Here is a 54921-nt window from a genome sequence, read left to right as displayed (position 1 = left end):
CGACCGCACCAGCCCCGTGCCGCTGTACCACCAGCTCGCCCAGCAACTGGAGGCGGCCGTCGAGGGCGGTGTCCTCGCTCCGGGCGACCAGCTGGGCAACGAGATCGACCTGTCGGTCCGCCTCGGCCTGTCCCGGCCCACGGTCCGTCAGGCCATCCAGTCCCTGGTCGACAAGGGGCTGCTCGTCCGCCGCCGCGGCGTGGGCACCCAGGTCGTGCACAGCAAGGTCAGGCGCCCGCTGGAGCTGAGCAGCCTCTACGACGATCTGGAGGCGGCCGGACAGCAGCCCACCACGCGAGTGCTGCGCAACGAGACGGTACCGGCCGCCGCCGACGTCGCGGCCGCGCTCGCCGTGCCCGAGGGCGGCGAGGTCGTCGTCCTCGAACGGCTCCGCCTCACCCACGGCAGCCCCGTGGCGTTCCTGTGCAACTACCTGCCCGCGGGCCTGCTTCCACTGGACACCGCCCGCCTGGAGACGACCGGCCTCTACCGCATGCTGCGCGCCACCGGCGTCAGCCTGCACAGCGCCCGCCAGACCATCGGCGCCCGCGGCGCCACCGACCAGGAGGCCGCACGCCTCGACGAGCACCGGGGCGCGGCCCTGCTCACCATGCAGCGCACGGCCTACGACGACACCGGCCGTGCCGTGGAGTACGGGACGCACGTCTACCGCGCGTCCCGCTACGCCTTCGACTTCCAGCTCCTGGTCCGGCCCTGACCTCGGTGCGCGGCGGCCGGCTCCCCGGCGAGGCAGCACCGGCTACCGCTTGGCGAACGGCCCTTCCAGGGCGGCCCATTGCAACAGCATGATGGTCTTGGCGTCGGCGATCTCGCCGGTGCGGATCATCTCCAGGGCCCTGCTGAAGGGCAGTTCGAGGATCTCGATGTCCTCGCCCTCCTCGTCGAGCCCGCCGCCCTCGTGGGTGCGGGTCGACGGCCCGTAGGCGGCCGCGTAGAAGCTGACGCGCTCGGTGACCGAGCCGGGGCTCATGTAGATGTCGAAGACGTGCTGGACGGCGTCGATGGTGTGCCCGGTCTCCTCGGTCACCTCACGCCGCACGGCCTCCTCCGGGTGCTCGTCCTCGTCGTCGAGCAGCCCGCCGGGCGTCTCGATCAGCATGCCGTCGGGGTGTCCGTTCACGTACACCGGGAAGCGGAACTGGCGGGTGAGCAGCACGGTCTCGCGGGCGGCGTCGTACAGCAGCATCGTGGCGCCGTTGCCCCGGTCATGCGTCTCGCGCTCCTGGGTGCTCCAGCTGCCGTCGGCGTGGCGGAAGTCGAAGGTGGTCGTGCGCTCCACGTACCAGTGGCTGGACAGCAGTTTCACGTCCCGCACGCGCACGCGCGGGTTGCCGGTCAGGTCGCGGCCGGTCCGGTCGAGCCCGGTGCGGCCACGACGGTCGGGGGTGTCGACGCCCGCGGTCACCGGGCACCGCCCGGACGGAAGGGGAGGAACTCGTCGGTCATGTTCCCGCTTGTATCATCCGGCGCCGTGCGCCGACGGAAAAGGGGCCATCGAAACGATGACCCCTCGCCGAACCGTCGGGACGACAGGATTTGAACCTGCGACCCCTTGACCCCCAGTCAAGTGCGCTACCAAGCTGCGCCACGTCCCGGTGCGCCTCGCCGCGGAGAACCGCGTGATCGCGCGCTCAGTACTTTACCCCACACCCCCGGACGCGCCGAAGCGGGACCGCAGGCGCGACAATCGCCGTATGGGCACCACACCGGAGGGACGGCGGGCCGGCGCACGGGACCGCGACAGCGAGGGCCGCGCCCGCAACGCACGGCCACGAGACGGGCTCGGACGGCCCCTGCCCTACGACGAGGCGGGCGTGGCCCGGCAGCCCGAGGGGGTGGTGCGGACGCCGCCGGAGACGGTCGCCGAGGCACAGGCCCTGCTCGACGCGGGCAAGCCCTTCCACGCGCACGAGGTCTTCGAGGACGCCTGGAAGTCGGGCCCTGTCGAGGAACGCGCCCTGTGGCGCGGCCTCGCCCAACTGGCGGTGGGCCTCACCCACGCCGCCCGCGGCAACACCACGGGCGGGGCCCGGCTGCTGCGCCGCGGCGCGGGCGCGATCGAGGAATGGGCGGCCGGCACGGGTCAGGGCCGGCCCCACGACCTGGACCTGCCGGGGCTGGCCCGGTGGGCGCGGACGCTGGCGGACGACGTGGAGCGCGGGGTGACGGTGGACGCGGGCACCCGGGCCCCGGCGCTCCGCGCGAGCTGAAGCGCCGCGGGAGGCGGTGGGATCGCCGGCGGTGGGGTGCGGCAGACTCGGGGCGTGCGAAAGATTCATGTCATCGGTATCGGCGCGGGCGACCCCGACCAGCTCACCCTCCAGGCGGTCCGGGCGCTGCGGAGCACGGACGTGTTCTTCCTGCTCGACAAGGGCGAGGTGAAGTCCGACCTCACCCGGCTGCGCAAGGACATGCTCGACGCACACCTGCCGCGGGGCACCTACCGCCTCGTCGAGGCACGTGACCCGGACCGGGACCGCAGCGCGGGCGGCGCGGCCTACTCCCCGGCCGTCGGGGACTGGCGCAGCGCCCGCGCCGGGATCTACGAGCGGCTGATCGCCGAGGAGTTGGGCGCTGACGAGTGCGGGGCCTTCCTGGTGTGGGGCGACCCCGCGCTGTACGACAGCACGCTCGGAATCCTTCAGGAGGTCCGCACCCGCGCCTCGGTCGACTTCGACTACGACGTCGTGCCCGGCATCAGCAGCGTCTCGGCGCTGGTGGCCCGGCACCGCACGGGCCTGAACCGGGTCGCCCGCCCGGTACAGATCACCACGGGCCGGCGGCTCGCCGAGGGGTTCCCCGAGGGAGTCGACGACGTGGTCGTGATGCTCGACGCCCACCAGACCTTCCGGCAGTACGCCGACCAGGACATCGACATCTACTGGGGCGCCTACATCGGCACACCGGACGAGATCCTCGCCTCCGGCCCGCTCGCGGAGGCGGCACCCCGCATCGAACGGCTGCGGGCCGAGGCGCGGGAGCGCAAGGGCTGGATCATGGACACCTATCTGCTGCGCCGTAACCCGCACGCCGAATAGGCGGCACCGGGCCCGCGAAGCCGACGCCCGCGGCCGCCCCTCAAAGCGACGGGAGCGCACCGTCGTACCGCCACGGCGGCTTTCTTGCGCTGCGCGCTGGCGGCGCTTCGGCTGCCGGACACCGCAGCGTCATACCGGGAGGGCACGTTTCGCCCGTCCCCACCTGTCTCGCCTTGCATCCGTCCGCCCCGCTGCTTTCGGGCGCGATGCGGAAGGACGACGAACGCCGTGTCCCTCGCTCCGCCGGCCGCCGCTCTCCCCAGCGCGCTCGCCACCGCCGCCCCCGTCCGCTCCCCCTCCGCCGCACGCCTCTCCCGCCTGACCCGTCACGGCCTCACCGCCCTGCCGCTGCTGCTCATCGGCGGCTGGGCCCTCGTCGACTGGCCCTCGGTGCGCGACGGTGCCGCCCGGCTCGCCGCCGCCGACCCCGGCTGGCTGCTCGCGGCCCTGTTCTTCACCTGCCTCGGCTGGCCGGCCGCCGCGCTGGTACGGCAGGGCGCCATCCCCGAGCGGCTGCCGCCGGGGCTGCTGATCGCCTCGCAGTTCGCCGCCGGCACCGCGAACCACGTCCTCCCCGCCAGCATCGGCGCCCACGCGGTGACCCTGCGCTTCCTCCAGAGCCAGGGCATATCGCTGGCCCGGGGCACCGCCTCCCTCGCGCTGTACTCCCTGGTCAAGCCGGTCGCGAAGACGGCGGTGCTGATCGTCTTCCTGGTCGCCTTCCCCGGCATGCTGCACCTCGGCGAACTCGTCCCCGACGACAGCACCCTCCTGCTGGTCGCCGCCGGCGTCGGCGTCGCCTGCGTCCTGGCCGGCTGTCTGCTGGCCGTCGTCCCCGCCCTGCGCCGCCCGGCGGTCTGCTTCCTGCGCACCGCCCTGACCGACGCCCGCGTCCTGCACACCCGGCCCGCCCGCGTCCTCGCCCTGTGGGGCGGTGCGGCCGCCACGCCGCTGCTCCAGGGCAGCGTGATCGCCACCGTCGGCTTCTCGCTCGGGCTGGAGCTGTCCTGGGCACAGGTCGTCTTCGCGCTGCTGATCGCCAGCACGGCGGTCGGTGCCGTGCCCGCGCCGGGCGGTATCGGGCCGGTCGACGCGGCCCTGGTGTTCACCATGGCCGCGTTCGGCGCACCGGTGGGCCTGGCGACCGCGACCGTCATCGCCTACCGCGTGCTTACGGTGTGGGTGCCGCTGCTGCCGGGGGCACTGGTGCTGTCGGCATTGGTGCACCGCAAGATCCTCTGACTCCGGACAGGCCCTACCCGCCCCCGAGCCACGCCAGGGCGCCCGGCACGTCGGGTACGGCCGCCGCGCCCGGCGGCAGCGGCGGACGGCGTACGACGACGACGGGAACCCCGAGTTCCCGGGCCGCCGTGAGCTTGGCTGCCGTCGCCGCTCCCCCGCTGTCCTTGGTGACGACCACCTCGATCCGGTGCTCCCGCAACAGCGCCAGCTCGCCGGCGACGGTGAACGGGCCGCGGGCGAGGAGGAGTTCGACGTCCGGGGGCATCGGCGGCGCGGGCGGTTCCACGGACCGTACGACGAAGTGCTGCCCCGTCAGCCCGGCGAAGGCGGCGAGGCCCAGCCGACCGGTGGTGAGGAACACCCGGCGGCCCAGCCGCGGCAGCACCGCCGCGGCATCGTCCAGCGAGGCGACCGGATGCCAGTCGTCCCCCGGTCCCGGCCGCCAGCCGGGGCGGCGCAGCACGACGGCCGGTACGCCGCAGCGTGCGGCCGCGCGGACCGCGTTCGCGGTGATCGCCTCGGCGAAGGGGTGTGTGGCGTCGACGACGGCGGACACGTCGTGGGCGCGCAGCCACGCGGCCAGCCCCTCGGCGCCGCCGAACCCCCCGATCCGCACGTCGCCGTCGACGGCCCCCGGCCGCGACACGCGTCCCGCCAGCGAGGTGGTGACCCGGGTCCCCGTACGGGCCGTCAGCGTGGCGGCGAGTTCGCGGGCCTCGGTGGTGCCGCCGAGGATCAGCACGTGAGGGGACATGCCGTCGAGCGTACGAGGTCCTCGGCACCGGCCGGCCCCTCGTCCCGTCCAGTGGCTGCCGCACACCCTGGTGGCTATCGTCCGGACATGGACCCGGTGCGCGCCGTGCTGATCGACATCGACGGTGTCCTCACCGTCTCGTGGCGCCCGCTGCCCGGCGCGGTCGAGGCGTTGCGGGCGATCCGGGACGCCGGGCTGCCGGTCGCGCTCGTGACCAACACGACGTCACGCACACGCGCGTCACTCGCCGCGACGCTGGCGGAGGCCGGCTTTCCGGTGACGGCGCGGGACGTCCTGACCGCACCGGCCGCGACTGCCGCGTATCTCGCCGAGCACTTCCCGGGGGCGCGATGCCTGCTGCTGAACAGCGGGGACGTCGCCGAGGACCTGGAGGGCGTGCGGCTGGTGCCCGGCGACGCGGACGCCGGAGCGGAGGCGGTGGACGTCGTGGTGGTGGGGGGCGCCGGGCCGGAGTTCACGTACCCGGCGCTCAACCGGGTCTTCGGGCACCTTCAGCGCGGGGCACGGCTCGTGGCCGTGCACCGCAATCTGTACTGGCGCACGGAGGGCGGCCCACAGCTCGACACCGGGGCGTACCTCGCCGGGCTGGAGCGGGCCGCCGGCACCGAGGCCGTGGTGACCGGCAAGCCGTCGGCCGCGTTCTTCGAGGCGGCGCTCGACCGGCTCGGTGTGCGCGCGCAGGAGGCCCTGATGGTGGGCGACGACATCGAGTCCGACGTCCTCGGAGCGCAGCGGGCCGGGGTGACCGGGGTGCTGGTGCGGACCGGGAAGTACCTGCCGCAGACCCACCGGGCGGCCGACGGCACGCCCGACCACGTACTCGACTCCTTCGCCGACGTCCCGCCCCTGCTGGGACTCGGCCGACGGCCCTAGCGCAAGAGCAGTTGCAGCCCGCCCAGCACCGTCGCGGCGATCACGAGTTGCTCGAACAGCCGCTGGTCGATCCGGTTCACGGCCCATTTACCGAGGACGGCGCCGGGCACCACGAAGCCGACGAGCGCGGCGTCCAGCAGCAGCGACCGGCCGTCGATCAGCCCGAGCCCCGCGCTGAAGGGCACCTTGGACACGTTGACGATCAGGAAGAAGAACGCGGAAGTGCCCAGGAAGCCCAGCTTCCGGAACCCCGCCGAGAGCAGATACATCGACATCACCGGGCCACCCGCGTTGGCGACCATCGTGGTGAAACCGCCGAGGACGCCGTAGGACCGTGCCTTGATGCGGCCCGGTCTGCTGCTCACCGAGTCCGGCTCCTCGCCCGTCGCCTCGCCCGCCCGGCGGCGCCACATCGTCACGCCCGCCATCAGCAGCAGGATCGCCCCGATCGAGGTCCGTACGATCTCGTCGTCGGCCCACACCAGGAACAGCGTGCCGAGCACGACACCCGCCGCGACCGCCGGGAAGAGCCGCCACAGCGTGGGCCAGTGGGCGTGCCGCCGGTAGGTGAGGACCGCGAGCACGTCCCCGGCGATGAGGATCGGCAGCAGCACCCCGGTGGAGGCGCGGGCGGGCAGCACCGCCGCGAAGACGGCGAGGCTGACCGTGTTGGCCCCGCTCACGGCGGTCTTGGAGAAGCCGACCAGGAGCGCGGCGAAGGCGAGGGCGGCGAACTCCCAGCCGGTGATGTGCCAGAGCGTCATCGTGTCCATGCGGACACCGATGCTATGCCCATGCAACTGGCCTCGGTAAGGCGCGTCCCACCGCGCGGAACGGCGCCCTCCCCGGGCGGACCCCGAGGGAGGGGCGGCCGCTAGGCCCGCTCCACCAGCACGGCGCTGCCCTGTCCCACGCCCACGCACATCGTGGCCAGCCCGCGTCCCGCGCCGGTGCGGCGCATCCGGTGCAGGAGGGTGGTGAGGATGCGGGCGCCCGAGCAGCCGAGCGGGTGGCCGAGGGCGATGGCGCCGCCGCTCGGGTTGACCAGCTCCGGGTCGATGCCGAGCCGGTCCACGCAGGCGAGGGCCTGCGCGGCGAACGCCTCGTTGAACTCGGCCTCCTCGATGTCGCCGATGCTCCAGCCGGCGCGCTCCAGCACCTTCCGCGTGGCGGGGACCGGGCCGATGCCCATCACGTCCGGGTGGACGCCGGCCGAGCCCCCGGCGACGTAGCGGCCCATGGACTCCAGCCCCAGTTCGTCGAGCGCCTCCTCGCTGACCAGCAGGAGTCCCGCGGCACCGTCGTTCATGGGGGAGGCGTTGCCCGCGGTCACCGTGCCGCCCTGGCGGAACACGGGCTTCAGCCGCGCCAGCTTCTCGTACGACGTGTCCTCTCGGACGCATTCGTCGCTGTCGACCACGACGCCGTCGGGGCGGTGCACCGGCAGGAGTTCGTCGTCGAAGTGGCCGTTCTTGCGGGCGTCGGCGGCCAGCCGGTGGCTGCGCAGCGCGAACTCGTCCTGGCGTTCGCGCGGGACCCCGTACCGCTCGGCGACCTCCTCCGCGGTCTCCCCCATGGACAGCAGGCCGTGCAGTTCCTTCATCGCCGGGTTGACCAGCCGCCAGCCGAGGCGGGTGTCGACGGTCTCCATGCGGTGCGGCAGGGCGTCGTCGGGGCGGGGCAGCACGAAGGGGGCGCGGCTCATGGACTCGGAGCCGCCCGCGATCACGATGTCGGCCTCGCCGGCGGCGACGGTGCGGGCCGCGAGGGTGATCGCCTCCAGGCCGGAGGCGCACAGACGGTTGACGGTGGCGCCGGGGACCGACTCGGGCAGGCCGGCGAGCAGGGCGGCCATCCGGGCGACGTTGCGGTTGTCCTCGCCGGCCTGGTTGGCGGCGCCCCAGTAGACGTCGTCGACACGGGCGGGGTCGAGCGCCGGCACCTCGGCGACGAGGGCGCGTACGACCGCCGCGGCGAGGTCGTCGGGACGCACCGGGGAGAGGGCTCCGCGCAGCTTGCCGATGGGGGTGCGGCGGGCGGCCGCGAAATGGACGGGACGCACGACAGGACTCCTGACCGGGAGCTGGGTCGGCAGCCCCGAAAGTTAATTAGCACCGCTAGTTTTAAACCATAGCCCCCGTTGCACCGCCCTGGGAAGATCCGGGCAGGCCTTCACCGACGCCGTCTGGGGGATCCATGGCCGACACCCGCACCCACGTCCTCACCGGCACCCGGGGCACGATCACCGCCCGGGAGTGGCCGCACCCCGCCCCCTCGTTCGTCACCCTCCTCTCGCACGGCTACGGCGAGCACCTCGGCCGGTACGAGGGCGTGGCCGAGACGCTGCGGGCGCACGGGGCCGCCGTCCTCGGCCCGGACCACATGGGCCACGGCAGGTCTTCGGGCGAGCGCGTGCTGATCGAGGACTTCGAGGACGTGGTCACCGACCTGCACTCGGTCGCCGAACTGGCCCGGGCGGCCCACCCGGGCCTGCCGCTCGTGCTGATCGGCCACTCCATGGGCGGCCTGATCGCGGCGCGGTACGCCCAGCGCCACGGCGACCACCTGTCCGCGCTCGTGCTGTCCGGGCCCGTGATCGGCGCCTGGGAGACGCCCGGGCGGCTGCTCGCCCACGACGAGATCCCCGACGTCCCCGTCAGCCCGGCCGCCCTCTCGCGCGACCCCGCCGTGGGGGCCGCCTACGCCGCCGACCCGCTCGTCCGGCACGGCCCGATGAAGCGGCCCACGCTGGAGGCCCTCGCCCGCACGCTCAAGGACGTGGCCGAGGGCGGTGAAGTGACCGGACTGCCCGTGCTGTGGCTGCACGGCGACGACGACCGACTGGTGCCGGTCGCCGGGAGCCGGGTCGGCGTGGCGCGGCTCAGTGGGGGCGAGCTGACCGAGCGGATCTATCCGGGCGCCCGTGACGAGGTGTTCCTGGAGACGAACAGGGCCGAGGTCCTCGCCGACCTGACCAGGTTCCTTGACAGGGTGCTCGCACGCTGAGACATGCCCGTTTGCACCGGTTCGCCCGGGGCACCCGCGCCCGCATGGAGTGGTTGCGGCGAGCCGCCTGCGTGGACGAGGACCCCGAGTTGTTCTTCCCCGTGGGCACGACGGGACCGGCACTGAGGGACATCGCGGCCGCCAAGCGCGTCTGCGCCCGGTGCACGGTGATCAGCCAGTGTCTGCATTACGCGCTGAACAGCGGGCAGACGTCGGGCGTGTGGGGCGGGACCGGCGAGCACGAACGCGCCGAACTGCTCCGTACATCGAGGACCAGGGACGACATGAGAGGGAGAAACGCACCATGACCGTCGTGAGGAGCACCCTTCCCGACGACGCCCGGCGCGTCGCCACCGACGCGCTCCAGGAGACCCTGGTGGACCTGCTCGGACTGTCACTGACCGGCAAGCAGGCGCACTGGAACATCGTGGGACCCCGGTTCCGCTCGATCCACCTCCAGCTCGACGAGGTGGTCTCGGCCGCCCGTGGCTTCGCCGACACGGTGGCGGAGCGCTCCGCGGCGCTCGGCACCTCGCCCGACGGCCGCCCGGAGACCGTCGCCGCCCGTTTCTCGCTGCCCGGCCCCAAGGAGGGCTGGCTGCGCGACAACGAGGTCGTCCAGGTGATGGTGGAGGCGCTGGAGGGGGCGATCGGCGGGCTGCGGTCGCGGATCGAGGCGACCGAGAAGGCCGACCCGGTCACGCAGGACCTGCTCATCTCCATCACCGCGGAGCTGGAGAAGCAGCGGTGGATGTTCGAGGCGGAGAACGCCCCGCGCGAGTGACCACCGCCCGGCATCCCGCTACGAAGGAAGGGCAGCCATGACCGACGCCCTCGAACGCGACGCGCTGTGGGAGGACTTCCACCGCGCGGTGAACATGACCTCGCAGGAACTGGCGGCCTGGCTGCAGGTCCGCGAGGCCGACGAGCAGGCGGAGCCGCCGCCGGAGCGGGCCGGCGTCCCCACCGGGCAGCACGTGCTCGCGATCCTGCAGAAGCGTCGCACCGATCTCACCGAAGAGGACATCGAGGTGATGTACGACGTGGTGGACGCGGTCGACGCCCAGGCCGGCGGGGAGAGCGAGCCCGAGCCCGGCCGGACGCGCCGGCGGCACCAGCTCATGACGCTGGGCCACGACCCGTCGAGACCATGAGCGACGCGCGGAGCGTCGTGCGCGCGCTGCTGGACGCGCACGGGCGGACGTACGCCGAGGAGGCGGGCATCCGGCTGCGGGACACCCCGCAGCCGCTGTACCGCCTCCAGGTGCTGTCCCTGCTGCTCAGCGCCCGGATCCGGGCCTCGGTCGCGGTCGCGACGGCCCGGGCGCTGCACGAGGCGGGCCTGCGCGACCCCCGGCGGACGGCCGGGGCGACCTGGCAGGACCGGGTGGACGCCCTCGGCAGGGGCGGCTACCGGCGCTACGACGAGCGCACCGCCACCCAGCTCGGTGCCGGGGCGACGCTGCTCACCGAACGGTGGGGCGGCGATCTGCGGCGGCTGCGCGAGGAGGCCGGCGGCGAGGTTCCCGAACTGCGCCGGCTGCTCCAGGAGATCCCCGGCGTGGGCCCCGCGGGCGCCGACATCTTTCTGCGCGAGGCCCAGCGCGTCTGGCCCGAGGCCGCTCCGTACCTGGACGCCAAGGCGCTGTCCGGGGCGGAGCGGCTCGGCCTGCCGAAGGACCCCGCCCGGCTGGTCGAACTCGCCGGTGACGCCGAACCCGCCGTGCTCGCGGCGGCGCTGGTGCGGGCGGCACTGGACAAGGACGTCGCCGAGGACAGCCTCCGCCGCGCCGCCTGACCCCAGGGGCGCGGCGGCGCGGCGCCGTCACACGGTGCGGGCGAGGCGGTCGGCGAGCAGTTTGGCGAAGCGCGCCGGGTCGGCCAGGTCGCCGCCCTCCGCGAGCAGGGCCGTGCCGTACAGCAGCTCGGCCGTCTCGGCCAGTTCCGCGTCCGCGCCGCGCTCCTCGTAGGCCGACCGGAGACCGCCGACCAGCGGGTGCTCCGGGTTCAGCTCCAGGATGCGCTTGACCTGCGGGAGGTCCTGGCCCATCGCCCGGTACATCCGCTCCAGGGCCGGGGTGATGCCGTCCGCGTCGTTGACCAGGCACGCCGGGGAACTGGTCAGGCGCGTCGTCAGCCGGACCTCCTTCACCTCGTCGAGCGTCTCGTTCAGCCAGGCCAGCAGGGTCGCGTAGGCGCCCGACCGCTCCTCGGTGACCTCCTGCTCGGCGGGCAGGTCGACCGCGCCCCGCGCGACCGAGCGGAACTCCTTGCCGTCGTGCTGCCGCACCGCCTCGACCCAGATCTCGTCGACGGGGTCGGTGAGCAGCAGGACCTCGTACTCCTTGGCCCTGAAGGCCTCCAGGTGCGGGGAGTTCTCGATCTGGGCCCGGCTCTCGCCGGTCATGAAGTAGATCTTGTCCTGGCCGTCCTTCATCCGGGCGGCGTACTCGGCCAGAGTGGTGGGCTCGTCGCCGGCGGTGGAGGCGAAGGACGCGATGCCGAGGATGGCGCCGTGGTCCTCGGCCGGATCGAGGAGCCCCTCCTTGACGACGGCACCGAACTCCCGCCAGAACGTGCGGTACTTGTCGGCGTCCTTGCGCATGAGGTCCTTGACCGTCGACAGGACCTTCTTGGCGAGGCGGCGGCGGATCAGCTGGATGTGCCGGTCCTGCTGGAGGATCTCGCGGGAGACGTTCAGCGACAGGTCGGCGGCGTCCACCACTCCCTTGACGAAGCGCAGATGGCCCGGCAGCAGCTCACGGCTGTCGTCCATGATGAACACGCGCTTGACGTAGAGCTGGATGCCGTGGCGGGCGTCGCGCTGGAAGAGGTCGTGCGGAGCGCGCGCCGGGACGAAGAGCAGGGCCTCGTACTCGAAGGTGCCCTCCGCGCGCATCTGGATGATCTCCAGGGGCGCCGACCAGTCGTGGCTGATGTGCCGGTAGAACTCCTGGTACTCCTCGTCCTCGACCTCGGACCGCGGGCGGGACCAGAGCGCCTTCATCGAGTTGAGGGTCTCGTCGCCCAGGCGGATGGGGAACGAGATGAAGTCCGAGTACCGCTTGACGATCTCCCGGATCTTCGCTTCCTCGGCATAGTCGTGGAGGGCGTCCTCCTCGTCCGCGGGTCGCAGGTGGAGGGTGACCGAGGTGCCCTCCGGCACGTCCTCGACGGTCTCGACGGTGTACGTGCCGTCGCCGTCCGACTCCCAGCGCACGCCCGTCGCCTCGCCGGCCCTGCGGGTGAGCAGGCGGACCTTGTCGGCGACCATGAAGACGGAGTAGAAGCCGACGCCGAACTGGCCGATCAGCTCGGCGGAGTCCCTGTTCTCCTTGCTCTCCCTGAGCCTGCGCAGCGTCTCTGCCGTGCCGGACCGGGCGATGGTGCCGATGAGCCCCACCACGTCCTCGCGCGTCATGCCGATGCCGTTGTCCCGGACGGTCAGCGTGCGCGCGTCCTTGTCCGCCTCGACGGCGATGTGCGGGTCCTCGGCCCGCAGACCGTCGTCGGTGAGAGCGGCGAGGCGCCGTTTGTCCAGGGCGTCGGACGCGTTGGAGATCAGTTCACGCAGGAAGATGTCCTTGTTCGAGTAGATCGAGTGGACCATCAACTGCAGGAGCTGCCGCGCTTCGGCCTGGAACTCCAGCGTCTCGGTGCTCATCGCGTCCCTTCTCCGTTCGGGTGGTGCGGGCGTACGGGGCCAGGGAAATCTGACACACCGGCAGCGGGGCACACAAGCGCGTCCGGCGCGACGCGCGGCTACCCGAGACGGCTCAGCGCCGCCGACACCAGGGTCTGCACCCCGGGCAGGAGCACCGAGAGGTCCGGCGCGAAGAGCGGGCTGTGGTTGCCGGGCACGTTGCCCAGCCGTTCCAGCAGCGCCTCCCCCGGCGCCGCCTCCCACACCTCGGCCGGCGTCGTCGTGACGTACCAGTAGTCGTACGGCACTCCCCGCGGCGCCAGCAGGGAGAAGTCCTCGCTGCCCATCGCGGGGCCGAAGGCGAACACCGTGTGCGCGCCGAACAGTTCGCGGTGCACGGCGGCGATCTCCTCGTCGAGGGCGGCGTCGTTGACGGTGTTGGGATACCCGGGGCGGACGTCGATCGCGGGCGGGCGCGGGCAGCCGGCGGCCTGGCACTCGCCGGTGACGATGCGGTGCACGGCGGCCAGGACGCGCTCGCGCACCTCGGGGTCCTGGGTGCGCAGGTTCAGTGCGAGCCGGGCCTCGGCGGGGATGATGTTGGCCTGCGTCCCGGCGTGGAACTGCCCGACGGTCAGCACCGCCGAGTGCGCCGCCGCGACCTCGCGGGACACCACCGACTGGAGCCGGGTGACGATGTACGCGCCCGTCACCAGCGGGTCGACGGTCGACTCGGGGCGTGAGCCGTGGCCGCCGACGCCGTGCACGACGACGTCGACGTCATCGGAGGCCGACATGATCAGGCCAGGGGTGTGCGGGTAGAACCCGGCGGGGCCGGGCGCGGCGTGCTGCCCGAAGAGCACGTCGGGGCGGGGGAAGCGGGTGTGCACCCCGTCCGCGACCATCGCCGACGCGCCGCCGCCGGCCTCCTCGGCGGGCTGCCCGACCACCACGACCGTGCCCGACCAGGCCGCCCGGCCGGCCGCGAGCGCCTCGGCGGCACCGATCAGCCAGGTCACGTGGAGATCGTGCCCGCAGGCGTGCATCACACCGTCGACGGTGGAGGCGTGGGCGAGCCCGGTCGCCTCGGGCACGGGCAGCGCGTCCATGTCGCCGCGCAGCCAGACGACCGGGCCGTCCCCATTGGCCAGCACCCCGACGACGCCGGTGCGGCCGACGCCTTCCGTCACCTCGTAGCCCGCGGCACGCAGCCGGCCGGCCAGCTTGGCGGCGGTGCGATGTTCCTGGAAGGCGAGTTCGGGGTGGCGGTGCAGATCGCGGTAGAGGTCCTCCAGTTCGTCGCGCTTGAGGCCGGCGGTGAGTTCGAGGGCGAGGCGGGCTGCGGCGGCGGGTTCGCTCATGGCTGCTTCGTTCTCCTCCGACAGGGGCACGCTCGCCCACGGGGTCACGTGCGGGGTTGCTGAGGCCTGTGACGGCCATCCTGCCGCCTGCCGCGGAGCCGGGCCATCCGTACGGGTGATCATGAGCATCACGCCGCTGCCGGTACGCTGTGGCAGCTGCGGCAAACCCTCCACCTCACCCGCACCGGCGGTGAGTTACGGCCTGCGGCGCCGAGACTTCACACAGCATGAGGATGAATCACAGGTGCTCATAGCGGGCCGGTACCAGCTGCAGGATCCGATCGGGCGCGGTGCGATGGGAGAGGTCTGGCGGGCGTACGACGAGACGCTCGGCAGACGGGTCGCCGTCAAGCTGCTGCTGCCCCAGGACTCCGACCCCACCGCCGCCTCGCGCTTCCGCCTGGAGGCGCAGACCGCCGGACGGCTGCATCACCCGTACGTGGTGGGCGTGCTGGACTTCGGTACGTACGAGGACCGGCTGTTCCTCGTGATGGAGCTGGTCGACGGCGACAGCCTCGCCGGTCTGCTCGCGCAGGCGGGCCCGCAGCCTGCCGCGCGCGTGGCGCAGATGGCCTCGCAGGCGGCGGCCGGCCTGGCCGCGGCCCACCAGCAGGGCATCGTGCACCGCGACATCAAGCCGGCCAACCTGCTGCTGGACGCGGACGGCACCCTCAAGATCGGCGACTTCGGCATCGCCCGGTTCCTCGACGACCCGGCCGCCGCGCTCACCGCCACCGGACAGATCGTCGGCACCAGCCTCTACCTCGCCCCGGAACGCGCGCTCGGCCGCCCGGCGGGGCCGGCCAGCGACGTGTACTCGCTGGGCTGCGTGCTGTACCAGCTGCTCACCGGGCGTCCACCGTTCCAGGCGGACACCCCGATCGCCATCCTCCACCAGCATCTGGACGCCAGTCCGGTGCCGCCGCGGCAGCTCGGCGCCGAACTCCCGCCCGCCTTCGAGAGCTACCTGCTGGGTCTGCTGGCCAAGGAGCCGGAGCACCGGCCCGACGCGACCCAGGTCGCCGACTGGTTCGCGGCCGGCGCCTGGCAGGGCCGCCCCGAGCCACTGCCCGCCACGGCGCCGGTGCCCGCGCCCTCCCCGTCGCCGCCGGTCGGCGGGACGGGACCCGCGACGACGTACATGCTGCCGTCCTCGACCAGGACCTCGTCCCGGCGTCGCGGCCGGCCGGCGGCCCGCAGCGGGCTGCTGCAGCCCCGCATGCTGGGGGCCGCCGCCGCGCTGGCCCTGTTCCTGGCGGCGGTGGCCGCCGGCATGCTGTGGTTCTCGCCCGACGACACGGCGACCGAGGGCTCCCGCACGGACTCCCCCGGCGGCACACCCACGGCCTCCGTCGGCACGATCACGACGGGCGGCGCCCCCGCGTCGGACCCGTCCTCACCGTCGGTGGGCTCCGCCGCACCGGCGGCCGAGACGTCCCCGTCCCCCGTCGCGACCGGGACGCGGGACAGGTCCGACAAGGAGCGGCACGACCGGCGACGTGACGGGGACGACGGCGGCGACGGCGAGAGGGACGGCGACGAGGGGGAAGACGGGGAGGACTGACGTCCCGCGCGCGCCCGGAACACGGCGTGCGGGGCTCCGGTGCCCCCGTCCGTCCCGGGCGTGCGGCACCGGAGCCCCGCGGCTCCCCACGGCCATGATGGCCGGGCCCACCGACCCCGCGCATTGCCGTGTTCCGGCAGAGTTGACTACCCTCCCGATGCCGCATGCCGTCAAGAAAACGGCAAAAGGACGTCAGGACGGCGTCGAAGAGGCGGGCGGGACGGGGCGGAGTGAGCGTGACGGCGAAGGAGGACGGCTACCTGCGGGGCTACGCCGACATGCTGACGGCGGTCTCGGCCACCGGGCGCCGCCCGACCCGCGACGAGCTGGAGGAGCGCCGCGCCCTCGGGGAACGGGCCGCGGAGGCCGGGCACAACCTGCGTGCACTGGTGCGTCAGCACCTCGACGCCACACGCGCCTGGTGGCCCGGCGCGCCCGCCACGGCCGACAGCGTGCTGGCCGCGGTCGCCCAGGCGGTGGACGCCTTCGCCGAGGGCTACGAGCGGGCGCAGCACCTGGCGGTACGTCAGGAGGAGGCGGCACGCCGGGAGTTCATCGACGACCTGCTCTACGGACGCAGTGACCTCGGGCGGCTGGCGGAACGGGCCGAGCGGTTCGGGCTGGTGCTGTCCGGGGCGCACGCGGTCGCGGTCGCCGAGGGCCCCGAGGCCTACGCGGACACCCACCCGGTGACCCGCCGTGTGGAGACCGCCCTGATAGCCCGCTTCGGCGACCGGCGCATCCTGCTGGCCACCAAGAACGGGCAGCTGATCTGCATCGCGCCTGGCGACCAGGACGAGGTGCTCGCCTTCTTCGCCGAACAGGCCCACGCCGCGACGGGGGCCGGGCGGGTGGCCGTCGGACGGCCGCAGCCCGGCGCGGGCGGCGTGGTCCACTCGTACGAGGAGGCCCTCAGCACGCTGCAACTGGCCGAGCGCCTCGCGCTCGACGACCCGGTGGTGCGCGCCGCGGAACTGCTGGTCTATCCGGTGCTCACCCGGGACCGGCAGGCCATGGCGGACCTGGTGCGAAGCGTTCTGGGCCCGCTGCGCGGCGCCCGGGGCGGCGCCGAGCCGCTGCTGCGGACGCTGGAGGTGTACTTCGACGCGGGCTGCGTCGCGGCCGAGGCGGCGCGGCGGCTCGCGCTCAGCGTGCGCGCCCTGACCTACCGCCTGGAGCGCATCCACGAGCTGACCGGCGCCAACCCGGCCGGTCCGATGCACCGTTACACGCTCCAGACGGCCGTGATCGGCGCCCGGCTGCTGGACTGGCCCGCCCAGGAACTCTGAGGCCCCGGGCGGGCCGCCGCCGTGCCGCTCAGCCGGTGATCTCGACCTTCTCGGCCGCGCCGTCCCGCCGGGTGACACCCTTCAGCGGCTCGGCGAGGTCGACGCCGGTGGTGGCGCCGGCGAGTCGGAGCAGGACCTCGCCGAAGCCGCGGTCCGGGATCGGGGTCACGACGCTGCCGGAGCTGCCCACGAGGTCCTCGCCGCGCGGCGCGACGGCCGACCGGTCCGACATCAGGGCGCGGCTGAGCCGGTACGTCAGCCGGGCCGTGCCCACGCCGCACAGGGCGCCGCATCCGGCGGCGAGGGCCGGCCCGGCCCCCGTCACCCCGGTGGCGAGAACTCCGCCGAAGCCGGTCGCCGCCAGGAAAGCGGCGACGACCGGCAACGACAGCCACCCGTCGAGGACACCGTCCGGCGCGCCGTCGAGCGCGCCCTCCACGACCCCGTCGAGCACCGGCGCCGGAGCGAGCAGCACGACCCCCGTGATGCCGAGTTCCAGGAACCAGGCCCTGCGTGCCGCCCCCGTCCCGCCCCTCGCCGGTCTCCCCGTTGACGAGATCCTGACACGCGGCGTCGCGGGGTTTCACTGCCGGATTCCGGCAATCTTTACGCCTTCTTGATGCCGACGTCCGGAATCTCCGGCAGGCCCAGCAGGCGGGTGAGCGTGCGGAGCACCCCGTTGTCCGTGTTGGCCGGTGCCAGGTGGCGGGCGCGCCGCACGACCTGCGGATGGGCGTTGGCCATGGCGTAGGACCACTCGGCCGTGTCGAGCATCTCCAGGTCGTTGAGGTAGTCGCCGAACACCACGGTCTGCGCGGGCGTGATGCCGAGTTCCCGCTGGAGGCGGCGGACGGCGGCGCCCTTGTTCGCGGTGCGGTTCATGAGGTCGACCCAGTGCGCGCCGGAGACGACGACCTGGTGGGTGGCGCCGAAGCGGGCGAGGGCGGGGGCGGTGACGCGTTCCACGGGGCCGAAGTCGTGGAGGGCGACCTTGAGGACGTCGTCGTCGACCGCGGTGACGTCGTCGACGACGCGGTGCTCGACGTAGTACTTGCCGACCTCCGCCAGGAAGGGCGCGTCGGCCCGTTCGACATAGGCGGAGCGCTTGCCGCAGACGACGGCGCCGACGTCGGCGCCGTCCGTCGCGAGCCGCCGTACCTCCTGGACGACGTCCGTGACGACGGCGGGAGCCAGGGTGTCGGAGCTGAGTTCCACGCCGTCGCGCACGACGTAGGTGCCGTTCTCGGCGATGAACACCATGCCCTCGGCGGCCGGGGCGAACTCCCGTGCCAGCGTGGCGTACTGGCGGCCGCTCGCCGGGCTGAACAGCACCCCGCGCTCCTTCAGCCGCTCCAGCACCTCCCACAGTCCGGCCGGGACGCGCTTGTCGTCGTCCAGCAGCGTGCCGTCCATGTCGGTGACGACGAGGCGGATGTCGGCCGGGCCGGGCGGCGGGGCGGCGGAGGTGGTGGGCAGGGTCGCGTGGGAGTGGGGCATGTCCTGTTTCCTGGGGCGCCCGGCCGCTGCCCTGGGGTGCTCGGTCGCGCGCCGCTCGTCGTTCCGGGTGCGGCCGTCAACCCTACCCAGCATCCTCCTCCGTACGAGTGAGACCCCGGTCCTCCGGTTCGCCCACGGGCCGATCTTGGACGCGGCACAATGGCCGCGACCGCGGTACCGGCGAGGAGAGGAAGAGACGTGAGCGAGGCTCCCACCCCGGCGGAGGGATCGGCACGCCTGAACACCGGTGTGGCGCACAACGCACGGGTCTGGAACTACTGGATCGGCGGCAAGGACAACTACGAGGTCGACCACCAGGTCGGCGACCACGTCGCCTCGATGTTCCCGCTGGTCCGGGACATCGCGCGGGCGGACCGCGAGTTCCTCGGCCGGGCGGTGTCGTTCCTGGCCGGTGAGCGCGGGGTGCGCCAGTTCCTGGACATCGGCACGGGGCTGCCGACGGCGGACAACACCCACGAGATCGCGCAGCGCATCGCGTCCGAGTCGCGGATCGTGTACGTCGACAACGACCCCATCGTGCTGATACACGCGCGAACCCTGCTGACCGGCACCTCCGACGGCGTCACCGATTACATCGACGCCGACGTGCGCGACCCGGACACCATCCTCGAGCGGGCCGCACGCACCCTGGACTTCACGCGCCCCGTCGCGGTGATGATGCTCGGCATCCTCAACTTCGTGCTGGACACCGACGAGGCGCGGGAGATCGCGCGCCGGGTCATGGCCGCCGTCCCCTCGGGCAGTTATCTGGTCATGACGCATCCCACGCACGACGCGGAGCTGGGCGGCGAGGGCCAGATCCCGGCCATGAAGTTCTGGAACGAGAACGCCACCCCGCCGGTCACCGCGCGCAGCGGCGCCGAGATCGCCGCGTTCCTCGACGGGCTGGAGATGCTCGAACCGGGCCTGGTCTCGTGCTCGGCCTGGCGCGCCGAACTGCAGGCCCCCGTCGTGGTACCGCAGTACGGCGCGGTGGCCGTGAAACCCTGACTCCGGTGGCGACCCGCCCGTCGCACCCGTCGAGGAGGACGTATGACGACACTTGCCGACCCGGTCCCCGGTGGCCGCCCCGGTGAGACGGAGCGGGCCCACGCGCTGAGCGGCGAGCTCTCCTCGCGGGGTGTGCACGGGATCGTCCTGTCGTACGTCGACACGGCCGGCATCGGCCGCGTCAAGGGCATCCCGACGGCGCGGCTCCCGGACGCCTCGGCCTGGGGCGTGGGGATGTCACCGGTGTTCGACACCTTCCTCGCGAACGACGCGATCGTCAGCACCGACGTGCTCGGCTCGCCGGACGGTGATCTGCGGCTCTACCCCGACCTGGACCAGCTGACCGTGCTCGCCGCGCAGCCCGGCTGGGCCTGGGCGCCGGTGGACCGGATCACCCAGGACGGCGAGTCGCACCCGGCCTGCGCCCGCACGTTCCTGCGCCGGGTCGTCGACCGCGCGGCCCGGGAGCACGGCGTCACCTTCCGGGCGGCGGTGGAGGTCGAGTGGGCGGTCGGACTCGGGTCGGCGCCCGGCGGCGAGTTCGTCCCGGCGGTGTCGGGACCGGCGTACGGGGCCACCCGGCAGGTGGAGCTGAGCGACTTGACCGCCGATCTGCTGGCCGCGTGCGCCGCGCAGGGGATGGACGTGGAGCAGGTCCACCCCGAGTACGCGGCCGGGCAGTTCGAGGTCTCGGTGCGGGCGCTGGACCCGGTGGCCGCGGCCGACCGGAGCGTGCTGCTGCGGCAGACCATCCGCGCGGTGGCGGCCCGGCACGGTCTGCGCGCCTCCTTCGCGCCGGCCGTGTCCGGCGAGGGCGTCGGCAACGGCGGCCATCTGCACCTCTCCGCCTGGCGCGACGGCGTCAACCTGCACTCCGGCGGCACCGGCCGGCACGGCATGACGGCCGGTGCCGAGTCCTTCGCGGCCGGGATCCTCGGTCATCTTCCGGGCCTGCTGGCGGTGACCGCCCCGAGCCCGGCGAGCTATCTGCGGCTCAGGCCGGCCCAGTGGGCCGGCGTGTTCACGGCATGGGGCCTGGAGACCCGGGAGACCGCGCTGCGCCTCGTCACGGGCACCGCGGGCCTGCGCGAGCAGGCCGCGAACCTGGAGGTGAAGCCCGTGGACCTGGCCGCCAACCCCTATCTGGCCCTCGGCTGTGTCGTCGCCGCCGGACTGGACGGCATGGCGACGGGGGCCACGCTGCCGGAGCGGACCACCGGCGACCCGGCCCGGCTCGACGCGCGGGAGGCGGCGGAGCGGGGGGTGCGCCGGCTGCCGGAGTCGCTGGAGGAGGCCGTCGCCGCGTTCCGCCGCGACGACGCCGTGCGGGCCGCCCTCGGACCGGTGCTGGCCGACGCGGTGATCGCCGTACGGCTCGGGGAGGTCGCCGCTGTGGCCGGACTGGACGACGCGCGGGTGGCCGCGGCCTACCGCTGGGTGTACTGACGTGGGCGCCGCCGGGCCGGTCGCCGAGGCGCTGGACGCGCTGTCCCTCGTGGACCACCACTGCCACGGCGTCGTCACCGCGGGGCTGGACCTGCCGGGCTTCGCGTCACTGCTCACCGAGGGTGAGGCCTGGCCGGGCGTCTCACCCTTCGACACCCCCGCGGGCGTCGCCGTCCGGCGCCACTGCGCGCCCGTGCTGGACCTGCCGCGGCACGCCCCGGCCGAGGACTACGTGGCCCGCCGGGCGGCCCTCGGCGCGGAGGAGGTGAACCGGCGGTTCCTGTCCGCCGCCGGGACCGACGTCTTCTGCGTCGACACCGGATACGCCCCGGAGCACCTGACCACGCCGGAACAGCTGGCCCGGCTCGCCGGCACCGGAGCCCGCGCGCACGAGGTCGTGCGGCTGGAGACGGTCGCGGAGGCGGTACTGGCGGCCGGGGTCGAACCGGACGCGTACGCGCGCACGGTCGAGGCGGCGGCGTGGGAGGCGGTGGACCGGCCCGGTGTGGTGGCGGTGAAGTCGGTGGCCGCCTACCGCACGGGCTTCGACCTGGATCCGGCCCGCCCCACCGAGGCCGAGATCACCGAGGCCGTCCGGCGCCGCCCACCGCACGGCGGCCGGCTGGACGACCCGGTGCTCGTACGGCACCTGCTGTGGACGGCCGTCGGCCTCGGGCTCCCTCTCCAACTCCACACCGGCTTCGGGGACAACGACGTCCGGCTGCACCGCTGCGACCCCACCCACCTGACCGACTGGCTGCACCTGACGTCCGGCACGATCCCGGTGATGCTCCTGCACTGCTGGCCCTACCAGCGCCAGGCCGCCTATCTCTGCGCCGTGTTCGAGCAGGTGTACCTCGACGTCGGCCTCACCCTGCACCACGTGGGTCCGGGACGGGCCGGCGCGGTGCTGGCCGAAGCGACGGAGATCACGCCGTTCCGCAAACTGCTGTACAGCTCCGACGCCTACGGTGTGGCGGAGTTCCACCTGTTGGGTGCCCTGGCCTTCCGGCGGGGGCTGGCCGAGCTGCTCCAGGAGCGGGTGGACGCGGACGAGCTGAGCCTGCCCGACGCGCTGCGCCTCCTGCGGTGGGCGGGACGGGACAACGCCCACCGGGTCTACCGGTTTTCCGACGACACCTGAAAGTATGATCAAGCAATGTCTGACATGACCGAGACCACGCCCGGTTGGCTGTCCTCCGACGAGCTGGAGATGGCGCGCGCCCGCATGCCGATCCTGTACGTCGAGGCGGTGCCGGTACGCGTCGACGACAGCGGTGAAGTCACCAGCATCGGCCTGCTGCTGCGCATCGGACCGGACGGGACGGTCAGTCGCACCCTTGTCTCCGGCCGGGTCCTGCACCACGAGCGGGTCCGGGACGCCCTGTTGCGGCACCTGGAGAAGGACCTCGGCCCGGTGGCGCTGCCCCGGATCCCGGCCTCCCTCCAGCCCTTCACGGTCGCCGAGTACTTCCCGACCCAGGGCATCACGCCGTACCACGACCCGCGCCAGCACGCGGTGTCCCTCGCCTACGTGGTGCCGGTCACCGGCGACTGCAGGCCCCGCCAGGACGCGCTGGACCTGGAGTGGTTCGAACCCCACGAGGCGGCCTCGCTGGCACTCCAGAGCGAGATGCCTGGCGGGCACGGGGTGCTGCTCAAGCAGGCACTGGCCCATGTGGGGCTGACGTTCTGACCGCCCGAAGGGCGCCGGTTCGCAGCCGGCGCCCTCGCGTCGGTCAGGCGACCAGCACGGCCGGCCGGTCGGCCGCCGCCAGCAGGTCGACGAGCGTGGCCCGGGCCCGGTTCACCCGGGAGCGGACGGTGCCGACGGGACAGCCGCTGAGCACCGCCGCCTCCGCGTAGGGCAGGCCCAGCAACTGGGTGAGCACGAACGCCTCCCGCCGTTCCTCGGGCAGCGCGGCCAGCAGGTCGAGCAGCGCGATGCCGTCGTCGAAGCCGGGCAGGTCGCGCGGCTGGGCCAGCTCCACGGCCAGCCGCCAGTCCGGTACGTCGCACAGGCGGGGCCGGGCCGCGGCGTAGCGGTAGCTGTCGATCACGGCACGCCGCGCGATCGACAGCAGCCAGGCCCGCGCCGAGGAGCGCCCCTCGAACCGGTGCAGGCTGCCGAGCGCCCGCAGGAAGGTGTCCTGGGCCAGGTCGTCCACGGCCTGGGGGTCGCCGCACAGATGGGCGACGTAGCGCAGGACGTCGCGGTGCAGGGCGCGCACGAAGCGGTCGACCGCCGCCGGATCACCGGTGCGGGCGGCCAGCGCCCATGCCGTTATCGAGTCGTCGGCGGATCCGGCGTGGGGCGCGCCGGTTTCGTCGTCGGTGGTGCCGTGGTCCTCGGTTCTCTCGGGTACGTCGGGCAGGGCAGGAGTGATCACCTGGTGTCCTTGTCGGCCGTCCAGGACCCGCACGGCGGCGCGTGGGCGCGCGTGCGGTGCGGGATCCGGGGAGTGGGGAGCCGGCCGTACGGCGCCTCGCGTGGCCACGGAGGCCCGCGCGGGCGTACGGCCATGGCCCGAGGCGCACAGGGGCTGCCTCGGGCAAGGGCCGGTCGCGAGAGGGGTGTCGCCGTCCGGATGACGGCGGCGCGGCGTCCGGGCGTCGCGCGGCGGACACCACGTTCGCGACAGGTCCTGGCGGCTGTCGTCAGACAGCGCTCCCCAGGGGTGGCCCCCGAGAGGTGATCGCGTGGACGAGCAGGAGCCGGCGCGGTGACCGTGCCGACCTGCGGCGCCCCGGGCGGGGGCGCGGGGGGTGCGGCGGCGCGGGCACGGCCAGCGGCAGCCGCAGCGGCGCCGCCAGCCATCCGGCCACCGCACGCAGGAGGCGGAACGCGACGCGCTCGCCGTACGCGAGCCACAGGCCGCACAGCAGTGCCGCCAGCAGGTGGGCGGCGAGCATGCCGAACGAGGACGAGCCGTCCATGACGTGGCCTACGGGCCCGCCCCGGGTCACGTCCATGGCGTCCATGCCGTGGGTGTGCGAGGAGCCCATGGGCATCCCGGCCATGTGCCCGGCGTCCATGGGCATCGCCGTCATGTCGTGCCCCGCGCCGCCCGCCCGTGTCTGCGGCGCGGTCCCCGCGGTCGTGGACTGGGCGAGGGAGAACGCGGAGTGCAGTGCCGTCTGGACGGTGACGACGACGGTCACGATCAGCGGCAGCCCGCGCTCCCGGCCCGCCAGCCCCAGGCCCACGGCACCGGCCGCGGCGGCGCCGGCGGCCAGTGCCCACCAGGGCACCCGACTGCCGGACATCAGCGCGTGCCCCAGGGCGGCGAGCAGCACGCAGACGGCCGCGAACACCGCGGCCCGAACCGTGCGGGAGCACCACCCAACAGTCATGTCGGCGTTCATCCTTGCATCCGGCGCGCGGTCGTCAACGGTGGGTACGGAATCGGGTGGTGTCGGTGACTCAATCCGAGACGGATGAGACAGACCACACGGATATGCCGTGGCATCCTCGAAAGGTGCTCCTTCCCGGTCCCGCCGTCGCACCCGAGCCGATATCCCCCGATCCGCCCGGTTCCACGCCCCGCCCGCTGCTCACCCAGTCGTGGCTGGATCTGGCCTTCCTGCACTGGGCCGCCGACCCGGCGGACGTGGCACCGCTGCTGCCGGCCGGCTGCGTCCCGGACACCCTGGACGGGGTGACGTACGTCGGTCTCGTGGCGTTCCGGATGCACCGGGTCGGCTGGCTGCGGCTGCCGGGCGTGCCGTATCTCGGGAGCTTCCCGGAGACCAACGTCCGGCTCTACACGGTCGACGGCGAGGGCCGCCGCGGCGTGGTCTTCCGCTCGCTGGACGCCTCCCGTCTGCTGCCGGTGGCGATCGGCCGGTCCGTGTTCCGGCTCCCCTATGTGTGGTCGAGGATGACCGTGTCCCGGGACGGCGACGTCCTGACGTACGCCAGTTCGCGGCGGCTGCCCGGCCCCCGCGGCGCCTCCAGCCGGATCACCCTGCGCGTCGGCGAGCCGGTGGCCGAGCCCACCGGGTCCGAGCACTTCGTGACCGCCCGCTGGGGCATGCCGACCACACTCCTCGGACGCCCCGTGCACCTCCCGAACACCCACCCGCGCTGGCCCCTGCACCGCGCCGAACTGCTGAAGTGCGAGGAGGACCTGGTGGCCGCGGCGGGCCTCGCGGCGCCGGTGGGCGAACCGGCGAGCGTCCTGTACTCACCGGGAGTGCCGGTGCGCTTCGGCCGCCCCGCCCGCCGACACGCCTGACGGCCGGCTACGTGCCGCCCGGCACCACCACCACCGCCGAGGTCTCGACCCTGCCGCTGTGCTCGAAGTACAGCGTGAACGGCACGACGTCGCCCACGTGCCAGCCCGGGCCCGCCCGCAGGGTCACGTCCACGCCGAGCGGCGTCATCGACAGGTCGCCGCCCGCGGGCACGGGGGCGGAGCCGACGGCGGCGCGGTAGGCGGCCCCGCCCTCGGTCATACGGTGCCGGCTGAGCGTGGGTGCCCGGCCGTCCTCGTCGGAGGCCACCGCGACCAGGCGGTCCTCCGCTCCCCCGGAGTTGGTGATGTCGAAGAACGCCGCCGTGTCCTCGGTGTCGCCGAACGGCAGGAAGACCCGGCCGGGCGCCACCTCGATCCGGGGCGGGCTGCCCGCCCCGCCGGTGTCGACCCAGGCGGTCAGCGCGCCGAGGGCGACCACGCAGGCCGCGACCGGGGCGAGGGCGGTGAGCAGGGTGTCGGCGGCAAGCGGTCGGCTCATCGCGCGGCCCTCCGTCCCCGCCCCGGCTGCCAGGTGCGCAGCCGCAGGCTGTTCCCGACGACCAGCAGCGAGCTGACGGACATCGCCGCCGCGGCGAGCATCGGGGTGAGCAGCCCGACCATGGCCAGCGGCAGCGTCACCGCGTTGTAGCCGAAGGCCCAGACCAGGTTGGCGCGGATCGTGGCCAGGGTGCGCCGGGCCAGCCGTACCGCGTCCGCAAGGGCCTCGATGTCCCCGCGCACCAGCGTCACGTCGGCCGCCCCGATGGCCACGTCCGTGCCGCCCCCCATCGCGATGCCGAGGTCGGCGCCGGCCAGCGCGGCGGCGTCGTTGACCCCGTCGCCGACCACCGCGACCCGGCGTCCGTCCGCCCGCAGCCTCCGCACCAGGTCGGTCTTGCCCTCCGGGGTGCGGCGGGCGTGCACCTCGCCGATGCCGAGGGCCGCCGCGACGGCGCGCGCGGGTGCCTCGGCGTCGCCACTGGCGAGCACGGGTTCGATGCCGAGGCGGCGCAGGCGTTCCACCGCGCGGTAACTGCCCAGCCGTACGACGTCCCCGATCTCCAGGACCGCCGTGGGTGTCCCGTCCACCCGGACGAGAACCGGCGTCCGCGCGGCTTCGTGGGCCGCCTGCCGCGCCTCGGCCAGCTCCGCGGGCAACTCGCCCTCGCAGACCCCGACTTCGACGAGCCGGCCCTCGACCCGACCCCGCACCCCGCGGCCGGCCTCGGCGAAGAAATCCCGCACGTCGGCCACCGGCCGGCCCGCGCAGGCGGCGATCGCCCGCCCCAGCGGATGTTCGGACCCCTGTTCCACGGCGCCGGCCAGCCGCAGCACGGCGTCCCGGCCCGGTCCGCCGGGCGGCGTGGTGACCCGGGCGACGGTCATCTGCCCGGTGGTGAGCGTGCCGGTCTTGTCCAGGACGACGGTGTCGATGTGCCGCAGCCCCTCCAGCGCCCGCGGGCCGGTGACCAGCACGCCGAGCTGGGCACCGCGCCCGGTGGCGGCCATCAGGGCGGTGGGGGTGGCGAGGCCCAGCGCGCACGGGCAGGCGACGACCAGGACGGCGACGGACGCGGTGATCGCGGCCTGTGGATCGGCCCCGGCGCCCAGCCAGAACCCGAGCACGGTCACGGCGAGCGTCAGCACCACCGGCACGAACACCCCGGCCACGGTGTCGGCGAGCCGTTGCGCCTTCGCCTTGCCCGCCTGCGCCTCCGTCACCATCGCGGTGATGCGGGCGAGTTGGGTGTCCGCCCCGACGGCGCCGGCCCGGACGAGCAGCAGCCCGCCGGCGTTGACCGCGCCGCCGACCACCGCGGTACCGGGGCCGACCTCGACGGGTTCGCTCTCCCCGGTGACCAGGGCGAGGTCCACGGCGGAACTGCCCTCGACGACCTCGCCGTCGGTGGCGATCCGCTCTCCGGGACGCACGACGAAGATCTGCCCCACCGTCAGTTGTTCGACGGCGACGAGCCGTTCGCCGCCGTCCTCCTCCCGTACCGACACCTCCTTCGCGGCCAGGCGCGCCAGCGAGCGCAGCGCCGCACCGGTGCCGCGCCTCGCGCGCGCCTCCAGCACACGGCCCGCCAGCACGAACAGCGGTACGGCGACGGCCGCTTCGAGATAGAGGTGCGCGACGCCGTCGGAGGCGGACGGCACCAGGCTGAACGGCATCCGCATACCGGGCGTGCCGGCCCCGCCGAGGAAGAGCGCGTACGCCGACCACGCGAACGAGGCCAGGACGCCGAGCGAGACCAGGGTGTCCATGGTCGACGCCGCGTGCCGCAGCCCCCGCGCGGCCCGCACGTGGAACGGCCACGCTCCCCAGACGACGACCGGCGCCGTCAGGACGAAGCAGAGCCACTGCCAGTTGCGGAACTGCAGGGCCGGCACCATCGACAGCACGAGCACGGGCACCGCGAGCAGCGCCGTCACCGTCAGCCGGCCGAGCTCGGAGTCGTTCCCGGCGTCCGCCTCCCCGGCCCGCGACGGCGTGGGCAGGGCGGCGGTGTAGCCGGCCCGCTCGACCGTGGCGACGAGTTCCTCGGGGCGGACGGCCGTCGGGTGGGTCACCCGGGCCCGGCCGGTGGCCAGGTTGACGGTGGCGGTGACGCCGTCGAGGCGGGCCAGCCGTTTCTCGACCCGTCGCACGCAGGCCGCGCAGGTCATTCCGCCCACGGTGAGGTCGGTCGTCGTCAGGGCCGGCGCCGGCCTGGTCGTCACGGGGTGTGGCCTTCGGTGTGGTCGCCGTGCGTGCCGGTGCGGGGGTCCGTCCCGGTGGCGCCGCCGTCCGGGCGGTGCATGCCGGGGGCGACCGGGCCGACGGCCGATCCGACGGCGTAGGCCACCACGAACACGAGGGCGAGCAGCAGCAGGAAGCCGCCGAGGGCGGGCGGGGGAAGCAGGTCCTTGAGCGCCTTCGGGGCGCGGCGGGCGGGTGGTCGGGGGTCGTGCATCACCGGTCTCCAGATCACGTCGCACGGCGTCACTCGGTTCGCGCCGTGCCGGAACAGGAGTCGGGGACGGGACCCGTGGAGTTCCACACCACCGGTGTGGGGTAGGTCACACTGTGCGATCACCCGGTTACGGTAGGGCGCGCAACGAGCATCGCTTCTTCCCCTTTTGAGGTGTTTCACCATGGTCCTGAGTATCCGCAACCAACTGCCCGGCACCGTCACCGCCATCACCCCCGGCGAGGTGATGGCCACCGTCGGAGTGCGTCTCGACGGCGGTCAGGACCTCACCGCGGCGATCACCGTGGACGCGGTGCGGGACCTGGCGCTGGCCGAGGGCGCCGCCGTGCGCGCCCTCGTCAAGTCCACCGAGGTCTCCCTCGCCACGGGTTCGGTGGACGGACTGTCCATCCGCAACCGGCTGCGCGGCACGGTGGTGTCGGTCGGCACGGGGGGCGCGATGGCCTCCGTCAAGGTGGCGGTGGAGGGCGCCGAGCTGACCTCCGCGATCACCAAGGACGCGGTCGAGGACCTCGGCATCGCGCCGGGCTCTCCCGTGGTCGCCCTGATCAAGGCGACGGAGGTGTCCCTGGCGGCGGGGTGACGCCCGGCGCGTCGCCGTACTCGTCGGGGAGGCGCATCGCCGGCCCGCCGACCTGCAGGCCGAGGGGCACCGCGCGGCCCTTCGGCTCCTCCCAGGCCTCCTGGCGGCCGAGCGCGGTCAGATCCAGGTAGTTGTCGCCGTTGTGGAACTCCTCGAGGCCCCGGCCGAACGTGGAGTAGGTGTGGAAGATCTCGTCGCCGACCCGGAGGAAGGCGCTGATGCCGGGGTAGTCGCCGCGCCAGCCCACCTCCCACGGCTGGCCGGCCTCGGCGAGCTCGGCCTCCGTGCGGTAGTCGAGCAGCACCGGGGCCACCCGGTCGTCGAGCGTGACGTGGAAGTCGTAGTTGAAGTCGCTGCCGGCGGCGGAGTACCAGGGGAACGTCCAGCCCATCCGGTCCCGGAACGCCGCGATCCTGTCGTACGGCACCCGGGACACCGCCGCCAGGGAGGTGCCGCGCACATGCAGCTGGCGCAGCCGGGCGGGGATCTGGTCGGCGGCGGAGGAACAGCTGGGGCAGCCGTGCTCGCGGGGCCGCTCGCTGCCGTCGGCGTCGGTGTCGTACTCCCACATGAAGTGGTGCACGACCAGCTGGGGCCGCCCCTCGAACAGGTCCGCGAGCCCGACCGTGCCGTCCGGGCCCTCGAAGGTGTACGGCTTGTCGACGCGGACCATCGGCAGCCTGCGCCGCCGGGCGTTGACCCGGTCACGGGCGCGCGTCAGCTCCTTCTCCGTGGCCAGCAGCTCCTTGCGCGCCCGCAGCCACTCCTCGCGGGACACCACCTCGGGCAGCTCGGTCATGGTCATCACCTCTCGGCGGTCCGGACGACGGCGTCGGTCACCATGCTTCTCCCCCACGACCCCGCCCACCACCGCGCCCGGCCGGCACAGCCGGGGCGCCGACGGACACGGCCCTTGATTTAACCCTTCGTTTTCTTGAACCGTTCGTGTTTGGCGCGATAGGTTCGCCCCCATGACCGCCTCCCGGAAACCGACCACCGCCGAGGAGCTGCGCGGTGCCGGCCTGCGGGTGACGGCAGCCCGCGTCGCTCTGCTCGAGACCGTCCGGGCCGGTGACCACCTGGGCGTCGAGGCGATCGCCTCCGGGGTCCGCGAGCGGGTGGGCCACATATCCGTGCAAGCGGTGTACGAGGCCCTGCACGCGCTGACCGCGGCACGCCTTGTCCGCCGTATCGAACCGGCGGGCAGCCCGGCCCGCTACGAGGGCCGTGTCGGCGACAACCACCATCACCTCGTGTGCCGGTCCTGCGGCACGGTCACCGACGTCGAGTGCGCGACCGGCCAGGCCCCCTGCCTGACCGCGTCGGACGACCACGGCTTCTCGGTCGACGAGGCCGAGGTCATCTACTGGGGCCTGTGCCCCGCCTGTTCCACCCGTAGTTCCTGAGCACCGTGATCCACGTCCCGAAGAAGGATGCCCATGGCTGAGAACCCGGATGCAATCGTCACCGAACCCAAGACGGAGGGCACTGGGGGCTGCCCGGTCGCGCACGGGCGCGCCGCGCACCCCACGCAGGGGGGTGGCAACCGCCAGTGGTGGCCGGAGCGCCTCAACCTGAAGATCCTCGCGAAGAACCCCGCCGTGTCCAACCCGCTCGGTGCGGACTTCGACTACGCCGAGGCGTTCAAGGCCCTGGACCTGGCGGCCGTCAAACGGGACCTCGCCGAGGTGCTCACGACCTCGCAGGACTGGTGGCCCGCCGACTTCGGACACTACGGTCCGCTGATCATCCGGATGGCGTGGCACAGCGCGGGCACCTACCGCATCAGCGACGGCCGCGGCGGCGCCGGCGCCGGTCAGCAGCGCTTCGCGCCGCTGAACAGCTGGCCGGACAACGCCAACCTGGACAAGGCCCGCCGTCTGCTGTGGCCGGTGAAGAAGAAGTACGGCCAGAGCATCTCCTGGGCCGACCTGATGATCCTCGCCGGCAACGTGGCCCTGGAGACGATGGGCTTTACGACCTTCGGCTTCGGCGGCGGCCGCGCGGACGTCTGGGAGCCGGAGGAGGACGTCTACTGGGGCCCCGAGACCACCTGGCTCGACGACCAGCGCTACAGCGGTGACCGGGAGCTGGAGAACCCCCTCGGCGCGGTCCAGATGGGCCTCATCTACGTCAACCCCGAGGGCCCCAACGGCAACCCCGACCCGGTGGCCGCGGCCCGCGACATCCGTGAGACGTTCCGCCGGATGGCGATGAACGACGAGGAGACCGTCGCCCTCATCGCCGGTGGCCACACCTTCGGCAAGACCCACGGCGCCGGCCCCGCGGACCACGTCGGCAACGACCCCGAGGCCGCCTCCATGGAGGAGCAGGGCCTCGGCTGGAAGAACACCTACGGCACGGGCAAGGGCGGTGACACCATCACCTCCGGCCTGGAGGTCACCTGGACCGCCACGCCCATCCAGTGGAGCAACGGCTTCTTCAAGAACCTCTTCGAGTTCGAGTACGAGCTGACGGAGTCCCCGGCCGGCGCCAAGCAGTGGGTCGCCAAGAACGCCGAGGCGATCATCCCGGACGCGCACGACCCGTCGAAGAAGCACCTGCCGACGATGCTCACCACCGACCTGTCGCTGCGCTTCGACCCGATCTACGAGCCCATCTCCCGCCGCTTCTACGAGAACCCGGCGGAGTTCGCGGACGCCTTCGCGCGCGCCTGGTACAAGCTGACGCACCGCGACATGGGCCCGAAGTCGCACTACCTCGGCTCCGAGGTGCCCGCCGAGACCCTGCTGTGGCAGGACCCGCTGCCCGAGGCCCAGGGCGAGGTCGTCGGCGCCGAGGAGATCGCGGCCCTCAGGGCCAAGCTCCTCGACTCCGGTCTGACCGTCGCGCAACTGGTCGGCACGGCGTGGGCCTCGGCCTCGACGTTCCGCGGCAGCGACAAGCGCGGCGGCGCCAACGGCGGCCGGATCCGCCTGGAGCCGCAGCGCGGCTGGGAGGCCAACGACCCCGACCAGCTCGCCACGGTCCTGCGCACCCTGGAGAACGTCCAGCAGGAGTTCAACGCGGGCTCCGCGAAGAAGGTCTCCCTGGCCGACCTGATCGTCCTCGGCGGCTGCGTGGGCGTGGAGAAGGCCGCCAAGGCCGCGGGCCACGACATCGAGGTGCCCTTCACCCCGGGTCGTGTCGACGCGACGGACGAGCACACGGACGCCGAGTCGTTCGCCGCGCTGGAGCCGACCTCGGACGGCTTCCGCAACTACCTCGGCAAGGGCAACCGCCTGCCGGCCGAGTACCTGCTGCTGGACCGGGCGAACCTGCTGACGCTGAGCGCGCCCGAGATGACGGCGCTCGTGGGTGGTCTGCGCGTGCTCGGCGCCAACTCGCAGCAGTCCAAGCACGGCGTCCTCACCGAGACGCCGGGCACCCTGACGAACGACTTCTTCGTCAACCTGCTCGACCTGGGTGTGACGTGGAGGTCCACGTCCGAGGACCAGACCACGTTCGAGGGCGTCGACGCCGCCACGGGCGAGGTCAAGTGGACCGGCACCCGCGCCGACCTCGTCTTCGGCTCCAACTCCGAGCTGCGCGCGGTCGCCGAGGTCTACGCGAGCGACGACGCGAAGGAGAAGTTCGTGACGGACTTCGTCGCCGCGTGGGACAAGGTCATGAACCTGGACCGGTTCGACCTGGTCTGATCCGACCCGAGTCGGCCATGAGGCCGTCCGGTCCGGCACCCCGGTGCCGGACCGGACGGCCTCGGCCGTTCCCGCACACACGAGAAGGGCCGCCTCCTCAGCTCTCTGAGAAGACGGCCTCCGACCTGCGGTGAAGCTGGTCGGGACGACAGGATTTGAACCTGCGACCCCTTGACCCCCAGTCAAGTGCGCTACCAAGCTGCGCCACGTCCCGGTGCGGTCTGACCTGGGGTTTCCCCCGGGCGAACGCGCAGGGCAACAATACCGCACTCGGGTCGGTGGTCGCGCACCGGTTTTCAGGCCCGCCGCGGCGCGGGCCTGGCCGCCGGCGCCCGGGTGCGGCGGGTGTCGACACGCTCCAGATCGCGTATCGCGGGCACCGCGAGCAGGGCGAACACGACGACGAAGCTCATCGCGCCGGCGACGAGCAGCACCAGGTCCGCGCCGAGGGCCGCCGCGGCCGGCCCCGCTAGGGCCTGGCCGACGGGCAGCATCGCGAGCGAGCCGGCCACGTCGTAGGCGTGGATGCGGTTGAGGACGGCGGGCTGGACCTGGGTCTGCACGCTGGTCGCCCACATGACGCCCCAGAACGACATCCCGGCCCCGGCGACGGCCGCGCCGGCCGCCATCGCCGGCACGTCGAGTCCGAGGCCGACGGTCGCCGGGAAACCCGCGAAGCCGAACAGGGCGACGGCCCCGGCCCGCAGCATCCGGCGCGGGCGCAGCCGCAGGGCGAGGAGGCCGCCGACGACGGTACCGGCGCCGAGGGCGGAGTTGACCAGGCCGTAGGCGCCCGGCCCGTGTTCCCGGACCACCTCCGTCGCCACCAGCGGCACGGTCGGGCCGAAGACCGCGATCATGTACAGGCACCAGACGGCGATGACGCCCCACAGCCAGGTCCGCGCCCTGAACTCCCGCCAGCCCTCCACGAGATCGGCCCTGAAGGCACTGGCCCCTCGCCCGGCGGCCCGGATGCCCGGCACCGGCGGGGGCAGCCGCAGCAACAGCAGACACAGGGCGCTGACCGCGTACGTGGCGGCGTGCGCGGCGAAGACCCCGCCCGCCGACGCGAGGCCGACCAGCACGCCCGCCACGGCGGGACCGGCGAGCTGGGCCGAGGACTCGGCGATGCGGATCGCGCCGTTGGCGCCCTGGATGTCGGAGGCGAGCCGGGGCACCATGCTCGCGACGCCGGGCTGGAAGACGGCGCTCGCGATGCCGTTGACGACGCCGATCGCGCAGATCTCCCAGAGCACGACACGGTCCGCGAGGAAGAGGGCGGCGGTGAGGGCCTGCGTGCCCAGCCGCACCACGTCGGCCCAGATCATCAGCTTGCGGGTGCTGAACCGGTCGGCGACGACCCCGCCGAAGACGACCAGCGCGGCGAACGCCCCGGCGGTCGCGGCCATGGCCAGGCCGACCGCGCCGGCGCCGTACCCGTGCTGGAGGAGGCCCGCGGCGAGCGCCACCGGGAGCATGGTGTCGCCGAGCCGGGCCACGGCACGCGCGACGAAGAACAGCGCGAAGTCCCGCGACCAGACGGGCGGCACCACCGCACCGCCACAGCCCTCGCCCTCGTCCGCACGACCCCCCGCACGGCCCACGCCGTCCTCGCCCGAACCGTCCTTCTCCCCCGCGTCGGCAACGTTGTCCGGCGTTCCGCCCATCCCCCGCGCTCCCCTCCCACGTCCCACGCCACCCCGGCCCCCCGCGGATCATGCCACCCCGCACCGACGGCCCGGAGGCGGTTTCACCCCCCGGACGGCAGCCCCAGTTCCGGGTGGGCCTCCAGCAGCCGGGGCGGCGCGGCCTGCCGCCAGGAGTCGGCGAGGATGTCCCGCAGCTCGTCCTCGTCCTCCAGCGCGGACAGCCGCGCCCGCACCCAGGCGAACTGCGCCTCGTGGTCGGCGATCCAGAACTTCCCCGGCTCGGCCAGGACCAGTTCGTCGCGCTCCTCCTTGGGGCAGCGCACGGCGAGGGAGGTCTCCTCCTCCGGGAGCGTGGCGAACATCTTGCCCGCCACCCGGAAGGTGGGCATGCTCCAGGCGATCTTCTCCGCCGTGTCCGGAAGGGACAGGGCGATACGGCGTACGTCTTCGGCGTCCGGCATGAGACGCAAGGTAGCGCCTGCCACCGACAGTCACCCGGTGGGAGCGTGCGCTCCGACCTGCTTGTAGTAGACGGTCGTCGGCCGCAGCACGCCCGCCGGGCTCGCCGCGTAGCCGGGGATCGCGCCGAGCGGCGTCCAGCCCGCCGCCCGGTACAGCCGCTCGGCGGGGCTGTCGGTCTCGGTGTCCAGGTGGAGGAGCGTGACGCCGGACGCGACGGCCGCCCGCTCGGCGGTGTCGAGGAGCCCGCGCCCGAGGCCTCGCCCCCGCGCCTCGCGGCCCACCATGAGCTTGACCAGTTCCGCCCGGTGCCTGCTGTTGGGCTTGTCCGCGAAGGCCAGGCTCACCGTCCCGGCCACCCGCGTCCCCTCGCGGGCCGCCCAGACGGCGAGCTCACCCGCGGCCACGCCCCTCGCCCGCCCCCGCCACCAGGCCAGGGCCTCGGCCCCGTCGAGCGTCGCGAGAAAACCCACCGAGGCGCCACTGTGCACGGTCTCGACCAGCAGGTCAGCCAATTCCTGTGCGTGTGCCCGCACTTGGGCCGCGTTCAGCCGTTCCACGATCACGGGAGCACCACCGCCAGGACATACCGCGCCGCCACGTCGCCGGCGCACCGGAACCGCGTGGGCCCCCACACCCGCAACCGCAGCGCGTCCCCCGCCGCGAGCCGGTGCTCGACGTCCCGCACGGTCACCGCGAGGTCTCCTTCCAGCACCCAGATGTGCTGTTCCAGGCCCGGTACGGGCGGCCGGTCGTAGGCGAGGTCGGCGCCGACCGCGAGCCGCCCCTCCACCAGTTCGCCGCGCAGCCCGGCGTGCGGCGGCGACACGGAGCGGCGGACGAATCCGGAGGCCCGGTCCTCCCAGACCGGCTGGTCGGCGGCCCGCAACAGCAGCGCGGACTCGCCTTCGACCTCGCTCAGCAACTGGGACATCGTGCGCCCGTAGACGGCGCACAGCCGGTTCAGCACGGCCGCCGTGGGGCTGATCTCGGCGCGCTCCGCGCGCGACAGGGTCGACCGGCTCACTCCGCTGCGCTGCGCCAGCTCCCCCAGGGACAGGCCGTGCTCGGCCCTCAGCTCGGCCAGCCGCGCGCCGAGCCGGGTGTCGACGTCACGCGCGACACCGGGTTCCTCGTGTCTCATATCCGGGACGCTATCCCAGATATGAGACAGCGGTGTTACAGGAACCTCACGCCCGTCCTGTTCAGGTGGCCCGCCCGGCCTCCTCCAGCGCCTCCAGCACCGGCCGGATCAGCGGATGCTCCTCCGCGCCCCGGCGTATCGCGGCGAAGACCCGGCGGGTGGGGGCCTCCCCGTCCACCGGGCGCACGAGGACACCGGTCAGGTCCGTCCCGCGCAGCGCGGAGCGCGGTACGAGGGCCACTCCCGCGTCCGCGGCAGCCAGGGCCACCACCGCGCGGAAGTCGTCCGAGGAGTGCTCGAAGCGGGGCTGGAACCCCGCCGCCTCACAGGCCAGCACCACCACGTCATGGCAGGGATTGCCGGGGTAGGGGCCGACCCACGCGTCCTTGGCCAGCTCCGCCAGCGGCACCTCACCGGTGTCCGCGAGCCGGTGGCTGACGGGCACCACCGCGTCGAAGGGCTCGGCGTACAGCGGGACGTGCGCCAGGCGCGGATCGTCGGCCGGCGGAGCGCCGCGGTACTCCACGGCGACCGCTACGTCGACCTGCCGGTCCAGCACCATGGGCAGGCTGGCGTCCCCCTCGGCGTCCCGGACGCGGATGCTGATGCCGGGCGCGGTCCGCGCGAGGCGGGCCACGGCCGGCGCGACGACCTCGGCGATACCGGTCGCGAAGGAGGCGACGCTGACCGTGCCGGCGTCACCCGAGCTGTAGGCCGCGAGCTCCGCCTCCGCCCGCTCCAGCTGGGCGAGGACCGCGTTGGTGTGGCTGAGCAGGATCTCGCCGGCCGGGGTGAGCCGCACCCCTTTGGCCCCCCGCTCCACCAGCCGGTGTCCCGTCTCCTGCTCCAGTGCCGTGAGCTGCTGGGACACCGCGGAGGGGGTGAGATACAGCGCGGCGGCCGCCGCCGTCACGGTGCGGTGGTCGGCCACCGCACGGAGGATGTGGAGCCGCCGCGCCTCGATCATGGCACCGATTGTCTCAAACCGGTGGTGTGTGCAGGTCGCCCCGTACGGGGTCAGGCGTCCAGCTCCGCCCGCGCCGCCACGAACGCGTCCACCGCGCGGTTCACGTCCTCGGTCGAGTGCGCCGCGGAGAGCTGGACGCGGATGCGCGCCTGCCCCTGCGGCACCACCGGGTACGAGAAGCCGATCACGTACACACCCCGCTCCAGCAGCAGCTCCGCCATCCGGCCGGCCCGGGAGGCGTCGCCGATCATCACCGGCGCGATCGCGTGGTCGCCGGGCAGGACGTCGAAGCCCTCCTCGGTCATCCGGCGCCGGAACAGCGCGGTGTTCGCGGTGAGCCGCTCCCGCAGATCGTCCGCCGACTCCAGCAGGTCGAGCACCTTCAGCGAGGCGGCGGCGATCACCGGGGCGAGGGTGTTCGAGAAGAGGTACGGCCGGGAGCGCTGGCGCAGCAGCGCGACGATCTCGGCGCGGGCGGCGACGTAGCCGCCCGAGGCGCCGCCGAGCGCCTTGCCCAGCGTGCCGGTGATGATGTCGACCCGGTCCATCACGCCGTGCAGCTCGGGGGTGCCGCGCCCGCCGGGGCCGACGAAGCCGACGGCGTGCGAGTCGTCGACCATGACCATCGCGTCGTAGCGGTCGGCGAGGTCGCAGATCTCGTTCAGCGGCGCCACATAGCCGTCCATGGAGAAGACGCCGTCGGTGACGATCAGCTTGCGGCGCGCGCCGCCCTCGCCGGCCTCCTTCAGCTGCCGCTCCAGGTCCGCCATGTCGCGGTTGGCGTAGCGGAAGCGGCGGGCCTTGGACAGCCGGATGCCGTCGATGATCGAGGCGTGGTTGAGGGCGTCGGAGATCACCGCGTCCTCGGCGCCGAGCAGGGTCTCGAAGACACCGCCGTTGGCGTCGAAGCAGGAGGAGTACAGGATCGTGTCCTCCTGCCCGAGGAACGCCGACAGCCGTGCCTCCAGCTCCTTGTGCACCTCCTGGGTGCCGCAGATGAACCGGACGGACGCCATGCCGTAGCCCCAGCGGTCCAGGGCCGCGTGGGCGGCGGCGATCACCTCGGGGTGGTCGGCGAGGCCGAGGTAGTTGTTGGCGCAGAAGTTCAGCACCTCGCCCGGCCGTCCGCCCGCGGAGACGTTGACGGTCGCGGACTGCGGGGTGTCGATGACGCGTTCGGGCTTGTGCAGACCGGCGGCGCGGATCTCGTCGAGGGTGGCGCGCAGGTCGTCGCGCACGGAGTCGAACATGACGGGGTCTCCTAGAAGGTGCTGTCGGGGTTACGCGGTCCAGTCGAGGATGACCTTGCCGCCGCGGCCGCTCGCCGCGTCGGCGAACGCCGCCTCGAAGTCGCGGTAGCCGTACCGGCCGGTGATCACGGGCGCCAGGTCGAGGCCGCCTTCCAGCAGCACCGACATGGCGTACCAGGTCTCGAACATCTCCCGGCCGTAGATGCCCTTGATGGTGATCATCGAGGTGACGATCCGGGCCCAGTCGACCGGGAACTCCTGCGCGGGCAGGCCGAGCATCGCGATCCGGCCGCCGTGGGTCATGTTCGCGATCATGTCCTGGAGCGCCTCGGCGCGGCCGGACATCTCCAGGCCGATGTCGAAGCCCTCCCGCAGGCCGAGGGCACGCTGCCCGTCCGCGATCGTGGACTCGCGCACGTTAAGGGCGAGACTGGCACCGATCTTGCGGGCCAGCTCCAGCCGCTCCTCGCTGACGTCCGTGACGACGACGTTGCGGGCACCCGCGTGCCGGGCCACGGCGGCGGCCATCAGCCCGATCGGGCCGGCCCCGGTGATCAGCACGTCCTCGCCGACCAGCGGGAACGACAGCGCGGTGTGCACGGCGTTGCCGAACGGGTCGAAGATGGCCGCGACGTCGAGGTCCACCGGCACGCGGTGCACCCACACGTTGGTCGCCGGCAGCACGACGTACTCGGCGAAGGCGCCGTCGCGTCCGACCCCGAGCCCGACGGTCGCCCGGCACAGGTGGCGGCGGCCGGCCAGGCAGTTGCGGCACTTGCCGCACACGAGATGGCCCTCGCCGCTGACCCGGTCGCCGGACTTGATCTCGCTGACGTCCCGGCCGGTGCCGACCACCTCGCCGACGAACTCGTGCCCGAGCACCAGCGGGGTGCTGATGGTCTGCTGCGCCCAGCCGTCCCACGAGTGGATGTGCAGATCGGTGCCGCAGATCCCGGTGCGCAGCACCTTGATCAGTACGTCGCCGGGGCCGACCTCGGGCTCCGGGACCTCCATGAGCCGCAGCCCTGGCTCCGCCTTGTCCTTGACCAGTGCCTTCACCGCTGGGGCTCCTGTGGGTGAGATCCCTGCCGCGGGCATGCCGAAGAAGCCCCCGGACGGGGAGAGAAGTGGAATCGCACAGCAATCTGCCGTACGCCGCCGTCCTGGTCCATCGAGGATTTCTTAACCGCCGTCGCAGCTTTCCTTCACGCCACCGCGCGACGTTCACCTGGTCAGAGCAGAGGTCCGCCGCTCAGGGGCCCTTCGAGCCGTACGACGAGATCCGCGGCCGTCGCCTTGATGGTCTCCAGACCGGAGCGCCCCCAGGGGCGCGGGGAGACATCGGCGACGCAGACGGTGCCGAGCACCATGCCCGTGGTGTCGATGAGCGGCGCGCCGAGGTAGGAGTGGATGCCGAACTCGTCGACGACCGGATTGCCCGCGAACCGCGGGTAGTCGCGGACGTCCTCCAGCACCAGCGCCTTGTGCCGGACCACCACGTGGGGGCAGAAACCGTGGTCGCGGGGGAGGAAGCGGCCCAGCACGGGGCGGGTTCCGTCCTCCTTCACGACGAGCCCGACGTCGGGCACGTGCAGGCCCGCGAAGAACTGGCCCTTCTCGCCGAGGAAGTTGACCATCGCGTACGGCGCACCGGTCAGGGACGCCAGATGGCCAGCGAAGGCGTCGAGGGCGGGCTCCGGACGGTCCCCCAGGCCCAGTTGAAGCAGTCGCCGCGTGCGCGCGGGTGCCTCCTTGTCCTCGGGGGTGAGCAGCAGCCGACCGGCCGGGCGCGGCGGGTCGTACCTCATGTCCGGGTCCCGTCGCAGTGGGCGTGTGTCATGTGCGGCTCCGGTGCGGTGTGGGCGGCTGTCACATGTGGGCGCCGTGGCTGGGCGCGGGGGTGACGGGCGCGTGGGCGATGAGGTGGCGGACGAGGGTGAGCAGGGTCTGGACGCCGGACGCGGAGATGCGGGCGTCGCAGCGGACGACGGGGACCTCGGGGTGCAGGTCGATGGCGGCACGCACCTCCTCGGGGTCGTAGCGGTGGCCGCCGTCGAACTCGTTGACGGCGACGATGAATCCGAGGCCGCGCTCCTCGAAGAAGTCGACGGCCGCGAAGCACTCCTCCAGCCGCCGGGTGTCGGCGAGGATCACCGCGCCGAGGGCGCCCTCGCACAGTTCGTCCCACATGAACCAGAAGCGCTCCTGGCCGGGCGTGCCGAACAGGTACAGGACGTGTTCCGGGTCGAGGGTGATGCGGCCGAAGTCCATGGCCACCGTCGTCTCGACCTTGTTCTCGATGCCGTCGAGGTTGTCGGTGGCGGCGCTGACGGTGGTGAGCAGTTCCTCCGTGCTGAGCGGCGCGATCTCGCTGACGGCGCCGACGAAGGTGGTCTTGCCGACACCGAAGCCGCCCGCGACCAGGATCTTGAGCGCGGTGGGGAACGGGTCGGCGCCGTAGCCGTCGTCCTGGTCGGAGTGGTCGGAGTGGTCGGAGTGGTCGGAGTAGTCGGCGTAAGGGTCAGAGTTGTCGTCGTAGTCCATCGAGCACTGCCTCCAGAAGGGCCCGGTCCGTGGGGTTGTGGTGGAACTCGGGGGGCTTGGTGGTGAGGACCCCGCAGTCGACGAGGTCCGACAGCAGCACCTTGGTGACCACCGCCGGCAACATGAGGTGCGCGGCGACCTCGGCGACCGATACGGGCGCCCGGCACAGGTCGAGGGCCTGCGTGTGTTCGGGGCCGAGATAGCCGAGGGGGGTGGCTCCGGTGGCCATCACCTGCGAGATGAGGTCGAGGGCGACGGAGGGGCGGGTACGGCCGTTGCTGACCGTGAAGGGGCGCACCAGCCGTCCGGCCGCCTCGTCGAGCCATGGCCCGTCGCCGGCCGCCGTCACGCTCAAGGCCTCATCGCCGGGGGTTCGACGGACTGCTGCCGGGGAGCGGTCACCAGGTAGGGGCGGACGCTCTTGACCAGCATGGCCATCTCGTAGCCGAGCACGGCGGCGTCGGCCTCACGGCCGGCCAGCACGGCCAGACAGGTGCCGGAGCCGGCGGTGGTGACGAACAGCAGCGTCGAGTCGAGCTCCACGACGACCTGGCGGACGTCACCGCCGTCGCCGAACCGGACCCCGGCACTGCGGCCCAGGGAGTACAGGCCGGAGGCCAGGGCCGCCATGTGGTCGGCGCTGTCGGGGTCGAGGCCGTGGACCGACTTCACGAGTCCGTCGCAGGAGAGGAGCACCGCGCTGCTGGTGTGCGGTACGCGCTGTACGAGGCCGCTCATCAGCCAGTCGAGATCGGATACATGGCCGGTGGGGGCATCGGTCGCCATGGTGGATCGACTCCTTGGGATACGAAGGTCTGCGGGCGCGCCCGTGGGTGCGCCGGCGGTCATTGCGGTGGGGGTGGTGACGGCGGCGGCAGCTGCGGTCATCCGGCTGGTCCGCTCCCGTCGTGCCGGGCGGGGTGGTCCGGGGGCGTACGGACGGCCTCCCACTGCGGGGGCTCGTCCTGGTGCGCGCGCACGTCCATGTGCGGTACGGCCATGGGGAGTTGCGTCACCACGGGGGGACCGTCCGGTCGGCGGCCGTCCGGCGGCGAGACGGCCGCCGCAGGAGTCCCGGAGTCCGGGTACGAGGCCCCCGGTTCCGCGGGCCCCGGTTCCAGGCGGGCGGGCTCCGTCGGGGTGTGGTCCGGGGGCGCGGGGGTGTCGACGTGCGGGGTGTCCGGGCGGGCCGGTGCCGCGTGGCCGGGATCTGCCTGGTGCTGGGCCTCCGCGAGGCCGATGCCGCGCTGGAACGCCGCCATCAGACCGGGGTCGTGACCGACCGGGTCCTCCGCGTCCTGACGGGGTGCCGGGCCCCCGCGCAGCTGGGGCACGATGTGCTCCTGGGCACGGCGACGGGGCAGCGTGGGCTTGCCCATCGTGCCGCGGACGGTGCCGGTGCGCGGGGCGAGCGGCGCGGCGGCGTGTTCCTCGACGGTCGGCCGGTCGCCGGGGCGGATGCCGGGTACGGCCTCGGCCGGGTTGGGCCGCTGCTCGTGGGTGCCGCGGACCGGCAGGGGCGAGGGGGCGGGCGGCGGGGCGGCGGGAGCAGGCCGGGGCGCGGGGTCGGGCGCGGGCCGCCGGGAGCGCGGTGGCGCCACGGGCGGTGCCGGCCGGGCGGCCTCGGGTGCGGGACGGGGCGTGGACCGGGGTGCGGGATGGGGCACGGGCTGGGGGTGCTGCTGGGGCGGCGGGGCGGGGCGGTCGGCGTCGGGCCGGCTGCCGAGCAGCGCCTGCGGCACGACGAGGACGGCCTGGACACCGCCGTAGATGTTGCTCTGCAGCCGCACCGTGATCCCGTGCCGCCGGGCCAGTTGGGAGACCACGAACAACCCGATCCGGCCGTCCGCGAGCAGGCGGGCCACATTGACCTGGTCGGGGTCGGTGAGCAGGGCGTTCATCTTGTTCTGCTCGTCGACGGGCATGCCGAGTCCGCGGTCCTCGACCTCCACGGCGAGACCCGAGGTGACAAGGTTGGCGCGCAGCAGCACCTGGGTGTGCGGGGCCGAGAACACCGTGGCGTTCTCGACCAGTTCGGCCAGCAGATGGATCACGTCGGCGACCGCGTGGCCGCGCAGGGTGCCATCGATCGGCGGCACGAGTCGCACCCGCGAGTACTGCTCGACCTCGGCGATGGCCGAGCGCAGCACCTCGGTCATGGAGACCGGGTTGCTCCACTGGCGCCGGGAGACGGCCCCGCCGAGCACGGCGAGGTTCTCGGCGTGGCGGCGGATGCGGGTCGCGAGGTGGTCGACATGGAAGAGGCCCTTGAGCAGGTCGGGGTCCTCGATCTCGTTCTCCAGGTCGTCCAGGATCGCGATCTCGCGGTGCACCAGCGACTGGAGGCGCCGGGCGAGGTTGACGAAGACCTCCAGCTTCTGTTCGCTGCCGGCCTGGCTGGAGAGCTGGGCGGCCTGCACGACGGCGGTGACGGCGCCGTCGTGCGCGCGGGCCAGGTCGGCGGCGAGCAGCTCGAAGTCGTCGGCGTCCTCGGGCGGGCCGCCGCGCGGCTTGCGCTGCGGAGGCAGCTCGCCGCGGCGCAACGCCTCGACGAGGGTGAGCAGATCGGCCTCCCGGCGGGCGCTGCTGCGGCGCAGCGCGCCGACGCGGTCGTGCACCGCCCGGGCGGCGCGGCCGGCGGCGATCACGGCGATCCCGATGCCGGCGAGCGTCACACAGACCGCGCAGGCGAGAACGGCCCACAGGGTGAGGCTGGTGCGGGCGCCCGTGGAGCGGACGGTGAACAGCACCGCCGCGCAGGCGCTGAGCGCGACCGCGAGCGGGGGCAGTACGGCCAGCCGCAGCAGCTGGGGCCGTATGTGGGCCTCGGGCAGCGAGGGAGCGGTGTGGGCGACCGGCCGTCCGTGCCGCCCGCCCTCGCGGCGGTCTGCGCGTGCGGCCGGTGCGCGGAGGTGTGACATCGGGCGTCCTCGTACTGGTCCAGCGGTCGGAAGCCGGGGCGGGCCCGGTCGGCGTGACACGGGCATGCGTCGGCTCGGTGCCGGCCGACGACGGCGAGAGGAATGCGGCCGTGCGTCGCCCGACGGACACTCACAGTAGTCGGCAACGCATCATGTGCGGTGGGCAGTTGACAAAGTCCTACGGCCCGCGTCCCGCTCTGGTATGAGGCCTCGTACGACAGACCGATAAGCGCGCCCCGACAAGGACATCGATGCCGTCATGGATCGATCCGACCTGGTCGGAAGCGGTCAGGAAACGCCGGACCGCGAGGCACGCCGCCGACACGGAAGAAGGCCGGGGCGATGAGCCCCGGCCCCGCCGGTGTGCCGGTCCCCGACCGGAGGACGGCGATCCGCGACCGCCGCGAGAACGAGATCCCTACCGCTCGCCCGCGAGGTCGAGGTCGCCCTTGGCGGACGGCGCGGCGCCGGTGTCCCGGCCCCGCAGCCAGTGCCGGGCGACGGGCGCCGTGACCGTGCGCCACCAGGGGTCCACCGGGAGGTCCCCGGCCGGCTCGAAGGGCTCGCCGGGCCGGGGCAGCGCCACCGCCGCTCCGGCCTCCTCGGCCGCGTCCTTCGTCCACTCGCCGGGCTCGGCGTAGGGGTGCGGGGCGAGGTTGAAGGTCCCCCAGTGGATGGGGAGCAGCACTCCCGCCGAGGCGTCGCCGCCCTGCAGGTCCAGATGCGCGCGGACGCCCTCCTCGGGAGTCATGTGGATGTCCGGCCAGTACTGGCTGTACGCGCCGATCTGGATCATCGTGGCGTCGAACGGGCCGTGGTCGGCGCCGATGTCCCGGAAGCCCTCGAAGTAGCCGGTGTCACCGCTGTGGAACAACCGGTGGCTCTCCCCCGCGACGACCCAGGACGCCCAGAGCGTGTGCTGGGTGTTGCGCAGGCCGCGGCCGCAGAAGTGGCGGGCCGGGGTGGCGGTCAGCGTGAGCCCGCCGACCTTGGTCGACTCCTGCCAGTCCAGCTCGCGCAGCCGGTCGGCGGACACGCCCCAGTGCTCCAGGTGGGCGCCGACGCCGAGCGGCACGGCGAACAGCGTGTCCGTGCCGGCCAGCGCCTTGATCGTGGGCAGGTCCAGGTGGTCGTAGTGGTCGTGCGAGATGACCACCACGTCGACCGGGCCGAGCGCGGTCAGGGGCAGCGGCGCCGCGTGCAGCCGCCGGGGCCCGGCGAAGGCGAACGGCGAGCAGCGCTCGCCCCAGACGGGGTCGAAGAGCACCCGCTGCCCGTCGATCTCCGCGAGGACGCTGGAGTGACCCAGCCAGGTCAGCCGCAGGCCCGAGGCGGGCGGTCGCGCGAGGTCCGCCGCTGTCGTGGGGTACACCGGCATGGCGCCGTACGGGGTGCGGCGGTTACGGGCGTCCTTGTCGAAGTAGGTCTTCGCGAAGTCGAGCGTCGAACCCGAGGGCCGGATCCGTGAGGGCCCTCCGGGGTTCTGGAAGACGCCGTCCTTGAAGTGGGGCGATCTGCGGATGCGCGCCATGCGCTCGCCGCTCGGCTCCACGCCGAAGGCCGCGGGCCGCAGCGCGCGGAGCCCGGAGCTCAGGGAACGGGAACCGGCCACGGTACCTCCAGGTGGAATCGGTGGAAGCTCCATTATGGTCCGCCCCACCGACACCATCGGCCGCCCGCCCCCCATACTGACTCGTGATTCAGTACGCGTGTTCGCGCGCGAACCGGGAACAGCCGCCGCCACAAGGAGCTTCCGTGACCGCCCCCCTTCTCTCGCTCACCTGGACCGACCACGTCACCGGCCGCCGGGGCTTCCTGGTCGTCGACCGTCTGGTGCGAGGGGTCGCCAGCGGCGGGCTGCGGATGCGCCCGGGCTGCACCCTGGAGGAGGTCACCGGGCTGGCGCGCGGAATGACCGTGAAGGAGGCCCTGCACTACGACCCCGAGGCCCGCTACGTCCCCCTCGGCGGTGCCAAGGGCGGCATCGACTGCGATCCCCGGGACCCGGCGGCGTGCGGGCTGCTGGTGCGGTACCTGCGGGCCGTGCGGCCCTACGTCGAGAGCGTCTGGACCACCGGCGAGGACCTCGGCCTGACACAGGACCTGGTGGACCGGGCCGCCGCCGAGGTGGGGCTGGTCTCGTCGATCCAGGCGGTGTACCCGCTGCTGGACGACGAGGCGGCGGCGCGGCGGCGCCTCGCCGAGGCGTTCGCGGTGGCGGTGGACGGGATCGGGCTGGGCGAGCTGGTCGGTGGCTGCGGGGTCGCGGAGTCGGTGCTCGCGGCCCTGGACCGGGCCGAGGTGCCCTGGGCGGGCACCCGGGTGGCCGTGCAGGGCATGGGCACCATGGGCGGCGCCACGGCACGCTTCCTCACGCGCGCGGGCCTCAGGGTCGTGGCCGTCGCCGACGTCCGGGGCACGATCGCCAATCCGGCGGGTCTCGACGTCGAGGCGCTGCTCGCCGCGCGCGACGCGTACGGCACGGTCGACCGCGCGGCGCTGCGGCCCGGGGACCAGGAACTTCCCGGCGACGCCTGGCCGGCCACCGACGCCGAGGTGCTGGTGCCCGCCGCCGTGTCGTACGCGATCGGCCCCGCGGAGCAGGACCGGATCACCGCCCGCTGGATCGTCGAGGCCGCCAACATGCCCGTCCTGCCCGAGGCGGAGAAACAGCTCACCGCGCGCGGGGTGACGGTCCTGCCCGACGTGGTGGTCAACTCGGGGACGAACGCGTGGTGGTGGTGGACGCTGTTCGGCGACATCGGCGCGGACGCGCAGGAGGCCTTCGCCCACACACGGCGCTCGATGCGCGCCCTGACCGACCTGGTGCTGGCCCGTGCGGAGGCCGACGGGAGCACGCCGCGTGCCGCCGCGCACGCCCTCGCCGGGGAGCGGCTGTCGCTGCTGACGGAGCGCTTCGGGTCGTACCGCTGACCTGAAGGTCACCGCGCGGCCACCGTTCGGACGTGGCCCGTTAGGGTGACCCGGTGGCGAGAGTGCGGTTGAGCGTGGCGGAACGGCGCGAGGAGTTGTTGCGTGCCGCCGTGGAACAGATCGAGGAGCGGGGCGTGGCGGCGGTGCGGATCGCCGACGTGGCGTCCGCGCTCGGCGTGAGCAACGCGCTGGTGCTGTACCACTTCTCCACCAAGGAGAAGCTGGTCGCCGCCGCGTTCGCGTACGCGGCCGAGGACGATCTCGCCCACCTCGCCAAGCTGCTCGGCCGGCGCACGACGGCCCAGCGCAGGCTGCGGGCCGCGGTGCGCTGGTACGCGCCGACGGGACCGGCCAAGGGCTGGCGGCTGTGGATCGAGGGCTGGGCGGCGGCGCTGCGCGAGCCGGCGCTGCGGGAGGTCACCCAGGACCTCGACAGGCGCTGGAAGGCGGCCATCGCCGAGGTCATCGCCGAAGGTGTGGCGGCGGGCGAGTTCCGCTGCCCCGACCCCATGGGCGCGGCACTGCGCCTGACGGCCCTGCTCGACGGGCTCGCCGTGCAGATCACGTCGTACGCGGGAGCCGTGTCCCGCGCGCGTGCGCAGGAGTGGGTGGACGAAGCGCTGGCGCGGGAACTCGGCCTGACGGGGATGCCGGCGGCTCAACAGCGCTGAGCCGCCGACCGGTTCGTCACCTTCACGACATAGGCAACATGAGTGCCATATGCGGCATACGCGGCATTGTCACGCCCTCACGCCACGGAAGCGATCCACGTCCTGATGTCGTCCGGCGACAGCACACCCTTGGCGATGACATGGTCGCCCGACGACTCGCCGCGCAGCCGTCGGCCGATCCACGGCACCAGGTACTCACGCGCCCAGTGGACGTCGTCCCGGCGCACGTCGAGGGCACCGCGCGGCGGAAGCGGCGGCCACGGCTGCTCCGGGTCGGCGGGGACGGCCAGGCGCAGGGCCTGCCCGGCGCGCAGCGCCACGCGGGTGTGCCCTTCGGGCGACAGGTGCAGCCGGTCGTGGTCCCAGGCGCGCCGGTCCTGCACGGACTTGAGCGACCACAGGTCGAGCACGGGACAGCCGTACCGGTCGGCGATGGCGCGCACATGGCCGTTGTAGGTGGCGATCTTGCCGCGCAGATGCCGCAGGAGGGGAACGCCGCGGGTGTCGAAGCCGGTGGTCACGAGGACGGTGCCCACGGTGGCGGTCAGCGCGGCGACCCCGCGCTCGAAGCGCTCCGCCACGTCGTCGGGGTCGGTGCCGGGACGGATGATGTCGTTGCCGCCGGCGCTGAACGAGACCAGGTCCGGGGCGAGTTCCGCGGCCCTCGGGACCTGCTCCGCCACGATCTGGTCGAGCAGCCTGCCGCGCACGGCGAGGTTGGTGTACTGGAAGTCGCCCTCGGCCCGGCGGTCCGCGAGCAGTACGGCGAAACGGTCGGCCCAGCCGACGAACGCCCCGTCCGGGCCGGGGTCGCCGACGCCCTCGGTGAAGCTGTCCCCCACCGCCACGTACGACCCGATCACTGATGTGCTGTCACTCTTCGAATCGTCTGCCACGTCGGGACATGATTCCTGTTCGAATGTGACCTACGCGACCGTAGGCAGGGGTTGACGGACGGTGAGAAAGGCCACGGCCAAAGGATTGGTCAACTCCGGAATAAGGCCGGTGCGCCCGACGGCGGGTACGCCGAAGGCCGGACCCCGGAAGCGGGGTCCGGCCTTCGGCCGGTGTGCGAGGCGGGCGTCAGCCGACCGTCACGCCCTTGGAGGCGAGGTAGGCGACCGGGTCGACGTCCGAGCCGTAGTCCGGGGTGGTGCGGATCTCGAAGTGCAGGTGCGGGCCGGTGGAGTTGCCGGTGGAGCCCGACAGGCCTATCTGCTGGCCCCCGGTCACGCTCTGACCGCTGGAGACGGACAGCGAGGAGAGGTGGGCGTACTGGGCGTAGAAGCCGTCGGCGAGCTTGATGACGACCTGGTTGCCGTAGGAACCGGCCCAGCCCGCGGAGACGACCGTGCCCGCGCCCACGGACTTGAGCGGCGTGCCGCTCGCGGCAGCGAAGTCGACACCCGTGTGGTAGCCGCTGGCCCACATGCTGCCCGCCACGCGGTAGGCGGTGCCGACGCCGGCGCCGTCCACGGGGGCGGAGAAGCCGCCGGCGGCCGGGGCCTCGGCGGCGGCGGGCTCGGGCGCCTCCGCCTCCGCCGCGGGCTCAGAGCTCTCGGAGCTCTCGGAGCTCTCGGAGGACGGTGACGCGGTGGCCGCCGAGGAATCGGCCGCGGAGGAACCGGAGGACGACGAGGCCGGCTCGTCGGCGCCCGACTCGGCCCGCTCGCCGATCGTGAGCTTCAGACCGGGGTGGATGAGCGAGGGGTTCTCGCCGACCGCCTCCCGGTTGTCCTCGTAGAGCCGCTGCCAGCCACCGTTGACATCCTGCTCGTCGGCGATCTTCGCGAGGTAGTCGCCCACCCGCACGGAGTACGTCCGGGCGCCCGACTTCTGCGCGGCGGCCTGCTTCTCGGCGGACTGCTTCTCGGCGACCTGCTGCCGAACGGCCGTCTGCTGGGCCGGGATCGACGAGACGGCCTTCTCCGCGGCGGACTGGACCGGGGCGGCGTGGGCGCCGGCGGCCCCCATCAGCGGCAGGGCGAGCGCGGCGCCACCGGTTCCGGCGACGGCGATGGAGCGGGTGAAGCGCTGGGTCTTCGGACGGCGGTGCTTACCCTTCGCGGGCATGGCGAATTCCTCTCCGGCGCCTGCGAGGTGAGCTGTCGGGTGCGGACTGGAGATGTCCGGCCGCGTGGGGACGCGGCTGTACCCCAAGCCGTTCCGGAGACCGGAACAGGCAGTTGTACCTGTGGGTCCCCCGCTCCTGCCGAACACGGGTGGGTTAGCGCGGGCACCGGGCGGCGGCAGGATTCGGCGTCCGTCCGGATCGGGTGGAACGTAAGCGACCGAGACGCAACGGGACAAGCAAGAGGTTTCACCGGAACGCCGTTTTCGTGATCCGTTCGCCCGATTTCCGGTCACACTCCGTGCAGTGGGGCGCATGTGCATTCCGTAAACGCCCTTGAAGGCATGTGAATTACGTGAGCATGACGAGCGACGCTCGGTCACGAATATGACGCTGCTCACGTGACACTGCTCCAGGCTTCCCCATTCCAGAGCGAGTTGGAGCGAATTTCGTTATTGAGACAGAAGGTACAGAAAGGACATACGAGGCGTGTCGCCGCTGGATCGCGTGTCGTATCGTCAAGGCGTGCCCGTCGACGAGTCGCGCCGGCGGGGTGGATGGGAGGGAGCCCCCGTGACGCAGCAGGTGCCGTCGACCGAGCCCGAACTGGCCGGAGTGCGCAACTTCCGTGACGTGGGCGGGCTGCCGACGGTGGACGGACGCCGGGTGCGGCAGGGAGTGCTGTTCCGCAGCGGCCACCTCGCGCACGCCACCGCACAGGACGCCGTGTTCCTGGCCTCCCTGGAGCTGCACACGATCTTCGACTTCCGCAACGCCGCAGACCAGAAGCTGGAGGGCCCGGACGTGGAGCTGCCGGGCGTGCGCAACGTGAACCTGCCGCTGACGGACCCCGCGGACGGCGCCGAGTTCTGGAAGATGGTCCGGGACGGCGATCTGGAGCAGCTGCGCGAGGTCCTGTCCGACGGCAAGGCGGCGGACCGGATGATCACCTCGTACCGCGCGATCGTCACGGAGCGCACCGCCGAGCACTCCCAGGTGCTGCACGCCCTCGCCGAGGACAGCGTCCCCGCGCTGATGCACTGCGCCGCGGGCAAGGACCGCGCCGGCCTGTCGATCGCCGTCACGCTGCTCGCGGTGGGCGTGGAGCGCGAGGCGATCCTCGCCGACTACCTGGAGTCCAACGCCAAGCACCGCCGCTACAAGGTGCACCGGGGCGGCAGCTCCGCCTCCGCCTACTCCCCGGAGGTCATGGAGCTGCTCAGCCCGCTCTTCGACGCGCGCGCCGAGTATCTGACGGCCGCGTTCGAGACCATCGAGGCGACCTGGGGCGACGTCGACACCTATCTGGCGCAGGGGCTCGGCGTCACCCCCGGGACCCGGGAGCGACTGCGCGAGCGCCTGCTCGACTGACTCCTACTTCACCCCCGCCCCCTACTTCGCCCCGACCTCGAACAGCAGATAGAGGAAGCCGGCGAAGAGGTGTCCCGCCACGATGTAGATGACGAACCGGACCCAGATGCCGCGGGGAATCTTCCCCTCGATGTCACTCATGGCGTGTCTCCCGTGATAGGGCCGAGGCACAGCACGGCCGTGGGGCTCTGCAGCAGGGTGTGGACGAAGAGGAGGTCGACCCCGCCCGGGTCCTGGGCGGCGATGCGGTGCGGGGTCAGTGAGTCGAAATGGGCGCTGTCGCCCGGTTCGAGGGGGTGCGCGGCGTCCCCGAGGCGCAGCAGCAGCCGGCCCGTGAGGACGTAGAGCCATTCCTCACCGGGGTGCACCCGGACGATGTCGCCCTGCGAGCCGTACGGCACGTGCACGCGCAGGGCCTGCATGCCGCGGCCGGGGGCGCCGGCCTGCCAGTACGTCCAGCCGCCCGCGCCGCTGGGCTCCATGTCGGCGGCGCGCACGACGGCGTCCCGGTCGGGGACCGTCTCGCCCAGCAGCTCCGAGACGGTCGTACTGTAGACACGGGCGAGCGCCAGCAGCATCGGCAGCGAGGGCTGGCGCTGTCCGGTCTCCAGCCGCGACAGATGGGCGGGTGACAGTCCGGCCGCACGGGCGGCGGCCTCCAGAGTGAGGGAGGCCCGGCGGCGCAGGTCGCGGAGCTGCGGGGCGACGACCGGCAGCGCACCGGCCGCTTCTGCCCCGGTCTCCGGGGAGGAGTTCATGGCTCCATTGAGCCGGATTCTTGCCCCTGGGGCAAATTACTTGCCTCAGAGGCAAAAACCTCAAGTTCGTCGGCCCGCCGCAGCGGAGCCCCCGGCGTCAGCGGTGGGCCACCGCCTGCTTCACCAGCGTCCTGCCGAAGTCCCACACCAGCCCGCCGCCGCTGTGCGCGTCGTCCATCACCTCCGTGAAGGCCGCCACGAACCGGTCGACCTCGGGCTCCCCGATGATCAGCGGCGGAATCAGCTTGATCACCTCCAGATGGTCGCCGGAGACCTGGGTCAGGATGCGGTGCCGCTGGAGCAGCGGGACGACGACCATCTGCGCGAAGAGTCCCTTGCGGGCCGCCTGGAGCATGGTCCAGCGGCTGCGCAGCTTCAGCGACCGGGGCCGGCCGAACTCGATGCCGATCATGAGCCCCCGGCCGCGCACGTCCGCGAGCAGCTCGTACTTGTCGACCAGTGCGGCGAGCCGGGACCTGAGCAGTTCCCCGGTGGTCCGGACGCCCGCGACGACCTGCTCGCTCTCCATGACGGACAGCACCGCGAGCCCGGCCGCCATGGCCTGTGCGTTGGAGCCGAAGCTGGCCGAGTGGACCAGCACCCGGTCCATCGACGAGTAGACCTTCTTGAAGATCCAGTCCTTGCCGAGCGTGGCGCCCACCGGCACATAGCCTCCGGAGAGCGCCTTCGCCACGCAGACCAGGTCCGGCTCGACGCCCTCCTCGTGCTGGTAGGCGTAGAAGTCGCCGGTGCGCCCGAGGCCCGTCTGCACCTCGTCGGCGATGAGCAGCGCCTTGTGCCGGTGCAGCAGGTCCTGGGCGGCCCGCAGGTAGCCGGGCGGGGCCTCGTGCACGCCCTTGCCCTGGATCGGCTCCACGATCAGCGCGGCGACGTCGCCCTTCTTCAGCTCGCGTGCCAGGGCGTCGAGGTCGCCCAGCGGGACGGCCGTGTCGGGGAGCAGCGGGGCGAAGCCGTCGCGGAATCCCGCCTCGCCGTTCACGGACAGCGAGCCGGTGGTCAGGCCGTGGAAGGCGTGCGCGCAGTACAGGACCCTGGGCCTGCCGGTCACGAACCGGGCGAACTTCAGCGCGGTCTCCACCGCCTCCGTCCCGCTGTTGCCGAAGAACACCCGGTCCAGGTGGGGGCTGTGCGCCAGCAGCCGCTCGGCGAGCAGGCCGGGCAGCGGCTGGCAGTCGAACCGGGTGAGGTCGGCGAGCTGCGCGTCCAGGACGTCGTGCAACGCCTTGCGCACGACGGGGTGGTGACGGCCGAGGCCCATCACCCCGAAGCCCGCGAGCATGTCGAGGTAGTCGTTGCCCTCGGCGTCCCAGAAGTGGGCGCCCTCGGCCCGCTCGTAGACCTTGTCGAAGCCGATGGTGTGCAGCATGCGCGGCAACTGGTGGTTGAGGTACCGGGCGTGCAGCTCGTAGCGCTCGGCCCCCCGTTCGGCCAGCAGCGCGCCGAGGTCGAACGTGCCGCCGGGCGCGGGCTCCGGCGAGGGCGAGGCGGGTTCCGCGGTGGTCATGGGTGGTTCTCCTTGGACAGCGTTTCCCCGGCGGCGGTCGCCTTGGAGGACTGCTCCGGCACCGGTACGACGGCCCCCCTGGTGGGCTTCCGCGGTGCGGACCGCTCCTGGCGTACGGCCGGGCTCGCGCCGATCCGCCCGGCGATCTCGACCGGCGTGAGGCCGATGTCGGCGAGGACCTCGCTCCGCTTGGCGTGCGCCAGGAACTGCTCGGGGATGCCGAACCGCCGCACCGGCACGTCCACGTCGGCATCGCCCAGCGCCAGCGCCACGGCGGCACCGACCCCGGCCGCCCGGCTGTTGTCCTCGACCACTGCCACCAGCCGGTGCTCCGCGGCGAGGCCGGGCAGCGCCGGATCCACAGGCTTGACCCACCGCGGGTCCACCACCGTGCAGCCGATCCCCCGGGCCTCGAGCAGCTCGGCGGCCTGCAGGCACACCGGCGCCATCACACCGACCGCGACGAGCAGCACCTCGGGGGCCTCGGCCCGGTGCAGCACGTCGATGCCGCCCACCCGGTCGATCGCGGGGACGCACGGCCCCACGGACTCCTTCGGGAACCGCACCAGCGTGGGCGCGTCGTCGACGGCGACCGCCTCGCGCAGCTGCGCCCGCAGCTGGTCGGCGTCGCGCGGGGCGGCGATCCGCAGCCCGGGCACGACCTGGAGGACCGACATGTCCCACATCCCGTTGTGGGAGGCCCCGTCGACCCCGGTCACCCCGGCCCGGTCCAGGACGAAGGTCACCCCGCAGCGGTGCAGCGCCACGTCCATCAGGAGCTGGTCGAAGGCGCGGTTGAGGAACGTGGCGTAGACCGCGACGACCGGGTGCAGTCCGCCGGTGGCGAGACCGGCCGCGGAGACGGCGGCGTGCTGCTCCGCGATCCCGACGTCCCAGACGCGGTCGGGAAACCGCTGGGCGAACGCGCCGAGGCCCACCGGGTGCAGCATGGCCGCCGTGATCGCGACGACGTCCTCGCGCTCCTCGGCGATCCGCACGATCTCCTCCCCGAACACCGAGGTCCAGGAGGGCCCGCCCGCGGGCGCCAGCGGCTCGCAGGTCAGCGGGTCCATCACGCCGACGGTGTGGAAGTGGTCCTCCTCGTGCGCGAGGGCCGGTCCGTAGCCGCGGCCCTTCTCGGTGCGGCAGTGCACCAGCACCGGCCCGTGGAAGCGTTTCGCGCGTCTGAGCGCCGACTCGACGGCCCCCACGTCGTGCCCGTCGATCGGGCCGACGTACTTCAGACCGAGGTCCTCGAACATGCCCTGGGGCGCGAACGCGTCCTTGAAGCCCTTCTTGGCGCCGTGCAGCGCCTCGTAGAGGGTGTGCCCGACGATCGGCGTGCCCTGGAGCACGTCCTTGCCCCAGGCGAGCACCCTCTCGTACGAGTCCGTGGTGCGCAGCGCCGCCAGATGGTCGGCGAGGCCGCCGATGGTGGGGGCGTACGAGCGCTCGTTGTCGTTGACGACGATGATCAGAGGACGGTTCTTGGCGGCCGCGATGTTGTTCAGCGCCTCCCAGGCCATCCCTCCGGTCAGCGCGCCGTCGCCGATGACCGCGACGACATGGCCCTTCTCCCCCTGCACCTGACGCGCCTTGGCGAGCCCGTCGGCCCAGCCGAGCGCGGTGGAGGCGTGCGAGTTCTCGATGACGTCGTGCTCGGACTCCTCCCGCGAGGGATACCCGGACAGGCCGCCCTTCCCGCGCAGTTTGGAGAAGTCCTGACGCCCGGTCAGCAGCTTGTGCACATAGCTCTGGTGGCCGGTGTCCCACAGGATGCGGTCGACCGGCGACTCGAAGACCCGGTGCAGCGCGAGGGACAGTTCCACCACGCCCAGGTTGGGCCCCAGGTGGCCGCCGGTCCTCGCGACCGCGTGCACCAGGAACTCCCTGATCTCTTCGGACAGTTCGCCAAGTTGCGCCTCGGACAGCGCCTTCAGGTCGCGTGGTCCCCGGATGCTCTCCAGAATCGTCACGCTCGGGCCCCCTCTCGGTCCGTGCCTCGTGTCAGCTCACAGTCACTGCCGGTTTCCCCGTGCCGGCCAAGTCGTCCTTCGCCGCCCCGTCCCGCTCCATCCGGTCGGCGATCTTCATGGCCTCCTCGATCAGCGTCTCGACGATCTTCGACTCCGGGACGGTCTTGATGACCTCGCCCTTGACAAAGATCTGGCCCTTGCCGTTGCCGGAAGCGACGCCGAGGTCCGCCTCGCGGGCCTCGCCGGGACCGTTGACGACACAGCCCATCACCGCGACGCGGAGCGGCACCTCCATGCCCTCCAGCCCCGCGGTCACCTCTTCGGCGAGCTTGTAGACGTCGACCTGGGCGCGGCCGCAGGAGGGACAGGAGACGATCTCCAGACCGCGCTCCTTGAGGTTGAGCGACTCCAGGATCTGGATGCCGACCTTGACCTCCTCGGCGGGCGGGGCCGACAGCGA

General features: G+C 73.2%; 56 protein-coding genes, 2 tRNA genes, 1 pseudogene and 1 riboswitch (1 of these 60 only partly in view). Of the genes and pseudogenes, 23 read left to right on the top strand and 36 right to left on the bottom strand.

Going from position 1 to position 54921, the window contains the following annotated elements; translation table 11 throughout:
- Window positions 1-718, top strand: partial view of a GntR family transcriptional regulator gene (locus ACZ7LV_RS36880; RefSeq protein WP_471945727.1) — the 3' portion only. The gene continues 44 nt to the left of window position 1, outside the view; only the last 718 of its 762 coding nucleotides appear in the window; its start codon lies off the left edge, out of view; its stop codon occupies window positions 716-718.
- A gap of 42 nt (window positions 719-760) precedes the next feature.
- On the opposite strand, the gene ACZ7LV_RS36875 is transcribed toward ACZ7LV_RS36880, so the two are convergent.
- Window positions 761-1426, bottom strand: coding sequence for an NUDIX domain-containing protein (locus ACZ7LV_RS36875; RefSeq protein WP_471945726.1), 666 nt, complete (start codon window positions 1424-1426; stop codon window positions 761-763).
- A gap of 116 nt (window positions 1427-1542) precedes the next feature.
- A tRNA-Pro gene (locus ACZ7LV_RS36870) sits at window positions 1543-1616 on the bottom strand.
- Window positions 1617-1715: 99 nt separating this feature from the next.
- Here ACZ7LV_RS36870 and ACZ7LV_RS36865 point away from each other — a divergent pair.
- The 3 genes from ACZ7LV_RS36865 to ACZ7LV_RS36855 all read left to right on the top strand — a co-directional run bounded on the left by ACZ7LV_RS36865 (window position 1716) and on the right by ACZ7LV_RS36855 (window position 4301).
- Window positions 1716-2231 carry a DUF309 domain-containing protein gene (locus tag ACZ7LV_RS36865; protein WP_471945725.1) on the top strand — a complete coding sequence of 172 codons (516 nt, stop codon included), beginning with the start codon at window positions 1716-1718 and terminating at the stop codon, window positions 2229-2231.
- A gap of 54 nt (window positions 2232-2285) precedes the next feature.
- Window positions 2286-3059: a precorrin-6A synthase (deacetylating) gene (gene cobF, locus ACZ7LV_RS36860; protein WP_471945724.1), complete on the top strand. Its 774-nt coding sequence runs from the start codon at window positions 2286-2288 to the stop codon at window positions 3057-3059.
- Between the two features lie 228 nt (window positions 3060-3287).
- Complete coding sequence (locus ACZ7LV_RS36855; RefSeq protein ID WP_471945723.1) at window positions 3288-4301, top strand: lysylphosphatidylglycerol synthase transmembrane domain-containing protein; 1014 nt, start codon at window positions 3288-3290, stop codon at window positions 4299-4301.
- A 13-nt stretch (window positions 4302-4314) separates the two neighbouring features.
- Here ACZ7LV_RS36855 and ACZ7LV_RS36850 read toward each other — a convergent pair whose 3' ends face one another.
- Window positions 4315-5055, bottom strand: a complete 741-nt coding sequence (locus tag ACZ7LV_RS36850) for a cobalt-precorrin-6A reductase (RefSeq protein WP_471945722.1) — start codon at window positions 5053-5055, stop codon at window positions 4315-4317.
- An 87-nt stretch (window positions 5056-5142) separates the two neighbouring features.
- Here ACZ7LV_RS36850 and ACZ7LV_RS36845 point away from each other — a divergent pair, with 87 nt between their 5' ends.
- Window positions 5143-5949 (top strand): HAD-IIA family hydrolase, encoded by an 807-nt coding sequence (locus ACZ7LV_RS36845; protein ID WP_471945721.1) that lies wholly within the window; start codon window positions 5143-5145, stop codon window positions 5947-5949.
- On the opposite strand, the gene ACZ7LV_RS36840 is transcribed toward ACZ7LV_RS36845, so the two are convergent.
- Window positions 5946-6722 carry a sulfite exporter TauE/SafE family protein gene (locus ACZ7LV_RS36840; protein ID WP_471945720.1) on the bottom strand — a complete coding sequence of 259 codons (777 nt, stop codon included), beginning with the start codon at window positions 6720-6722 and terminating at the stop codon, window positions 5946-5948. The genes ACZ7LV_RS36845 and ACZ7LV_RS36840 overlap by 4 nt on opposite strands.
- A gap of 101 nt (window positions 6723-6823) precedes the next feature.
- Window positions 6824-8011 carry a thiolase family protein gene (locus tag ACZ7LV_RS36835; protein WP_471945719.1) on the bottom strand — a complete coding sequence of 396 codons (1188 nt, stop codon included), beginning with the start codon at window positions 8009-8011 and terminating at the stop codon, window positions 6824-6826.
- A 134-nt stretch (window positions 8012-8145) separates the two neighbouring features.
- On the opposite strand from ACZ7LV_RS36835, the gene ACZ7LV_RS36830 reads away from it, so the two are divergent.
- From ACZ7LV_RS36830 to ACZ7LV_RS36810, 5 genes are read left to right on the top strand one after another with little or no spacing between them, the layout of a single operon-like run.
- Window positions 8146-8955 carry an alpha/beta hydrolase gene (locus ACZ7LV_RS36830; protein WP_471945718.1) on the top strand — a complete coding sequence of 270 codons (810 nt, stop codon included), beginning with the start codon at window positions 8146-8148 and terminating at the stop codon, window positions 8953-8955.
- Between the two features lie 44 nt (window positions 8956-8999).
- Window positions 9000-9263: a WhiB family transcriptional regulator gene (locus ACZ7LV_RS36825; RefSeq protein WP_401666463.1), complete on the top strand. Its 264-nt coding sequence runs from the start codon at window positions 9000-9002 to the stop codon at window positions 9261-9263.
- Window positions 9260-9739, top strand: coding sequence for a Dps family protein (locus tag ACZ7LV_RS36820; RefSeq protein ID WP_471945717.1), 480 nt, complete (start codon window positions 9260-9262; stop codon window positions 9737-9739). Before ACZ7LV_RS36825 ends, ACZ7LV_RS36820 begins: the two co-directional genes overlap by 4 nt.
- Before the next feature lie 37 nt (window positions 9740-9776).
- A complete protein-coding gene (locus ACZ7LV_RS36815; protein ID WP_471945716.1) occupies window positions 9777-10109 on the top strand; it encodes a DUF3140 domain-containing protein in 333 nt (110 codons plus the stop codon).
- Window positions 10106-10753 (top strand): HhH-GDP family DNA glycosylase, encoded by a 648-nt coding sequence (locus ACZ7LV_RS36810; protein ID WP_471945715.1) that lies wholly within the window; start codon window positions 10106-10108, stop codon window positions 10751-10753. Before ACZ7LV_RS36815 ends, ACZ7LV_RS36810 begins: the two co-directional genes overlap by 4 nt.
- A gap of 27 nt (window positions 10754-10780) precedes the next feature.
- On the opposite strand, the gene htpG is transcribed toward ACZ7LV_RS36810, so the two are convergent.
- Together htpG and ACZ7LV_RS36800 are read right to left on the bottom strand one after the other, a co-directional pair.
- Window positions 10781-12619: a molecular chaperone HtpG gene (gene htpG, locus ACZ7LV_RS36805; RefSeq protein ID WP_471945714.1), complete on the bottom strand. Its 1839-nt coding sequence runs from the start codon at window positions 12617-12619 to the stop codon at window positions 10781-10783.
- Window positions 12620-12717: 98 nt separating this feature from the next.
- Window positions 12718-13959, bottom strand: a complete 1242-nt coding sequence (locus tag ACZ7LV_RS36800) for an amidohydrolase (RefSeq protein ID WP_471945713.1) — start codon at window positions 13957-13959, stop codon at window positions 12718-12720.
- Window positions 13960-14203: 244 nt separating this feature from the next.
- On the opposite strand from ACZ7LV_RS36800, the gene ACZ7LV_RS36795 reads away from it, so the two are divergent.
- Both ACZ7LV_RS36795 and ACZ7LV_RS36790 read left to right on the top strand, forming a co-directional pair.
- Window positions 14204-15523: a serine/threonine-protein kinase gene (locus tag ACZ7LV_RS36795; protein WP_471945712.1), complete on the top strand. Its 1320-nt coding sequence runs from the start codon at window positions 14204-14206 to the stop codon at window positions 15521-15523.
- A gap of 278 nt (window positions 15524-15801) precedes the next feature.
- A complete protein-coding gene (locus ACZ7LV_RS36790; protein WP_471945762.1) occupies window positions 15802-16812 on the top strand; it encodes a PucR family transcriptional regulator in 1011 nt (336 codons plus the stop codon).
- A 28-nt stretch (window positions 16813-16840) separates the two neighbouring features.
- Here the strand turns inward: ACZ7LV_RS36790 and ACZ7LV_RS36785 are convergent, their stop codons facing one another.
- Window positions 16841-17287, bottom strand: a complete 447-nt coding sequence (locus tag ACZ7LV_RS36785) for a hypothetical protein (RefSeq protein ID WP_471945711.1) — start codon at window positions 17285-17287, stop codon at window positions 16841-16843.
- A gap of 131 nt (window positions 17288-17418) precedes the next feature.
- Window positions 17419-18309, bottom strand: a complete 891-nt coding sequence (locus ACZ7LV_RS36780) for a Cof-type HAD-IIB family hydrolase (RefSeq protein ID WP_471945710.1) — start codon at window positions 18307-18309, stop codon at window positions 17419-17421.
- Between the two features lie 198 nt (window positions 18310-18507).
- Here ACZ7LV_RS36780 and ACZ7LV_RS36775 point away from each other — a divergent pair, with 198 nt between their 5' ends.
- From ACZ7LV_RS36775 to ACZ7LV_RS36760, 4 genes are read left to right on the top strand one after another with little or no spacing between them, the layout of a single operon-like run.
- The gene (locus ACZ7LV_RS36775; protein ID WP_471945709.1) at window positions 18508-19320 is read left to right on the top strand and encodes an SAM-dependent methyltransferase; all 813 of its coding nucleotides are present in this window, start codon (window positions 18508-18510) and stop codon (window positions 19318-19320) included.
- A gap of 42 nt (window positions 19321-19362) precedes the next feature.
- Window positions 19363-20766, top strand: a complete 1404-nt coding sequence (locus ACZ7LV_RS36770; RefSeq protein WP_471945708.1) for a type I glutamate--ammonia ligase — start codon at window positions 19363-19365, stop codon at window positions 20764-20766.
- A gap of 1 nt (window position 20767) precedes the next feature.
- Complete coding sequence (locus ACZ7LV_RS36765) at window positions 20768-21910, top strand: amidohydrolase family protein (RefSeq protein WP_471945707.1); 1143 nt, start codon at window positions 20768-20770, stop codon at window positions 21908-21910.
- A gap of 24 nt (window positions 21911-21934) precedes the next feature.
- Window positions 21935-22462 carry an NUDIX hydrolase family protein gene (locus ACZ7LV_RS36760; RefSeq protein WP_401668803.1) on the top strand — a complete coding sequence of 176 codons (528 nt, stop codon included), beginning with the start codon at window positions 21935-21937 and terminating at the stop codon, window positions 22460-22462.
- Window positions 22463-22505: 43 nt separating this feature from the next.
- On the opposite strand, the gene ACZ7LV_RS36755 is transcribed toward ACZ7LV_RS36760, so the two are convergent.
- Window positions 22506-23156, bottom strand: coding sequence for a sigma-70 family RNA polymerase sigma factor (locus tag ACZ7LV_RS36755; protein WP_471945706.1), 651 nt, complete (start codon window positions 23154-23156; stop codon window positions 22506-22508).
- Window positions 23157-23424: 268 nt separating this feature from the next.
- The gene (locus ACZ7LV_RS36750) at window positions 23425-24120 is read right to left on the bottom strand and encodes a hypothetical protein (protein ID WP_471945705.1); all 696 of its coding nucleotides are present in this window, start codon (window positions 24118-24120) and stop codon (window positions 23425-23427) included.
- Window positions 24121-24224: 104 nt separating this feature from the next.
- Between ACZ7LV_RS36750 and ACZ7LV_RS36745 the strand changes: the two genes are divergently transcribed.
- The gene (locus ACZ7LV_RS36745) at window positions 24225-25004 is read left to right on the top strand and encodes a YqjF family protein (RefSeq protein WP_471945704.1); all 780 of its coding nucleotides are present in this window, start codon (window positions 24225-24227) and stop codon (window positions 25002-25004) included.
- Between the two features lie 7 nt (window positions 25005-25011).
- On the opposite strand, the gene ACZ7LV_RS36740 is transcribed toward ACZ7LV_RS36745, so the two are convergent.
- The 3 genes from ACZ7LV_RS36740 to ACZ7LV_RS36730 are packed head-to-tail and all read right to left on the bottom strand — an operon-like array spanning window position 25012 to window position 27961.
- Window positions 25012-25503 carry a copper chaperone PCu(A)C gene (locus ACZ7LV_RS36740; RefSeq protein WP_471945703.1) on the bottom strand — a complete coding sequence of 164 codons (492 nt, stop codon included), beginning with the start codon at window positions 25501-25503 and terminating at the stop codon, window positions 25012-25014.
- Complete coding sequence (locus ACZ7LV_RS36735) at window positions 25500-27728, bottom strand: heavy metal translocating P-type ATPase (protein WP_471945702.1); 2229 nt, start codon at window positions 27726-27728, stop codon at window positions 25500-25502. Before ACZ7LV_RS36735 ends, ACZ7LV_RS36740 begins: the two co-directional genes overlap by 4 nt.
- Entirely contained in the window at window positions 27725-27961 is a 237-nt protein-coding gene (locus ACZ7LV_RS36730; RefSeq protein ID WP_471945701.1) for a hypothetical protein, read from the bottom strand. The genes ACZ7LV_RS36735 and ACZ7LV_RS36730 overlap by 4 nt, the downstream gene beginning before the upstream one ends.
- A gap of 181 nt (window positions 27962-28142) precedes the next feature.
- Here ACZ7LV_RS36730 and ACZ7LV_RS36725 point away from each other — a divergent pair, with 181 nt between their 5' ends.
- Window positions 28143-28562, top strand: a complete 420-nt coding sequence (locus ACZ7LV_RS36725) for a TOBE domain-containing protein (RefSeq protein ID WP_471945700.1) — start codon at window positions 28143-28145, stop codon at window positions 28560-28562.
- Here the strand turns inward: ACZ7LV_RS36725 and ACZ7LV_RS36720 are convergent.
- Window positions 28528-29361 carry a DUF899 domain-containing protein gene (locus ACZ7LV_RS36720; RefSeq protein WP_471945699.1) on the bottom strand — a complete coding sequence of 278 codons (834 nt, stop codon included), beginning with the start codon at window positions 29359-29361 and terminating at the stop codon, window positions 28528-28530. The genes ACZ7LV_RS36725 and ACZ7LV_RS36720 overlap by 35 nt on opposite strands.
- A gap of 172 nt (window positions 29362-29533) precedes the next feature.
- Between ACZ7LV_RS36720 and ACZ7LV_RS36715 the strand changes: the two genes are divergently transcribed.
- Both ACZ7LV_RS36715 and katG read left to right on the top strand, forming a co-directional pair.
- A complete protein-coding gene (locus ACZ7LV_RS36715; protein ID WP_471945698.1) occupies window positions 29534-29968 on the top strand; it encodes a Fur family transcriptional regulator in 435 nt (144 codons plus the stop codon).
- A gap of 33 nt (window positions 29969-30001) precedes the next feature.
- The gene (gene katG / locus ACZ7LV_RS36710) at window positions 30002-32221 is read left to right on the top strand and encodes a catalase/peroxidase HPI (protein ID WP_471945697.1); all 2220 of its coding nucleotides are present in this window, start codon (window positions 30002-30004) and stop codon (window positions 32219-32221) included.
- A gap of 137 nt (window positions 32222-32358) precedes the next feature.
- On the opposite strand, the gene ACZ7LV_RS36705 is transcribed toward katG, so the two are convergent.
- The 14 genes from ACZ7LV_RS36705 to ACZ7LV_RS36640 form a co-directional block, all read right to left on the bottom strand.
- Window positions 32359-32435 (bottom strand) — tRNA-Pro (locus ACZ7LV_RS36705).
- Window positions 32436-32517: 82 nt separating this feature from the next.
- Window positions 32518-33888: an MFS transporter gene (locus ACZ7LV_RS36700; RefSeq protein WP_471945696.1), complete on the bottom strand. Its 1371-nt coding sequence runs from the start codon at window positions 33886-33888 to the stop codon at window positions 32518-32520.
- A gap of 83 nt (window positions 33889-33971) precedes the next feature.
- On the bottom strand, window positions 33972-34331 hold the full coding sequence (locus ACZ7LV_RS36695) for an MmcQ/YjbR family DNA-binding protein (protein WP_471945695.1): 360 nt from the start codon (window positions 34329-34331) through the stop codon (window positions 33972-33974).
- Window positions 34332-34361: 30 nt separating this feature from the next.
- Window positions 34362-34895 (bottom strand): GNAT family N-acetyltransferase, encoded by a 534-nt coding sequence (locus ACZ7LV_RS36690; RefSeq protein WP_471945694.1) that lies wholly within the window; start codon window positions 34893-34895, stop codon window positions 34362-34364.
- Entirely contained in the window at window positions 34892-35473 is a 582-nt protein-coding gene (locus ACZ7LV_RS36685) for a helix-turn-helix domain-containing protein (protein WP_471945693.1), read from the bottom strand. Before ACZ7LV_RS36685 ends, ACZ7LV_RS36690 begins: the two co-directional genes overlap by 4 nt.
- A gap of 61 nt (window positions 35474-35534) precedes the next feature.
- Entirely contained in the window at window positions 35535-36440 is a 906-nt protein-coding gene (locus ACZ7LV_RS36680) for a LysR family transcriptional regulator (RefSeq protein ID WP_471945692.1), read from the bottom strand.
- A gap of 50 nt (window positions 36441-36490) precedes the next feature.
- Window positions 36491-37690: a glycine C-acetyltransferase gene (locus tag ACZ7LV_RS36675; RefSeq protein ID WP_471945691.1), complete on the bottom strand. Its 1200-nt coding sequence runs from the start codon at window positions 37688-37690 to the stop codon at window positions 36491-36493.
- A gap of 30 nt (window positions 37691-37720) precedes the next feature.
- Window positions 37721-38749, bottom strand: a complete 1029-nt coding sequence (gene tdh, locus ACZ7LV_RS36670) for an L-threonine 3-dehydrogenase (RefSeq protein ID WP_471945690.1) — start codon at window positions 38747-38749, stop codon at window positions 37721-37723.
- Window positions 38750-38922: 173 nt separating this feature from the next.
- Entirely contained in the window at window positions 38923-39498 is a 576-nt protein-coding gene (locus ACZ7LV_RS36665) for a GAF domain-containing protein (RefSeq protein WP_471945689.1), read from the bottom strand.
- 61 nt (window positions 39499-39559) lie between these two features.
- Window positions 39560-40234, bottom strand: a complete 675-nt coding sequence (locus ACZ7LV_RS36660) for a GTP-binding protein (protein WP_471945688.1) — start codon at window positions 40232-40234, stop codon at window positions 39560-39562.
- Window positions 40212-40583 carry a DUF742 domain-containing protein gene (locus ACZ7LV_RS36655; RefSeq protein ID WP_399892167.1) on the bottom strand — a complete coding sequence of 124 codons (372 nt, stop codon included), beginning with the start codon at window positions 40581-40583 and terminating at the stop codon, window positions 40212-40214. Before ACZ7LV_RS36655 ends, ACZ7LV_RS36660 begins: the two co-directional genes overlap by 23 nt.
- 2 nt (window positions 40584-40585) lie before the next feature.
- The gene (locus ACZ7LV_RS36650) at window positions 40586-41020 is read right to left on the bottom strand and encodes a roadblock/LC7 domain-containing protein (protein WP_399890654.1); all 435 of its coding nucleotides are present in this window, start codon (window positions 41018-41020) and stop codon (window positions 40586-40588) included.
- Between the two features lie 98 nt (window positions 41021-41118).
- The gene (locus tag ACZ7LV_RS36645; protein WP_471945687.1) at window positions 41119-43155 is read right to left on the bottom strand and encodes a sensor histidine kinase; all 2037 of its coding nucleotides are present in this window, start codon (window positions 43153-43155) and stop codon (window positions 41119-41121) included.
- A 418-nt stretch (window positions 43156-43573) separates the two neighbouring features.
- Window positions 43574-44767: an MBL fold metallo-hydrolase gene (locus ACZ7LV_RS36640; RefSeq protein ID WP_471945686.1), complete on the bottom strand. Its 1194-nt coding sequence runs from the start codon at window positions 44765-44767 to the stop codon at window positions 43574-43576.
- Window positions 44768-44910: 143 nt separating this feature from the next.
- On the opposite strand from ACZ7LV_RS36640, the gene ACZ7LV_RS36635 reads away from it, so the two are divergent.
- The gene (locus ACZ7LV_RS36635; RefSeq protein ID WP_471945685.1) at window positions 44911-46089 is read left to right on the top strand and encodes a glutamate dehydrogenase; all 1179 of its coding nucleotides are present in this window, start codon (window positions 44911-44913) and stop codon (window positions 46087-46089) included.
- Window positions 46090-46142: 53 nt separating this feature from the next.
- Complete coding sequence (locus ACZ7LV_RS36630) at window positions 46143-46760, top strand: TetR/AcrR family transcriptional regulator (RefSeq protein WP_471945684.1); 618 nt, start codon at window positions 46143-46145, stop codon at window positions 46758-46760.
- Between the two features lie 77 nt (window positions 46761-46837).
- Here the strand turns inward: ACZ7LV_RS36630 and ACZ7LV_RS36625 are convergent, their stop codons facing one another.
- The gene (locus tag ACZ7LV_RS36625; RefSeq protein WP_471945761.1) at window positions 46838-47623 is read right to left on the bottom strand and encodes an SGNH/GDSL hydrolase family protein; all 786 of its coding nucleotides are present in this window, start codon (window positions 47621-47623) and stop codon (window positions 46838-46840) included.
- 220 nt (window positions 47624-47843) lie between these two features.
- Window positions 47844-48833 (bottom strand): M23 family metallopeptidase, encoded by a 990-nt coding sequence (locus tag ACZ7LV_RS36620; RefSeq protein ID WP_471945683.1) that lies wholly within the window; start codon window positions 48831-48833, stop codon window positions 47844-47846.
- Window positions 48834-48837: 4 nt separating this feature from the next.
- Window positions 48838-48995, bottom strand: a riboswitch (cyclic di-AMP (ydaO/yuaA leader).
- Between the two features lie 409 nt (window positions 48996-49404).
- Between ACZ7LV_RS36620 and ACZ7LV_RS36615 the strand changes: the two genes are divergently transcribed.
- The gene (locus ACZ7LV_RS36615) at window positions 49405-50202 is read left to right on the top strand and encodes a tyrosine-protein phosphatase (RefSeq protein ID WP_471945682.1); all 798 of its coding nucleotides are present in this window, start codon (window positions 49405-49407) and stop codon (window positions 50200-50202) included.
- A 21-nt stretch (window positions 50203-50223) separates the two neighbouring features.
- Here ACZ7LV_RS36615 and ACZ7LV_RS36610 read toward each other — a convergent pair whose 3' ends face one another.
- The 5 genes and pseudogenes from ACZ7LV_RS36610 to ACZ7LV_RS36590 form a co-directional block, all read right to left on the bottom strand.
- Window positions 50224-50343 carry a DUF6126 family protein gene (locus tag ACZ7LV_RS36610; RefSeq protein WP_471945681.1) on the bottom strand — a complete coding sequence of 40 codons (120 nt, stop codon included), beginning with the start codon at window positions 50341-50343 and terminating at the stop codon, window positions 50224-50226.
- Window positions 50340-50960 (bottom strand): helix-turn-helix domain-containing protein, encoded by a 621-nt coding sequence (locus ACZ7LV_RS36605; protein WP_471945680.1) that lies wholly within the window; start codon window positions 50958-50960, stop codon window positions 50340-50342. The genes ACZ7LV_RS36610 and ACZ7LV_RS36605 overlap by 4 nt, the downstream gene beginning before the upstream one ends.
- A 97-nt stretch (window positions 50961-51057) precedes the next feature.
- Window positions 51058-52485: an aspartate aminotransferase family protein gene (locus ACZ7LV_RS36600; RefSeq protein ID WP_471945679.1), complete on the bottom strand. Its 1428-nt coding sequence runs from the start codon at window positions 52483-52485 to the stop codon at window positions 51058-51060.
- On the bottom strand, window positions 52482-54461 hold the full coding sequence (dxs, locus tag ACZ7LV_RS36595) for a 1-deoxy-D-xylulose-5-phosphate synthase (RefSeq protein ID WP_471945678.1): 1980 nt from the start codon (window positions 54459-54461) through the stop codon (window positions 52482-52484). Before dxs ends, ACZ7LV_RS36600 begins: the two co-directional genes overlap by 4 nt.
- Window positions 54462-54492: 31 nt before the next feature.
- Window positions 54493-54921: pseudogene (locus ACZ7LV_RS36590) on the bottom strand (flavodoxin-dependent (E)-4-hydroxy-3-methylbut-2-enyl-diphosphate synthase); the annotation flags it as partial.

It is taken from the genome of Streptomyces sp. NPDC107562 (assembly GCF_055657325.1).
This window is presented reverse-complemented; position numbering and strand designations above follow the sequence as displayed.

Coding starts and splice junctions, on each gene's coding strand:
- ACZ7LV_RS36865 (WP_471945725.1), top strand. CDS start 1,716: ATGGGCACCACACCGGAGGGACGGCGGGCCGGCGCACGGGACCGCGAC.
- ACZ7LV_RS36850 (WP_471945722.1), bottom strand. CDS start 5,055: ATGTCCCCTCACGTGCTGATCCTCGGCGGCACCACCGAGGCCCGCGAA.
- ACZ7LV_RS36845 (WP_471945721.1), top strand. CDS start 5,143: ATGGACCCGGTGCGCGCCGTGCTGATCGACATCGACGGTGTCCTCACC.
- ACZ7LV_RS36840 (WP_471945720.1), bottom strand. CDS start 6,722: ATGGACACGATGACGCTCTGGCACATCACCGGCTGGGAGTTCGCCGCC.
- ACZ7LV_RS36830 (WP_471945718.1), top strand. CDS start 8,146: ATGGCCGACACCCGCACCCACGTCCTCACCGGCACCCGGGGCACGATC.
- ACZ7LV_RS36825 (WP_401666463.1), top strand. CDS start 9,000: ATGGAGTGGTTGCGGCGAGCCGCCTGCGTGGACGAGGACCCCGAGTTG.
- ACZ7LV_RS36820 (WP_471945717.1), top strand. CDS start 9,260: ATGACCGTCGTGAGGAGCACCCTTCCCGACGACGCCCGGCGCGTCGCC.
- ACZ7LV_RS36815 (WP_471945716.1), top strand. CDS start 9,777: ATGACCGACGCCCTCGAACGCGACGCGCTGTGGGAGGACTTCCACCGC.
- ACZ7LV_RS36810 (WP_471945715.1), top strand. CDS start 10,106: ATGAGCGACGCGCGGAGCGTCGTGCGCGCGCTGCTGGACGCGCACGGG.
- htpG (WP_471945714.1), bottom strand. CDS start 12,619: ATGAGCACCGAGACGCTGGAGTTCCAGGCCGAAGCGCGGCAGCTCCTG.
- ACZ7LV_RS36800 (WP_471945713.1), bottom strand. CDS start 13,959: ATGAGCGAACCCGCCGCCGCAGCCCGCCTCGCCCTCGAACTCACCGCC.
- ACZ7LV_RS36790 (WP_471945762.1), top strand. CDS start 15,802: ATGCTGACGGCGGTCTCGGCCACCGGGCGCCGCCCGACCCGCGACGAG.
- ACZ7LV_RS36780 (WP_471945710.1), bottom strand. CDS start 18,309: ATGCCCCACTCCCACGCGACCCTGCCCACCACCTCCGCCGCCCCGCCG.
- ACZ7LV_RS36770 (WP_471945708.1), top strand. CDS start 19,363: ATGACGACACTTGCCGACCCGGTCCCCGGTGGCCGCCCCGGTGAGACG.
- ACZ7LV_RS36760 (WP_401668803.1), top strand. CDS start 21,935: ATGACCGAGACCACGCCCGGTTGGCTGTCCTCCGACGAGCTGGAGATG.
- ACZ7LV_RS36750 (WP_471945705.1), bottom strand. CDS start 24,120: ATGACTGTTGGGTGGTGCTCCCGCACGGTTCGGGCCGCGGTGTTCGCG.
- ACZ7LV_RS36745 (WP_471945704.1), top strand. CDS start 24,225: ATGCCGTGGCATCCTCGAAAGGTGCTCCTTCCCGGTCCCGCCGTCGCA.
- ACZ7LV_RS36740 (WP_471945703.1), bottom strand. CDS start 25,503: ATGAGCCGACCGCTTGCCGCCGACACCCTGCTCACCGCCCTCGCCCCG.
- ACZ7LV_RS36730 (WP_471945701.1), bottom strand. CDS start 27,961: ATGCACGACCCCCGACCACCCGCCCGCCGCGCCCCGAAGGCGCTCAAG.
- ACZ7LV_RS36725 (WP_471945700.1), top strand. CDS start 28,143: ATGGTCCTGAGTATCCGCAACCAACTGCCCGGCACCGTCACCGCCATC.
- ACZ7LV_RS36720 (WP_471945699.1), bottom strand. CDS start 29,361: ATGACCGAGCTGCCCGAGGTGGTGTCCCGCGAGGAGTGGCTGCGGGCG.
- ACZ7LV_RS36715 (WP_471945698.1), top strand. CDS start 29,534: ATGACCGCCTCCCGGAAACCGACCACCGCCGAGGAGCTGCGCGGTGCC.
- katG (WP_471945697.1), top strand. CDS start 30,002: ATGGCTGAGAACCCGGATGCAATCGTCACCGAACCCAAGACGGAGGGC.
- ACZ7LV_RS36700 (WP_471945696.1), bottom strand. CDS start 33,888: ATGGGCGGAACGCCGGACAACGTTGCCGACGCGGGGGAGAAGGACGGT.
- ACZ7LV_RS36695 (WP_471945695.1), bottom strand. CDS start 34,331: ATGCCGGACGCCGAAGACGTACGCCGTATCGCCCTGTCCCTTCCGGAC.
- ACZ7LV_RS36685 (WP_471945693.1), bottom strand. CDS start 35,473: ATGAGACACGAGGAACCCGGTGTCGCGCGTGACGTCGACACCCGGCTC.
- ACZ7LV_RS36680 (WP_471945692.1), bottom strand. CDS start 36,440: ATGATCGAGGCGCGGCGGCTCCACATCCTCCGTGCGGTGGCCGACCAC.
- ACZ7LV_RS36675 (WP_471945691.1), bottom strand. CDS start 37,690: ATGTTCGACTCCGTGCGCGACGACCTGCGCGCCACCCTCGACGAGATC.
- ACZ7LV_RS36665 (WP_471945689.1), bottom strand. CDS start 39,498: ATGAGGTACGACCCGCCGCGCCCGGCCGGTCGGCTGCTGCTCACCCCC.
- ACZ7LV_RS36660 (WP_471945688.1), bottom strand. CDS start 40,234: ATGGACTACGACGACAACTCTGACCCTTACGCCGACTACTCCGACCAC.
- ACZ7LV_RS36650 (WP_399890654.1), bottom strand. CDS start 41,020: ATGGCGACCGATGCCCCCACCGGCCATGTATCCGATCTCGACTGGCTG.
- ACZ7LV_RS36645 (WP_471945687.1), bottom strand. CDS start 43,155: ATGTCACACCTCCGCGCACCGGCCGCACGCGCAGACCGCCGCGAGGGC.
- ACZ7LV_RS36620 (WP_471945683.1), bottom strand. CDS start 48,833: ATGCCCGCGAAGGGTAAGCACCGCCGTCCGAAGACCCAGCGCTTCACC.
- ACZ7LV_RS36610 (WP_471945681.1), bottom strand. CDS start 50,343: ATGAGTGACATCGAGGGGAAGATTCCCCGCGGCATCTGGGTCCGGTTC.
- ACZ7LV_RS36605 (WP_471945680.1), bottom strand. CDS start 50,960: ATGAACTCCTCCCCGGAGACCGGGGCAGAAGCGGCCGGTGCGCTGCCG.
- ACZ7LV_RS36600 (WP_471945679.1), bottom strand. CDS start 52,485: ATGACCACCGCGGAACCCGCCTCGCCCTCGCCGGAGCCCGCGCCCGGC.